This window comes from Streptomyces albus subsp. chlorinus, from assembly GCF_013302895.1.
Taxonomy (GTDB): domain Bacteria; phylum Actinomycetota; class Actinomycetes; order Streptomycetales; family Streptomycetaceae; genus Streptomyces; species Streptomyces chlorinus.
The window spans coordinates 3,959,221-4,009,407 of the sequence record NZ_VJOK01000001.1 but is presented as its reverse complement, the minus strand read 5'-3'; the positions used below and the strand labels follow the sequence as shown (position 1 = coordinate 4,009,407).

The following is a 50,187-nucleotide window of genomic DNA, read 5'->3' as shown; positions in this document are numbered from 1 at the left end:
CGCGACGGGCCCCGGGGACGGGGGCGGGTGGACGGCCGGACGGGCCGGAGGCCTCGTGGGATCTGGAGCCGACACCACGATCCTTCCTCATGAATCCGGGTATTCCGGATTATTCGATCGGTACTGAGGTGGTGCTGGTTCGTACGTCCGTCCGGGCCGGAGCACTCCCCTGTTCGTCACCCGGGAGCATTGTTCGGTAATCTCTCGGTGCAAGAGCCCCTGTCGCTGTTGCGCCAGGGGCTTCCTCTATCCGGGGCACCGGCCTGCGGCTCTCGCGATGGCGACAAGCGCCACGCACGTGGGACATGCCCCGCCCGAAAGGGGTGTACGCCTGTGCCCGCACTTGTGCTGCTCGGTGCTCAGTGGGGTGACGAGGGCAAGGGAAAGGCCACCGACCTGCTCGGTGGGTCCGTGGACTACGTGGTGCGTTACCAGGGCGGCAACAACGCCGGTCACACGGTCGTCGTCGGCGACCAGAAGTACGCGCTGCACCTCCTCCCTTCCGGGATCCTCTCCCCCGGCTGCACCCCGGTCATCGGCAACGGCGTCGTCGTCGACCCCTCGGTCCTGCTCTCCGAGCTGAGCGGGCTGGAGGAGCGCGGCGTCGACACCTCCAAGCTGCTGGTCAGCGGTAACGCGCATCTGATCACGCCGTATCACGCGACGCTCGACAAGACGACGGAGCGGTTCCTCGGCAAGCGGAAGATCGGCACCACCGGGCGCGGCATCGGCCCCACCTACGCCGACAAGATCAACCGCGTCGGCATCCGGGTGCAGGACCTGTTCGACGAGTCGATCCTGCTGCAGAAGGTCGAGGCGGCGCTCGACTTCAAGAACCAGGTGCTGGCCAAGCTCTACAACCGGCGCGCGATCTCCGCGCAGCAGGTGGTCGAGGAGCTGCTGGGCTACGCCGGGCAGATCGAGAAGTACGTCGCCGACACGACGCTGGTCCTCAACCGGGCGATCGACGACGACAAGGTCGTCCTCTTCGAGGGCGGCCAGGGCACGCTGCTGGACGTGGACCACGGCACGTACCCCTTCGTCACCTCCTCCAACCCGACGGCGGGCGGCGCCTGCACCGGCGCGGGCGTCGGGCCGACGAAGATCAGCCGGGTCATCGGCATCCTGAAGGCGTACACCACCCGGGTCGGGGCCGGCCCCTTCCCCACGGAGCTGTTCGACGAGGACGGCGAGGCGCTGCGCCGCATCGGCGGCGAGTTCGGCGTCACCACGGGCCGCAACCGGCGCTGCGGCTGGTTCGACGCGGTCATCGCCCGCTACGCGACCCGCGTCAACGGCCTGACCGACTTCTTCCTCACCAAGCTGGACGTGCTCACCGGCTGGGAGCGGATCCCGGTGTGCGTCGCCTACGAGATCGAGGGCGAGCGCACCACGGAGCTGCCCTACAACCAGAGCGACTTCCACCACGCCAAGCCGGTCTACGAGTACCTGCCCGGCTGGAGCGAGGACATCACCAAGGCCAAGACCTTCGCCGACCTGCCCAGGAACGCGCAGGCGTACGTGCGGGCCCTGGAGGAGATGTCCGGCGCCCCGGTCTCCGCCATCGGCGTCGGCCCGGGCCGCGACGAGACCATCGAGATCAACGCGTTCCTCTGAGCGGACCGGGGCCCCGGACCGCGAACCGGGGCCCCGAGTATCGCCGTACCGCCGTACTTCGCGCGAGGCCGCACGACCCACCGCCCGGGTCGTGCGGCCTCGCGCGTCTTCGGAGACTCTTCGCCCAGAGGCCCGCCCGCACATGCCCCTTCCCCGCTCCTGCCCCTGCCGTCCGTGCCGGGTCTACCGTGACCGGCATGGATTTCTCAGACGCCCTGCGAGCGATGAAGGCCGGCGCCCGGGTCGCCCGGAGCAGTTGGAAAGAGCCGGGGAAATACATCTACCGGGTACCGCCGAGGGAGACGACGCTGCCCGACGGGCAGCGGGTCGAGAACTCCGCGGAGTACCTGTTCTACCGCCCGGCGAAGGGCGATCACGGTCTCGTCGAGCCCTACGCGCCCCTGCCGGACGCGCTGGAGACCGACGACTGGTACGTCGTCCAGGACGAAGAGGCGTGACCGCGGGGCGCCCGCGTCACCACACCCCCGCCCCCGGCTGAAGGCCGCCGCGAGCACGGCGCCGCTCGCCGCGGCCCACTTCCCGAGGGCCGCCCCGGGCGGCGAGAGCCGGTCCGCCGAACTGCGGGCGCGCGGAGGAGAGGCTGGTGGCGGGTGGCCCCCTCCTCGCGAGGGGGCCGTGCGGCTCCCGCTCAAGAGGTCACACGGTCACCGGGCTGTCACCGGGCCCCCACGCCACCCGCTCCGGCCTTCGTCGCCGCCTGCTGCTTCCGCTGCGCCACGCCGCGCAGTTCGACCGGGTCGACCAGCTGCGCGACCGGAGCCGTGGAGCTGAGGAACAGCACCTCCTCGCCGTCCGCCAGCTGGTCCAGCAGCCGGTCCAGGTGCATGACCTCGTGCGCGGGCGTCTCCTGGCCCTCGGGCAGCTCGGCGCCCGGCGTGAACACCGCCACCGCGATGGTGCCGTTGGGGGCTTCGGAGCGGGCGGGCGTCCCGTCCTCGTCCACGCACACCGCCACCTCGGTGCCGGCGAGCGCCTCGGCCACCGCGATCTCCGGCCCGTACCCGGTCGCCGCGCGCTGCACGGCGGCGTCCACCTCGCCGTCCGGCTTCGGCCACCCCAGCCGCTCCGGCGAGGGCCGGTACTCCGGATTGTGCTCCCACTCGACGATCTCGCCGTGCTCGTCGCTGCGCCAGCGCCCCAACCGCGCCCACATCGGCGGCACCTGGCCGTCCTCCGGCTGCCAGTGCTGGTCCACCACGTTCAGCCAGTGGTCGGGGGCGACCTTCGCGGCCTCCACGATGTCCTGAGGCGGCTCGGGGAACCCTTCCTCACCGCGCCGCACGAGGAGTTGGGGCGGCGCCTGCTCCTCGGGCTCGGACCCGGGCCCGGACTCGGGCCCGGACTCGTACGCGGACCCGGGCTCGGCAGGGGGCTCGGGTTCGGCAGCGGGGTCTGGTCCGGCAGCGGGTTCGGGAACGGCAGCCGGTTCGGGCTCGGGCTCCGGCCCGGCGGCGGGTTCGGGTTCGGTCGGCCCGACCGGCCCGGACGTTCCCGCCGCTTCGGCCGTTTCAGAGGGAGCGACAGGGCGTGAGGGTTCCGCCGGGTCGGCGGCCTCGGCAGAGCCGGGCGGCTCATCCGTGGAGGCGGGACGCGGATCGGCGCTCTCGGGGGTGTCCGTTTCGCCGGAACCGGTGGGCTGTTCCGCGCCCTCCGGCGGTTCCTCGGGCGGGGCGGGCGGAGTGACGGGGGCCGAATGGGTCGGCTCGTCGGACGTGCGCTCCGGTACGTCCTCCGGGAGGGAGCCGAAGCCTGCGCCCAGGATGGAATCGCGGTCGTTGGGGGACGTTGCCATGGTGGGAGTCTCCACTGGTGCGGGTGCGTGCGTGTGAGCGGGGGGGCGCCCGAGGGCGCGTCGGCGGTCCGTCGGCCGGGCGCTCCCCGAGGAACACGCGGGTGGGACGGGGGCCCGGGATACCCGGGAGGGGACGGGCGATGGTGCGGACGTTCGTGCCGGCGGCCGGGCTCGTACCGAGCCGGGCGGCAGCCGGGAGGCAGCCGGCAGGGCCGAGCGCGGGAGGAGAACGGCCGCACCATCGGGCGGGAGACGGCGGGGTGTCAGCCCTCCGAAGCGCCACCGCCGGAACCGGACGCGTCGCCGCCGTCCTTCCCGCCGCCCTCGGACGCCCGGCCCTTGCCGGACGCCTGCGCCTTGCCGGACGCCTGCGCCCTGCCGGACGTCTGCACCTTGCCGGCCGGCTTCGCATTGCCTGCCGGCTTCGCCTTCTCGGAGGGCTTCGACGCCTTGGTCTTCCCTGCCGACCCGGACTTCCCGGCTGCGGCCTCGCCCAGCACCGGGATCCCCTGGCCGACCACGGCCGGTACCTTGCGGGCGCCGCCCTCCTCGGCCGCCTCGTCGCCGCTCTCGGGCCGCTCAAGGGCGTCGAGCGCCTCGCGCAAGGCGTCCGTCTCCACCGTCATGCTCACCGGCGCCGACGGGTTGAGGTAGATCAGGTGCCCCTCCGGCAACTGGTCCAGGACCTTCCGCACCGGGTGCAGCGCGAACGCGAGCCGGCCGGAGGTGTGCAGGTACACCGGCGAGGTGAACACCGGCACCACCGCCGTCTCACCGTCCGGAGCGGTGGCGGGCAACGGATCGCCGTCCGGGGTGACGAACACCGCCACCTCCTCCAACGCGGCCAGCGCGGTGGTCACATCCTCACCCGGCCCGTAACCGGTCGCCGCCAGCTGCACCGCCGCGTCCACCTCGTCCACGGGCTCCGGCCACCCCAGGGCCTTCGGGGAGGGCTGGTACTCCTCGTTGTCCTGCCACTCGACGATCTCCCCCTCCGGGCTGGACCGCCACTGCCCCACCAGCGCCCACGCCGGCGGCGCCCCCTCCCCCTGCCACGTCGGGTCCACCATCCCCAGCCAGTGGTCCGGGGCCAGCCGGCCCGCCTCGCGGATCTCCTCCGGGACGGGCGGCATGTTCTCCGACGCGCCCGCTATCTCCGCCGGGGAACCCTCACCGGCCTCCACCGCCTGCTCGGGGGCCTGGGTGGTCTCCTGCGTCTCGCTCACTGTTCTTCCTCTGTCCGGTCGTTCGTGCCAACGGTGGTGCGGAATCCCGCGGAGTGCGCGGCGGCATGGGCACGCGCCTACTGGCTTCCGTTCGGTTTCCGTCGTTTGTGCTGTGCCAGCTGGTGTGTGGTTCCTGCGGCTTCTGGGACTTTCGGGGGCGGGCACTCCCGCGACTGGACCCCGAGGGAACTCCAGCCGCATCGGCTTCCCGCCACTCACCTCGCTTTCTGTCCGTTTCCTGCTCGGGCTGCTCTCCGTCCGCTGCCACCGGGCGGATCGCGGTCTTCGAGCACGGCGACCGGGTAAGTACTCGGGCCGACCGGTGCCTGGACCGGGGCGGGTGCCTGAGCCGGGGGCTGGGGCTGTCAGTGGTCGTCACGGCCGCCGCTCCACAAGGCCCACTCCTCGGCCTCCGGGTAGCGCACGCGGTGTGCGGTCGAGGAAGGGCCAGGCACACGGCGCCGCTCACTCCCGCTCCACCGGGTGACCTTCCACCACCGCTGGTCGTCGTGCCGGCGACGGAGGTGCAGCAGCGGTGCCCCGTCGGGACCCTTCGCGACAGCCCACTCGACGGCCACCCGCAGCACATCCACCTCGTACCGCTCGGCGAGTACCTCATCGCTCTCCTTCGCACGGGCGGCCTCCGCCTCCGTCACGGCCGGCGGCCCCAGGATCACCAACGTCCCCGCGTACGACATGTCGAGGAGTTCGCCCGCCTTCCTCACCACATCGCCCGACCCGGCGCCACCGTGCTGAGAGACGTAGAACACCGGCCTGTGTCCGAAGAGGGGACGCAACGACCGCCGGACCGCGGACTCGCGGCCCCGCTCGCCCTCCCAGAAAACGGCTGCCTTCACCTTGAACAGCCGCTTGGCCAACGGAAGCATCCGCGACCACACATCGGGCTGGACATCGCTCATCGCCCGGTTGCGGCTCACCTCGTCGTCGCCGACGACCAGGAGCCGACGCCACACCCTGCGCGGCGTCCGGACTCCCCCCACGGGTTCCCGCATCACCTCGCCGGCCTGACCGTGCCCGGCACTCCGCCGCGACTCCGGTCGGCCCACGGCCCGGGCCTGCTCCGTTTCCCGCCGGAGCCCGTCGGAAGCCGGCTTCCTGCTCGTGTCCGGCCTGCCTTCCGGCCTTTGCGCTCCCTCCCGTCCGGCAACGGCCCTTTGCGCCCCGCGGGGTTCGGGAGCGCGGCGGCCGGCTCCCTGCTGGACGGGACGCACCGGTATCGGCGCCTGTGCCTGTGCCTGTGTCTGTGCCGGTGCCGGTGCCGACTCTGTCGCGGACTCCTGGCCCGACTCCGACTCCGGCACGGACTCGGACTCGGACGCGGACGCGGACTCCGACTCGGACTCCGGCTCGGTGCCTGCTGTCCGCCCGGGAACGGCGGCCCGCTCGGGCTCGGGCACCGGTTCCGCTTCGCGTGCTCGTCCGGGCGCACGGTCAGACATCGGCGTCTTGGCAGATCCGGACTGCTGGACGGCTTCCGGCCGCCGCACCGGTTCTGTCCCGGCCACCGGAACCCGCACCCGCGCCTCGGCGGGACCCTCCTCCTCGGAGGAACTCTCCTCCCCTGAGGAACTCTCCTCCTCGGAGGAAGAACTCTGCTCCTCCGAGGAGGACTCCGACTCCTCACCGGAATCCGACTCGTCCGACGACTCGGGCACCGGCTCCGGCTCCCGATCCTGCGTCCGTACCGGGTCCTGGACTTGCGCGGAGACCGGCTCCGTCGCGGACGTGCGCGCCGCGGCGGCGTCGGTCGCCGACGCCGGTTGCGTCTCGTCAGCCGCCTTCCGGGACCGCGCCTCTTCACGTGCCTGAGCGCGCGCGGCCTCCCAGGACGCGCCGGTCGCCACCGTGTCGGCAGCCCCCGACGCCTGCCCCGGCCTCGGCGCCGGCTCCGGCTCCGAATCCGAGACCGGCTCCGAGTCCGAGTCCGAGTCCGACTCCGGGTCCGAGAGGGCACGCCCCTCCGGCTCCGGCACGCGCCCGGCCAGCTCCGACTGCTCCCGCTCCGGCTGCGGCGCGGCACCCCGCTCACGCTCCGACCCGCGGTCCGACGAGACCAAGTGCTCGGGCTCGACCACCGGTTCGGGCTCGGGCACCGGCACCGGCTCGGGCTCCGGCACTGGCTCGGGCACGACCACCGGCTCGACCACCGGTTCCGGCACCAGCTCCGGCACGACCACCGGTGTCGGCTCGGGCTCGGGCTCGGACTCGGGCACGACCACCGGCTCCGGCTCAACCACCGGCGCCGGTTCCAGCACGCGCTCGGGCTCGGCCACCGGCGCCGGCACGGGCTCCGGTTTCGGCACGGGCTTCGGCTCAACCAACGGCTCCGGCTCAACCACCGGTTCCGGCGCCGGCCTGGGCTCGACCACCGGTTCCGCCACCGGCTCCGGCTCGCTCGCCTTGGCGGAAGCCCGCTCGGCCCCGGCCGCCGGTTCGCCCTCCACATCGGCGTGCTTCTGACGCGGCGCAGACGGCGACGTCCTCTGGCCCCGGAACCTTGCGCGTGCCTCAGCCCGCTCGAACAGCATCCTCTCCCATCCCAAACCGGTCTCCGGCCCAGGAGCCGACTCCGGCCCCGACGCACGCTCGACCACCGGCTCGGGCTCCGGCTCAACCATCGGCTCAGGCGCCGACTCCGGCACGGGCTCCGGCTCGACCACCGGCGAGTTCCCCCCACCGACGGACTCCGGCACGGGTACGGGCTCGGCCACCGGCACGGGCACGGCCCCGGACTCGGACTCGGCAACCGGCCCAGGCGCCGGCTCCTCCACCGGCTCCGGCATCGGCTCCTTCACCGGCACCGGCTCCTTCACCGGCCCCGGCCCCGACGTGGCACTCCCGGCCACCGGCACGGGTCCGCCCTCCCGCACGGGTCCGCCCTCCCGCACAGGGCCGGCCGACGGCTCCGGATCGGCCGACGGTTCCGGCTCGGCCGACGTCGCGGAGTCGCTCTCAGACTCCCACTCCGGGGCCGGCCCCGGGGCCGGCGCGGATTCGGAGTCGCTCTCCTGGACCTGTACGTACTCGTAGAGTTCGCCGTTGGCGTCGCTCTCGACGGTACGACTCAGCACCATGAGAGTCGTGTCCCGGTAGTAGAGCCCCTGCCGGGCGCCGAGCGCGCCGGGGCGGGCGGAGGATTCCTCGCTGGGCAGGACCTTGTACACCACCCGGTGATCACCCTCGCGGGGGAGGCGCTCGGGCTTGCGCTCCGCGGTCTTCTGGTCGTCCACCACCTGTTGGGCCCACCGGACGCGCACCGAGTCCACCCTGTCGGGCAGCGGGTCGCCGGGACGGCCCCGCAGGCGGCCCGGCTGGGCCGACACCCACCACATCGTGGTGGCGATCGGCTTCCGCGACGCCAGCTCCCGGCGGGCCCGCTCCCGGTGCTCGGCGATCTCCGCCCTCAGCGTCGGCAGCAGCCCTTCCACCGCCTTCAGCACGCCGTTCCGCCGCAGCGCGGCCTGGGCGCTGTCGGGACCGGACGCGGAGCGCGCCGCGTCCAACGCGCCGAGTGCTTGCCGCACTGCCGCGTCCTCCGCCAGCAGTGCGGGCATCGGCTCGCCGCGTTTCTCGTGGCCGTCGAGGTACTGCCGGGCCAGCCTGCGCAGCCGCTCGACTGTCAACTGCCGCTCGTCGCCCCGCAGCAGCGCCCGGTCGGGTCCGCTCAGCAGGTACACCGCGATCGCGCCGGGGTCGCCCTTGGCGCCGTGGGCGATCTCCCGAGTCCGCCAGAGGTAGGCCCGGTCCCGCGCCGTGCGCAGGGCCGGTGCCCCGGGGATGCGCTGCCCCGGGGAGACGAGCGGACGTGCCCAGTCGTGCAGTTGCGGGCCGGTGCCGAACTCGACGAGCACCCGTTCCGCCGGTCCGGACCAGACGCCTGCCTCGTGGGACGCCTTGAGCAGGTCGTACAGCGCATAGTCGCCCGTGGACAGCAGCCATGCCAGCACCGCGTTGCGGAAGCGCAGCAGCTTTTCGCGGTCGGGGCGAAGCCTGAGCCGGTACTGCGTCAGCAGCGCCCTGGGCAGGTGGCCGGCCCCGCTGACCACCCGCAGCCCGCGCCAGTCGGCCTCCAGCCGGGCGGCCGGCGGCACCGGCCGCCTGTCCAGGGCGAGGTACTCGCCGAGGTCCGGCACCACGGCGTTCGCGAAAGCGTTGAGGCTCACGTTGAGGTCCGCGTCGACGCCGATCTGTCCGGCATCGACGACTGCCCGTGCGGCCTCCCGGGCCACGGCGGCCGACCACGGGTTCTGCCACAGGGCGCTGCCCAGCGCGGTCTCGAACTCGGCTTCCCATGCGGCTCGGGTGCCGGGCTTCACGCCGCTTCCGCTCGACCTCGGGAGCGCGCCGCCGTGGCCCGTGGCGAGGCCGTTCGTGGACGGGACGGTGCCCGGCCGGAACTCCTGGACGGACGGTGACGGGTTCTCCGCGTCGGGGATCAGGCCGAGCTGGGGCCGGGTCAGCGCGTCGCCCAGCTGGGCCACGGCAGCGGCGTCCCGCGCGTCGTCGGGGTGCAGCAGTCGGAATGCCGCCGTCGGGGCCGCCGTCGGGCGGGTGCTGCCGTCGGCGAACCGCTGTGCGAACCCGGCGCCGTGGTCCAGCCCGGCCGTCGTTGAGCCGTCGCGGTAGAGGAAGAAGGAGACGTTGCCCGGCACGCCGTACGCTCGGAGCAACAGGGCGGCGCTGCGACCGAGTTCGAGGCCGCCGGCACGCTTGCGCCCGTAGCGGGAGCCGACCGGTGCCGTGTCCCCGGTGACGCCGAGGTGCAGGGGGACGTACCGGGTCCCGCTCGCGCTCGCCGGGAGGGCGGTGGCCGGACCGGGGACGTCGGGGAGTCCCGTGCCCGGGTCGAGGAGCCGGTAGCCGCTCACCTCACCGAACCGGGCCAGTTCGGGGGCCACGGACGGGTGTTCGCCGGCAGGGAGGGTGCTCAGCCCGACGGGAACGCCCTGGTGCCGCACCGGGTGCAGGACGAGGTCCTGGTCCCAGGGCCGGCCGGACGGCACCTTCGGCTGTTCGCGGAGGGTGACCACCGCGTACCGCCAGCCGGTGTGCTCGTCGCGGCGCACCTCGATGGAGCGCACGTCGTAGCGGGTCCACTCGACGGTGAGCGTCGTGCCCTCGCCCGGGTTCGCCACGAAGGGCGCGATCAGCCGCGCGGAGGACGAGGCGGCGGCGGTGCCGTCGTTCTCCCGCTCGTCCACCACCTGCCACACCACCGGGTGGTGCCCCCGGGGCCGCTCGCGGACAGACAGCCTCCCCTCCAGGACGGCGTCCTCGCCCAGCACCGTGCCCGCCTCCAGTGGGGACCGTTCGACGACGCCGCGGGGACCGCCGAGGGCGTAGGACGTGGGGGCCTCCACGGTGCCCGGCTCCCAGGTGAACCACCGCTCGGTGCCGCGCAGCGGCGGCAGCAGTTCGGCCTCGCGGGCGAGTTCCGCGTAGCCGGCGATGTCGTTTGCCGTGTCCTTCGCGAGATGCGCCGCGCGGGACACCAGCTCGTCGACGGCGTCCCCGGCAGCACCCTCCTGTGCGGCCACGTCGCGGGCGGCGTCGAGGAGACGCACGAACAGGTCGTCTCTCAGGAAAAGGTCCGGCTGCTCACCCCCCGACGCGAACGCCTCCCGCACCACGGCCGCGGCCGTCTGGGGCAACCGGCCGCGGTCCACCAGGGCTTGCCGCATCAGCGCCCGGTCCGAGGCGTTGCCCGCCAGGTAGAAGGCGGGGACGTGCCCGGCGCGTACGTTGTGCAGCAGCTCCGCCGACTCGTGGCGCATCCTCCAGTCGATCAGTGCCTCGCGGCGCGCCTCCGCATCCGGGTCGCCCTCGGAGGTGACGAGGGCGGGCCCGTCGGGCAGCCCGGCCACGGTGGCGATGTCGCCCATCCGCGCCAGGAACACCTCGCCGAGGCGCGGGTCGTTGAGGTGGAACGCCTCGTGCGGCAGCCGCAGTTTCCTCCATGTGTCGGTGCCCGGACCGAACCGCTCCGGCGGGACGCGGCCTTCGGTGACGCGGTCCCGCAGGGCGAGTTCGGAGTCCAGCCACGCGTGAACCCGTGCCGGGTCCCTCAGCTGCTTCGGGACGCCCGGCAGCCCGGCACGGCGGGCCGCCCGAAGCACGTCCGTCACCGGGCGCGGCCGGATCACCTCCGAGTCGCGCGGAGCGATCCAGTACGCCAGTACGGCCTCGGAGAACCGCTGGAGATTCCCGCCCCGCACGTCGAGCGCCTGGTAGAGGCGGAGCAGCCACTCGGCGATCCGCACCGGGTCGGCCGGGGGCCGGCCGTAGAAGTCCGGGGCCTTGGCCGGCCGCTGGTCGCGGTCAGCCGTCCACACCCTCTGCAGCGCATCGGGATAGTGCGGGTGCGCGTAGGTCGCACGGAGCAGCGCGCCCATCAGTTCGTGGAGCGGCGCTCCGGACCCCGCGTGCAGCAGCCACTCTCGGTGCGCTTCCGGCGAGGTGTGACGTCCGGGGTCGGCGAACAGGTGCGCAGGGGTGGCGAACTGCCGGGCCCACCACGGCGACCGGGCGGCGTGCTGGTAGATCGCGTCCAGGTCCGTCAGCACGGCCCGCACCGCAGCGAGCACCGCCGGGTCGTGCGCCAGCACCCTGGCCACGGCCTTCTGCCAGTCCCGGACCAGCTTCTGGTAGTCCTCCCGCGCGGAGAGGGCGGGGAAGCGGTCCGGCGGCGGGGCAGCCGCCGTACGGGGGCCGTTCCACAGGTCCGGGCCGGGGTAGCGGCGGCGCGGCAGGCCCGGCAGACGTGCGCCGACGACGCGCCGCAACTGGTCCGTGAGCCGGTCGTAGAACAGGAAGGAGGTGGCCTGCCCGTGCTCGTCGAAGTCCAGGTGCGGTGCCGCCGCGCGCCCGTCCTCGTCGTCCGGTACGACGGAGACACGTCCCTCCGGCAGCAACAGGCCCTCCAGCAAGGGCACCTGCCGGACGACCTCCCGCACCCGGCGCTCGGTCTCCTCCAGGCTGACGCCGGGGTTGCAGGACATCAGCGCCACAGCGCCGTAGCCCTCGGCCACGGCCCGGCGGCCCAGTGCCACCACGTCGTCCGAGAGGGCCTCCTCCCCGACGAAGTAGGCGGCGCGCAGCCCCCCGAGGTCCGGCATCGCCCGCTCGAAACCGACCGGCACGCCCGCGCTGTCCCGCTCCCATGTGACGTACCGGTCGAAGCCGGACAGCAGCGGTACCGCCTGCGCCCGCAGCGCCTGCCGGCGCGGCAGGTCCAGGTCCACCCCGATCCAGCCGCCGCCGACACCGCGGATGTCCCGCTCCACCGGCCGGGGCGCACCCCAGCTCCGGCGCTGGACGGCGGCCTGGGCGGCTCGCTGCTCCGCTTCGACTGCGGCCGGGCGCACCGCCGGCAGCGGCGTCCTCTCCACCAGCCGGCCACGGACGATGCCGCCGCGCACCGACAGCTTCTCCGCGTCCAGCCAGGCCGGGCGGGCGTAGCGGGCCGTGTCGGCGGAGATCCGGCGGGCCCCGGACCCCTCCACGGCCACCAGCGCGGGGAGCGTTCCCGGCCGCTGCCTCGCCTGCTCGGTCCGCAGCGCCCGCCGTGCCTGGTGCTCGTCCAGGTACAGGCGGTCCTCCGCCATCCGGACGGCCCGCGCGGCCACGAGGCCGTGCGGGCCGACCGGGACGCGGCCGACCCACCACACCGTGGCGTTCACCGGGGGCAGCATCTCCAGCGCCGCCTGCCGCATCGCCGCCACCTCGTCGCGCACCTCACCCAGTTCGGTGAGGAAGCCGTCCAGCCAGCGCAGCAAGGCAGCCTGTGCGGTCGCCTCGCGCCGGGAGCGCCCCGGCGCCCACGACGAGCGTGCCGCCTCGACGCCGTCGGCGAGCTTCCGGAAGCCTTCCTGGTGACGCAGCAGCTTCGGCAGCGCCGTGCGCGGCTGCGCGCCGTCCAGCCAGCCGCGCACGCCGCGCCGCAGCGGCTCACCCCACGCCGGGCCCTCGTCCGTGGTGCGCAGCCCGGCCTCGTGCCACTCCTCGGCCAGGTGCAGCGCCGCCAGGTGCGCGTCACCGAGCACGGTGTCGGTACGCGGCCCCGTCACCCGCCATGCCGGTGTCAGGCCGCGCTGCCGCAGCCGGTGCAGGGACGCGGTCTCGTGCGGCAGCGGCAGGCTGCCCACCGCCTCCGCCCAGGGGGTCAGCTCCTCCCGGGCCCAGCCGTAGAACTCGGCCGCGTCACCGGCCAGCACCGCGCGCTCGACGCTCTCCTCGGTGTCCGTACGCCCCGGCACGTCCACGCGGTGCCACGCGAAGACGATCTCCGCCAGCGACGCCCTGCCCTCCGGCAGCAGCGCCGCCGCCAACGCCACGAGGAGGCCGCGCAGTTCGGCGCCGTCGACGCCGGGGATGCTCCGGTACGCCTCCAGCACATGGAACGGCACCAGGCCACCCCGCCCGTAGGGGATGCCCCGTTCGGCGAACAACTCGGGGTTGCCCGTATCCCGCACCGACAGGGGCGGATGCGCGGGGGCCGGCTCCGGCAGCAGCGCGGCCATCAGCGCCTCCATCAGTTCCGGCACCGCCGCCTTGCGCACGGCCGACGCGTCGTCCAGCAGTGTGGCGTCGGCGCCTTCCAGTGCCTCGGAGGGGCCGGAGCCCGGCAGGTGCCCGCCGACCCGCAGTCCCGCCTGGCGCGCCGCCCGCAGCACGCGCTCACTCCGCGTGAGCGTGCGGCCCGCCTCCCGCTCGAAGGCGAACGGATCGTAGGACGCGTCGCGGTACACGGCCGCGAAGCCGCCGCCCGGTCCCTGCCGCCAGAACGGGCGGACCAGCCGGGCCTGCTCCTCCTCGACGGCGGCACGCTCCCTCGGCGCGTGCCGCGCCCAGCGCGGCTCGGGCCCACCGGGCGCGTTGACGAGCGACACGCCGGTCTCGGCGTCATCCGTCCCCGGGGGATCGAGGCGCATCGGTACGTTCGCCGTGAAGACGACCGTCCGCCCCTGGTCGGCGAAGCCCTGTCCCTGGCTGCTGGTGCCGGGCTGCTCCGCGTCCGCCTCGCACGCCCACACGCGCACGGGGCCGTCGAGCAGCGCACCCAGGTACCGGCCCACGGTGGAGGAGTCGAGGACGGCGCGGCCGAACCGGGTGACGGCCTGGAACCCGTACTGGGCGGAACCGTGCAGAAGCGCCACCGCGCTGTCGACCGGCCACGCGCCCCGCCCGACGGACAGCACCTCGTCGTCCTCGGTGGTGATCCGGAACCGCCGGGTGTCCAGCAGCTGTGGCAAGGTGCTCGCCCACGACTGGTTTCCCAGACGCCAGTAGCGGCCGTACCAGTCGCGTTCGTTGTAGAGGGCGACGCCACCGGCGGTGCGGCCCGTGCCGTCCGGGCGGCCCGACGCGGTCACGCGGCGCGTGACGAGCGGCGAGGCGGCCCGCCGCTCCGGCGCCGACAAGGACACCTCCTCCTCGACCACCCGGTAGCCGTTCCGGCCGTCACCGAGGTCGAGGAACGGTTCGACGGCGACGACGGTGAACCGGGTCCGCGCCGGGTACAGCACCACACCGCCCGCCGGGTCCTGGGCGAACGGCGCGACGTTGACGCCGGAGGAGCCGGGCGCGCCGCTCGTGGTGCCGCGCACCTCCCGCAGCAGTACCACGCTCTCCCCCGTGCCCGCGGCCGGTTCCGCGTCGAACAGGTCGGCCAAGGCGGTCTCCGGGCGGGCCGACAGCGCGGAGAACGCGTCGCGTACGACGCGGTCGCCCACCGCGGGAACGTCCGCCGGGGACACCGTCTCGGCGAGGTGGGCGCGCCGTCCGTGGACGGGCAGCAGCGCCAGCGCCTCCGCTGTCATCGCGGCGTGCGCCGCGATGTCCGCCCGCCACGCGGGGTCGTCCAGCATCCGCCCGGTGGCGGTGAGGAGTGCGCCCAGCAGCGGGTCGTTCGCGGCGTCGGCGGCAGCGGGGCGCGGCTGTCGCCGGGCCCGCTCGGCCGCGCCGTGGAACGCCCGGTCGGCCTCCAGCAGCGACGGATAGCGGTGCCGGCCGGTGACGAACTCGCGCCGCACCGCCTCCAGGGTGCGCTCCCGCCGCCGCTCCAGGGCCGCTGCCCCGTCCCCGTCCGCGAACAGCACCCGGTTCCCGGGCGCCAGATACAGCGCCCCCAGATGCCCCGGCTTGAGGTTGGCGCGCACCAGCGACGGCTTGCGGTGCGCCAGCACCCATTCCTGCCACGCCGCACGGCGCTCCCCGTCACCCAGCGTCCAGTGGTGCGCGCCCGAGGCCGCGCCCGTCAGCCGCCGCACCGTCTCCACGGCCTCGGCGGACACCAGCCCGCGCCGCGTGACCTGCTGCCAGTACGTCTCCTCGTGCGGCAGCCGCAGCGCCCGGCGCGGGGCGAACGCCCTGTCCGCCCAGCCGTGCAGACCGGCCGCGTCCACCGCGTACGGATCGGGCTCGTTCTCGTCCCGCACCACCTGCTGGGACGCCACCAGCCCGTCCACCAGCGTGTGGTCGCCCTGGGCCACGCCCACGGCCACCAGCGCCTGCCGGATCAGCACCAGGTCGCCGTGGCCGAAGCCCAGCGCCCGTGCCACCTGGAGCAGCCGCCGCACCTCCACGGCCGGGCCCCCGGACAGCAGGTGCCCGAGGCGCTCCAGCTTGTTGCGCTCATCCTCGGTGTACGGCACGGTCTCCGGCTCGCCCGTGGGCACGCCGGCGCTGTTCAGCTCCGGCCGCTCCCGCCACAGCCCGTCCAGTGTCGACGACGCGTCCGGATTGCCGTAGGCGGCCAACGCCACCATGGACACCAGCAGCTTCAGCACCCCGGGCCGGGACTCCCACTCCTTGAGCGCCGCCCGGAACACCTCGTGACGGCCGTCCACGACGAACGCCTCGGCGGCCTCCTCGCGGGTGACGCCGCGGTCCCGCGCCAGCCGGTCCCACAGCCGCTCGGCGAAGTCCCGCACCACCAGGCGAAGACTCAGCTCCGGCAGCGCGGCGTTCCCCAGGCCACGCTCCCACCGGCGCTGGGCCAGCACGTAGTCGCCGTGCGCCGACGGCGAACCGTACCCGGTGCCGGCCGGGGCCGGCCGGTAGAAGGCGGGGTACAGCGCGGGGACGCCGCTGGGGTCCGGGGCGGGGGCGGGTGCGTTCCAGTAGCGGCGGTCCGGGTACGCGGACTCGTCCGCGTCCTGCCACGCGAGCTGCTCGCCCGGGCGGGGGTGCAGTTCGACGCTGCCGTCGGGCCGCGTCAGCCGCCAGAACGACTGCCCGCCCGACGCGTCCAGGAGGAGGTGGAGGACCGGGGCCTGGCCTTGGCCCTGAGGGGGTGTGAGTGCCGAGTACCCGGTGAAGTCGCGGGTGCGCAGGCCCGCGGCGTGCGCCTCGCGCAGCATCCGCGTCAACTCCGCCGCAGCCGCCGCGTTCCCGCCCGGGTTGCAGGGCAGCGCCCACAGCTCCCGCGTCTCGGGGCGTGCGGTCAGGGCGCGCTCTGCCACGCCCCGCCCGTACTCCAATGCCTTCGGCTCGGCGTGCGAACCGAAGAAGTACACGCCGGACGGGTCGGTGCCCGGTGCCGTCGTCCGGGCTGTCTGCAACCGGCCGGCCGGCGTGCGCCGCCACAGCCGGACCTCCCGCACCTGGGGCACCTGGTCCCAGGAGGAGCGGTCCGCCCAGTCGGATTCCGGGTAGACGCCCTCGCCGACGGGCCGCCCGTCGCTGCCGGTCACCTGCTTCCACTGCAACGCGCCGGGCGACCAGCCCGCGGTGCCATCCGCATGCTGAGGGAGCGGGGCGCGGCCTCGCCGTGGCGCTGCCGGCCGCCGCCGGACTCCTCGGTGCCGCGCTTGCGCTTGCGGTCCTCCGCGTTTCCGGCGCTCCGCCCCGGGCCGTGGCCCCGGCCCTGTGCCGAGCCGGGCAGCCCGCTGGAGGTGGTGCCGGTGTCCCCGGCGGCCGGGCCCGGGGGCGCGGGCGGCGGAGCGGTGCCCGGCCCGGAGGCGTCCGCGTCGGGGTCGGCCAGCTTGATGTGCCAGTACGGGCGCCGGTCCTCGCCGCTGCGGGGGCGGATCTCACGCGTCTCGACGATCCGCAGCGTGGTCGTCTCCACGAAGCGCGCCCCGTTCTCCCGCGTCGCTGTGGCGGCCAGGCCCGTGTACTCGGCCAGCACCCGCACCCGGCCGGGCGGCAGCGTGCGGAAGGACGCCCGCATGCCCTCGTCCATCGACGGGCGGTCCAGGTGTGCGCCCTGGAGCTGGTCCACCCGGAGGGTCGGCTGCGAGACCGTCGCCTCCGGCAGCTCTCCCGTGATCCAGACCTTCCGCCGCTGCCGCCTCCGCCGGGACGCCAGCGCCCGGACCCCGGCGACGGCCTGCTCCCGGTCCTCGGGCGCGAGCCGGTCGGGGAAGCCCGCCAGTTCCAGCCGTATCACCGCCCGGCGCTGGGCCTCGTCCAACGCGTCGAAGCCGGGGATCCGCCGTCCGGCCTCGGTCAACTGCGCGACGACCTCGTCCTGCGGCAGCCGGGGCCGTTCCTGTGCGCCCCGCCCGGCCGTCCGCTCCCACGGCTTCAGCAGCGTGTCCACGGCCCGGTAGAAGCCGGGGCCGCCGAGGGCGAGGGACAGGGACAGGGCGTCGCCCTCCCCGGTCGCCTCCTGCACCCTCTCCCGGCTGCCGAGCGCCACGTCCGGCAGGCTGTGGCCGTGCCACGCCGCCAGCACGTCGCGGAAGGCGAGGATGTCGGCGGGACGCGCGCTCACCAGCCGGTGGAAGGTGCGCATGAGGCGGTCCACGACCCACGCGCCCGAGCGGGTGGCGAGGCCGTTCACGAAACGCTCCGCGTGCTCCGTCTGGTGCGGCTCCCGCGGGATGACCGCGTCGGCCACGGCGTGGAAGACGCGCAGTGCGCGGTCGAAGTCCTCCCTGGAGTCCGCCGGGGCCAGTCGCGCCACCGCGTGGTCGAGCGGACGGTCGCCCACCCGTCCCTGCTGGTCCGGTGCCTCCGCCGGCAGTCCGAGGATCTCCGCCACCAGCGCGCGGAGTGCGGGGCGGTGGGCCTGGCGGCGGAAGGCCGAGGCGGCGGCCCGGCCGGCCGCGGCGCGCACCTCCTGGTCCGCCAGGAGCGCCGCCCGCACGGCCTCCGTGTAGGCACGGGCGGCCTCGTTCCAGCGGCGCGACGTGACGGCGCCCTGCTCCCAGGGCGCGGTCCTCGGCAGCGGCGGGTGGGCCGTGCTCATCTGTTCCCCGGTCCGGGGCCGCACCACGACCCACTCGGGGTCCGGCCCGCCCTGCTCGGCCACCAGCCACTGGAGGTCGTGGACGTCGTGGTGGGACCTGCCCAATCGCAGGGCGCCGACGGCCCCGGCGACGGGGTGGCGCGAGGAGTCGGCCACGAGCTGTGCCTGCGAGGCCGCCTCGTGCAGGCCGTGCGACGAGGTGCGGCCCGCGTCGCTCTGCGGGAGGACCACGGGCATGTCACCGGGTGCCCTCAGCCCCGACAGCAGCCGGCCCACGACGTTCCCGACGTCGAAGCCGGAGAGCCAGCGCCCGCCGTACGGGCCCGGGGCCCAGTGGAGGGTCCGCGAGCCGCGGAGGTAGAGCCGCGCTGTCTGCCCCTCGCGCCCCGCCCACGGGGTGGGCCGCATCTCGGAGACCTGGCCGTCGCGGACAGCCGCGTACCGTGCCATCCCCGCGGCCACCCGCTGCGGGGCCTCCGACGCGAGCTGTGAGTGCGGGTGCAGGCTGATGTCGAGCCCCTCGCCCGGTCCTCCGGTCACATGGGCGAGGAGCTCCCGCTCCCGCGCCGGGGGCAGGGGCTGTTCGACCCGGCGCACGGTGACGACGTCGAACGTGAAGCCGCCCTGCCCGTGCTGGTCCGCGGGGGCGGTCCCGGTCCGGAAGCCGGTGATCTCCAGCACCGTGTCCGTGCCGGGGAGCGCGATTCCCTTGGTGGGGTCGGCGGCCATCGGCGAGATGTCGTGGGCGGAGGTGTCCTCCCATACGAGCAGCACCTGCGGTGGCGCACCCGCCGCCCGGCGGGCGTCCCGCTGCTCCCCGATCCGCGGCACCAGCACGGACGACACCCGTTCGGGCCGGAGCGTCCACCCGTCGAAGGCGCTGGTCAGCAGCCTGTCACCGAGGCGCAGGCCGCGCGGGTCCAGATCCGCCAGCTGGTACGCCTCGACGCCGGGCGGTGTGGGCGGGAGCATGGCGAGGCCCGAGCGTCCCATGGTCATGCTGGTGACCACCGCTTCCCGGAGCCCGTGCCGCTCGATCATGGACCAGGCACGTCGCAGCAGCTGCTCCTCGGGCCTCCCGAGATCCACCAGCACGGTGAACTCCGGGTCGGCCGCCAGCAGTTGCGGCATCGCCTGGCGGCCCGCCCGCGCCGCCCCGATCGCCGCCTTGATGCGGGCCATCAGCACGCGTCGCGCCACGTCCTCGGTGCCGTGCTCGATCACCGGGTCGAACAGTGCGGCATCGGTGGAGGCCAGGTTCAGTGCCCACACGTGCTCTCTTGTCAGGTCGCGGCCCAGCATGCCGCTGTGCAGCCGCAGGGGCGACCGGGCATAGGCCTCCCGCGTCTCCGCGCCCACGGACTGGAGCCCTGTGACCTCGGTGCCGCCCGCGCCGTCGAGTGTGCGCAGGTCCCGTTCCACGCCGAGCCCCCGCACGGGGAGCGTGGCCTCCCGGAGGGCCTGCCGTATCACGTGGTGGTGCGGGCGCTGCCACCACTGGCGGTGCTGGTCGCTGATCAGGTCCGCGGAGAAGTCAGGCGTCAGTACGGCGTGCACCCAGTCGTAGAGGCCGGCGCCGTCGACGACGGACAGGTCCGGGTCGGTCTCGTCCCGTATCCCGGCGTCGTGGGCGGCCCGCAGCTTCTCCCACAGCGAGTGCCCGGTGTCCAGGCCCAGCACGGCGTTGCGGAAGGACAGCCGCTGCACGCGGTCCAGCGGCAGCAGTGCGGCTGCCTGGAAGAGCAGCCGGAGGCGGGCGATGCTCTTCCCGGTCACCCGCAGTCCCCGCCGGCTGAACTCCTCACCCCTGAAGATGTGCTGGGGCAGCGGCTCGTCCGGCCCGCCTGTCGGGATGCCGGTCGTGTTCAGCTCGGGCCGCTCCCGCAGCAACGCCACCAGCCCGTGGCGCGCCCCCCCGGTGCCGTGGACGGCCGAGGCCAGCGCCCGGAACAGGTCACCGACCCAGGTACCGGGCGAGTGCACCAGAGTGTCCAGGAGCACGACGGGGTTCGCACCCGTCCCCCGGTCGGGGAAGAACGCGCTCGCCGCCGCCACCCGGCCGTAGTACTCGGACAGCAGAGCCCGCGTCTGCTCGATCACGGCCTTCACGGCCGCGCGGCTCTCCGGCGGCTGTACGGCCTGTTCCACGAACTTCTCGTAGTTCTCGGCGACGCTGCGGCGCTCGGCGAGCCCGGCGGTACTCGCGTCCGCCAGGACCACGAAGCCGCTGTCGCCCACCGCGTCCACCGCGTCCACCGTGGCACCGCCACCGTCGGCGTGCCGGGCGGCATGCGCGTCCCCGGCGTGCCCGGCGGCACCGCCGTCCACGGTGTCCTCGACGACACCGCGGTAGCGGTCGTCCTGGTACACGGCCGGCATGCGGGGCGGGTACGCCACCTGCGGTGCGGTGTTCCAGTACACCGGCTCGGGGACGGCCGCCTCCTGCCGCCGGTGCCAGGTGGCCGGCCGGTGCCGTACCGGCTCGCCGCCGTCGGGCCCGTACACGTCCCAGCTCGCTCCGCCCAGGGAGACCAGGTGCGCCAGCACATGGAGCTGGGGAGGCTCGCTCCCGGGCCCCGGGGTGACGGCCATCGGCGCCGGGACGGCGTGCAGGCGCAGCCCCCACTCGCGGGCCAGCCCGCGCAGGTCCTGCTCGACGGCCTCCCGTTCGGCCGCGCCGGCGCCCGGCCCGGTGACGCCGAACGCCACGACCAGGTTGCTCCGCCCGTCCCCGCTCGCCCGCTGGGCGGCCGAGCGGATGCGGTCGAGGTTCTCCTCGCGGGAGGCGCCGCGCGCCGCCACCCAGTCCGTCGCCGCACGCTCCTCGGCCGACAGCGGAATCGGCAGCCGGCCCCAGACGAGCCCACGCGCTTCCCACTCCCGGAAGACGACCTCGGTGGCCTCCGGCAGCCTGTCGTAGAACCACCGCGCCTCGGTGTCCGGGCCGTTGAAGTACCCGGTCGCCGCGGCCCTGGCGCCCCGCCGGCCGGTGAACTCGACGCGCTCCACCGCGTAGAGGCCGGCCACCGCCGACTCCGGCTGCGGACGCGCCGGTGCCAGGAACGCGCCCAGATTCAGCCTCGTTCCCGGTTCCACGTCCCGCTCACCGGGCGGTACCCGGCCGCCGTAGTGCAGCGCGGTGAACGTCTCCATCGGGGGGACCAGCTGGTGCTCGGGCCGCTCGGTCATGGTGGTGCCGTCGGTGAGGTCGGCCAGCTCGATCATGCCGCGGGTGGCGTTCGCGTCTCCCCTCTCGTGGAGGGTCAGCAGCCTCTCCTCCCACGGCGTGCGGGGGCCGACCCGGACAGTGCTGGAGCCGCGGTTGACCAGCTCCTCGTCCGGGAAGGGCACGTCCGTGCGCCGGCCGGTCCCGGCCGCACCCGGCTCCGGCACCAGCGCCGCGCGCCCGCCCCGGTAGGCACGTACGTACGACGGCCGTCCCCGCCCGTCCGGCAGCGTGTGCAGCGCCGCGCGGAGGCCCGAACCGTCCGCCCAGCCCAGCGCACCCGGCGCCGCGAACTCCCACACGGTGCCCCGCCACCGGGACGTCAGCTCCTCGTACGCCGCGGTCGGCTGCCCACCGCCGTCACCGCAGAACAGCACCCACAGGTCCGACAGCCCCTCGCCGCCCGGTTGGGACACCCGCCAGGCCATGTAGCCCGCCACCTGCTCCGGGGGCACGACGCCGCGGTGCCCGAAGAAGAACAGCACGCCCGGACCGAACCGCAGCCGGTGCCCAAGAGCGCCCCGGTCCGGTGCCGCGGGCCACTGGAACAGCGTGTCCACCGTCGGCAGCAGCGGCAGGAAGGGCTCCCGCGCCGCCCAGCCCCGCGGCGAGTGGAACCCGGCGAAGAAGCGGCCGACCCCGGCGGCACCCTCCCGGAACGCGGTTCCGGCCGGTACCGCCTGCCGCATGCCGCGCGGCACCCCGTGGGAGAGGGAGGACGCCTGTGGCCTCGTGCGCCTGGCCGCCGCCTCCGAGAACCTGCCGGGGGCCTGTTCGACGCCGGTGTCCGAGTCGGTGCCCGACTCCATGTCCGTGTCGTCGGGGGAGGGGATGTCACCGGGGCCGGGCGGCATCTGGTCGTCGCCGGCCGCCGGCACGCGCTCCGCGTCCGTCACCAGGATGTGCCAGTACGGAACGCCGAACTGGTCCTCCGGCTCGGCCCACCGGGCGCGGACCTCCCGCAGCCGCGTCCCGTCCGGGAACCGCGCCCAGCCGCGCGGTGTCGTCGCCGACGCCGACCCCTCGTACTCGTAGAGGGCCGGTACCGTGCCGGGCGCCTGCCGGCTGGGCTGGGCGGCGGCTTGGCCCGCCTGCCCGGGGTCGGCGAAGAGAATCCTGGCCACGCCCTCCTCGAACACGCGGCCGGGCTGCATGACCGCCGCCGCCTGCGGGATCGTCTCCCGCCACCAGCGCCGGGCCGGCTGCTGCTGACGGAACGCCAGCTCGCGCACCGCGTCCGACGCCGCGGCACGGTCGGCCGCCTCCAGGTCGTGCGGGTCGCGTCCCAGGTCGAGCAGCGCCAAGGCGCTCTGCCGCTGGTGGCTCAGCTCCGCGAAGCCCGGTACCTGTGTGCGGGCCCGGTCCGCCAGCCAGTCGGGACCGAGCACGTCCTGCGGGACGCGCAGCCGGTCCAGCAGCGCGGGGTCGTCGGTCGACTGCCGCGGTTGCAGCCAGGCGTCCACCGCCCGGAAGAACTCCGGTGCGCCGCGCAGGGCGGCGAGCCGCACCGGGTCGAACGCCCCGGCCACGATCTCCCAGTCGGGCGCGCTTCCCATGACGACGTCCAGCAGGCTGGAGGACGTCGGCGGCAGCATGGCCAGCAGGACCTTCCGGAACTGCCGCATCCGGTCGGGGCCCGGGGACACCAGGTTCGCGTAGGCGGAGGTCAGCGCGGACACGACCGGGGCCGTGCCGAAGGTGCGCAACCCCGCCACGGTGCCCGGCCGGACCGGGGTGTTCCTCGCGACCTCGACCGGGTCCACCCGCTCACCGGACGCCACAGCACGGAAGACCGCCCAGGCGGTGGTCAGGGCGACATCGGAGTCGTTGTGCTCCAGTCCCTGGACCGCCGTGTCGAGCGGACGGACGCCAGGCGACTGCTGCTCCGTTGCCTCCTCGGGCAGGCCGAACAGCGGCGCGACCCGGTTGCGCGTATCGGCGTCGTCCTCCTTGGCGCGGAACGCCTCGACGGCCGCCCTCCGCAGCTCGGCCCGCACCTGCGGGTCCTGCCGCAGCACCTCGCGGAGCGCCGCGTGGTACGTGTCGGCGCGGTCCAGTCCGGGCGGGGAGTGCAGTACCTCGTACTCCCAGCGGTCCGCCCTGCGCGCGGCACGGCCTTCCGCCGCCGACGGGTCCGGGACCGCCGCCTCGGTCCACTCGGGCGGCTCCCCCTCCGCGTTGGACACGAGAAGGTGGCCGGTGGGGTCCAGGGGCTCGTCGATGGCTCCGCCGGGGGCGAGGAGGGGCCGGCCGAGGGCGCCGGCCAGCTGCTCGGCGGGCGAGGACGACGACCCCGCGCCGTGTCGTGCGGCGTTGTGCAGCGCCGCGCCGAGCCGCGTCCGGTCGGTGGCACCCGCCTCGCGCAGTGCGGGCCGCAGCTCGTGTCCGAGGGTCCGGGTGTCGAGCCACCGTCCGCCGTACCGTCCCGGCGCGTAGTAGTACGGCCCGATGCCGAAGCCGTGCAGCCACAGCGGCGTCCCGGACTGCTGGTCGGCCCACGGGGCCGGCCGCGGCAGGGAGTGCTGCCCGTGGTGGACGGACACATAGCGCGGCGCGTCGGTGAGCAGCCGGTGCGCCGTCGCCACCGTGCCGTGCCCCCCGTCCAGCGGGTGGAAGCTGACGGCCGACCGGCCGCCGCCGGTGGCGGCGATCTCGCGGGTGAACAGGTCGCGGTCCCAGACCGGCCGCGCCGGCGGGTCGTCCACGCGCATGGTGACCACGGTGTACTCGGCGCCGTTCGGGCCCTTTTCGGTACGGACGGCGGCTCCGGTGCGTCCGCTCGTGTGCCGCAGCAGCACCTCCTCGCCCGTCAATGCCGCGGCCGCCGCCGGGTTGAGCAGCGACAGGTCCCGCACGGGCGAGTCCTCCACCTCCAGCACCACCGACCGCGACGCCGGTCCGGTGTCGCCGCCCTTCACCGCGGCCCGGTGCCTCCGGTCCAGCCGCTCGGAGACCCGCTCCGACTCGACCAGCCACTGCTGGAAGCCGCCCACGGGCAGCGGACGGCCCGCCAGCAGCTCGTCCAGTCCGAGACCGCCGGGCAGCTCGTCCTCGCGGAACACCAGCCAGGCGGGCCGGCCGGCAGGCAGCAGCGGCAGGGAGGCCAGCCCCGAACGCGTCATCGACGCATGGTCCGGCACCGCCTCGAACGCCCCGGCCCGTGCCATGTCGACGACGCGCTCGGCGAGTTCACGCGCTGACGCGCCGGCCTTCTCCCAAGCGGCGAACTCCCGGTCCGCCTTGAGCAGCGACGGGTACGGCCGGCCGTCGAGCCGCACCGCGCGCAGCTCCCGCTCGATCCGCGTCAGCAGCGCCTCGCCGCGGGGACCCCGACCGGTGTCCGCCCACGGCAGGCCGAAGAGCCAGGCGTCGGTGGTCGCCAGGAACAGCGCCGTGTACTGCACCTGGTCGACGCCGTCGCGGAACGTGGTCCACGCCGCGTGCCGCTCCGCCCAGTCGGCGAACGCCACCCGGAACGTGTGGGGTATCAGCAGCTGGGCGACCGGGTTCTTCTGCGTCGCTTCGCCGGCCATCTGAACGAAGTCGTCGTGCTCGAGGCCGGGCGCTTGCGTGGTCCTCGCCGTCTCGGCCAGGTACGCGGCGTGGTGCGGGCGCCGCAGCCCCGCCATCTGCTCCTCGGAGAGCGAGGACAGGTCGAGACCGGCCGCCTCCGTGTGGGCGTGCAGCGCGTCGTAGAGCCGGGCGCCGTCGGCCAGGTGCAGGTCGGGATCGCTCGCATCCCATACCTCCGCGTCGTGCGCCCCCTGCCACGCCTCCAGCAGCGTCAGCCCCTTGCCCAGCGCCCAGCCGAACACGGCGGGACGCAGGTCCAGCAGTTGCTCCTCGGTCAGCCCGGCCATCCGGGCGGCCCGCAGGAACCGCTCCACCAAAGCGGTGGGGCGCCCACTCGTGCGCAGGCCGCGGCGGCCGAGCCGCTCCACTTCGTGACGGGGCGCGGCCGGTGCCTCCTGCCACTCCTCGACGGGCAGCACGCCGTGGTCCGCCCACTCGGGTTCCGCCCCGTGCTCCCGCAGCCGCGCGGCCAGCGTGAGCCGGTGCCGGGGGCCGGTGTTGGCGTGCACGGCGGTGTCGAACGCGTCCATGAGGCGGACCGCCGCCCCCTTGGTGGCCTCGCCACGGAGCAGCCGCCTCAGACGCACGGCGTAGTGGTCGTGCGGGTCGCCGTCGGAGAAGAACGCGCGGGCCGCGAGCGGGCGGGAGCCGTGCGGCTGGGCGAGCCGCTCCCACAGCCCCCGCACCGCCTCCTGCATCAGGGCGTGGCCGCTCTCCACCAGGGCGCCCGCCAGGAACTCCACATGTGCCTGTTCGGCCTCCGCCCACACCTCGGTGCCGTACAGGTGCGGGAACCGGGGCGGGTAGGCGGTCTCCGGCGCCGCGTTCCAGTGCACCGCGTCCGGGTAGGCGTCGGCGCCGGCCCGCCCGGAAAGCGTCAACTGGAGCTGCTCGGGCTCCGCGCCGCTCTCGGTGTAGACCTCCCAGCCGGCCGCCGGCTCGGCGACGGTGTCCTCCAGGAGGTGCAGCGTCGGCGCCGCGCCGTCCCGGCCCGGGGTGAGGGCGGTCGGTGCCCACACCAGGTGCAGTCGCACACCGGTGGTGAGGGCCGTCGCCCTGAACTCCGCCCGCGCCTCCACGTCGTCGGCGAGAGCGGTGACGTCCATCAGCACGGCGAGGTCGCGCATGCCGTCCCTGGCCGCCCGCTCGGCAGCCGACCGGACGCGCCCCAGCAGGTCGGCGCGAGTGCCGTCGCGCCCGGCCACGAACGCGGTGCGCTCCCGGTCGAGCGGCAGCTCGAAGCGGTCCCCGACGCGCTCGCCCCGGTCGTCGTACCGCCAGCGCACCCCCTCGGTGGCCCGGTGCAGGTCGCGGTAGTGGGTCCGGGCCAGCCTGTCCGGCTGGTTGAGGAAGAGGGTGGTCCTCACGTGGCCCTGTCCGTCGCGGAAGTGCCACTCCCCGACCGCGTACCGGCCGCGCGTGCCGTCGGCGAGCCACCGGTGCGGAGGCACCAGCCCCCGCGGGAGGTCACGGGCCGCGTCGGGGCCGGGGCGGACGAGTCCGCGCGTGCCCTCGTACAGGTCGGCGGCCTCCCGGCGCAGCATCGCGTCCGCCCCCTGGGGGGCGTAGCCGGCGGCGTCGGCGGCCCGGAGGACCTGGAAGAGCGTCGTGTCCCACCGCTGGGTGCCCAGCACGCCGAGGACGGCACGCAGGATCTCCGGCCGGTCCGCCGGCCGCAGCCCCAGGCTCTTGTGCGTCTCGAAGGCGGCGTGCAGGAACGGTGTGAGGTCCTCGGAGCCGACGAGGTAGCCGCGCTCGGCCAGCTCGGCCGCCCGCGACGGCGCCGTGGCCCGCGGGGCCGCTGTCGTCAGGCTCCCGTGCTCCAGCTCCGCGGCGTGGTGCAGCACCGCCTCCAGGAACGCGCCGCGCTCGGGCCGCCCCCGCTCCCCGAACAGCGCCTGGTCCCGCGGCTCCTCGGCCGCCCCCGGGTGCCACCGCCGGTGCAGCGCGTCGAGCGCCCGGTCCTCGGCCGCGCGCGCTGCGGCGTCCTGGGACAGCGCCGCCCCCATCAGCCGCTCGTACGAGGCGGCCCGCTCCGGCCACTCCGGGCCGTACCGTGGCCGGGACAGCGGGGCCTCCACGGCGTCGAGGGCCTCCGGCTCCCCCTGGTCCGGCGCCAGGAGCCAGGGGGCCACCCACGCCAGCGTCTCGGCCACGGACGGCTCGGTGAGGGGCTCCCCGCCGCGCTGCTCCGCCTGCTCCTGTGCGTCCTCCTCCGCCGCGATCTGCTCGGCGACGAGGTCGTGGAGCCGCGCCTCGGCCAGGGCGGGGTCGGGCTGGGCCTGGGTCAGGTCGAGTCCTGGGAGCGGGTTCGCCGCTCCGTCCAGCGCGTTCTCGTCGCCACCCCCCTGGAGCAGGTTGCGCCGGTCGCTCCAGAAACGGATGTCTTGCGGATGGTCCCCGGCGGGCCGGTCGTTGTACAGCTCGTCCTCGGGCAGCGGCACCTCGCTCGCTTCCCGGCCCACCTCGCCCTGGCGCGGGAAACGCGTCACCCGCCCGTCCGGACCCGCCGTCAGCAAGTACGCGGGCCCACCGGGCCGGTTGTGCCACCCCGTCTGCTCCGCCGACGCACCCTGTGCGAGAGCGGACTCCTCCGGCGCCGCGAACACCGTGCCCCCATGCCGCACGGCCCACTCCCGGTACGCCTGGGGCATCAGACCACTGCCGTCACCGCACGGCGCCGCCAGCAGGTGCGTGACCTGCTCGCCCCGCGCCACCAGCCACTCGACGAACCGCACGCCCAGCGTGGCCACGGCCTCGGACGCGGGACCGCCGTGCGCGGCGAAGACCATCGGCCGGGCCCCCTCCGGCAACAACCGGAACGCCCTGCCCACCGGCTCGCCCTCGGCGCCCACCGACCAGGAATGGAACTCCACGGACGCCGACACCCGCTCCAGCCACGGCAACCTCCCCGCCCACTGACCGGACGGGAACACACCGGCCCACCACGAACCGTCCGCCGAACGGCCATAGCGGAACTCGCCCCAGCCCCGGAACACCTCCGACACCCCACGCGGGACCTCGGGCAGTCCGGCGCGCTCCTCGCCCGTGCCCTGTGCGGTACGGACGGACAACGCGCTCTCGTCCACCCCGCTGTCCCGGGACGGCACCGTCCCCTGGGACCCGTCGTTCCCGCCCGGCGCGTCAAGGCCCTCGGCCGGGGAGGCGGTGCCCTCCACGGGCACCAGCGTGATGTGCCAGTACGGCCTTCCTCCGGACAGCTGGGACCCCTCGACCCACCGCGCCGATACCGCCCGCATCCTCGTCTCCTCGGCGAAGACGTGCACGCCCTTCCACACCAGGGGCGCAGGCCCCGACGTGGCCTCGAACAGGTACACCACCGGGTCCGTCGCGGGCTCGTCCGGCAGGCCCCAGTTCCCCGGGTCGCCGGACAACTGGGCGATGTCCTCGAAGGCCGCCTCGGGGTCCGAGTAGCCGCGCAAGAACCGGGCCGCGGCCAATCCGCGCTGCCGCACCACCTCCGCCAGGCCGGGGTGTTCCCAGTGGGCCCACATGACGCTGCCCGGCCGGTCCTGGGCGGCCAGTTCGACCAGCGCGTCACGGGCCGTCCGCCACTCGTCCCGGGTCAGCGCGGCGTCGTCCATCCCCAGCAGGCGCAGGTGCGCCAGCGCGGCGCGCTGCTCGGCGCCGAGCGCGGCGACGCCCGGGGTGTCCGCGTCGGGCAGGTACCGCTCGGCGATCGCTTCCTGCGGCAGCCGCGGCCAGTCCGGCAGCTCCCGGTCCGCCCCCGGCAGGTCCACGCGGAGGCACCGGTCGTTCACGCGGTAGAACCGCGCGGCCGGGCTGAGGACGAGCTGCCGGAGGCCGTACGCGCCCGTCACCCGCTCCCACACGGGAAGGCTGCCGAAGACCGCGTCGAAGAAGTGGCCCGAGCCGGAGAGCCGGAGTCCCGCCATCATGACGCCGAGGAAACCGGGAAGGTCCACCTCCTCCACGGGGGTCAGCGACGCGTAGGTGTACGTCATCCGGTGCACCAGCGGCGCGGCGCCCTGCGTCAGCACGCCGGCCGGTATGCGGGGCTGCCCGCTCCCCGCCGTGCGAGGTCCGGGGGCGTACCGGTCGGCCACCGCCCGGATCACCTTCCACGCGGTGAGGAAGGCCCCCTCCTCCTCCGGATGCCGGGCGAGCCGTTCCACGCGGTCCTCGACCGAGCGGCCCTCCTCGGCTGCCGGCAGGCCGCCGATCCGGGCCACCGCCCGCCGGACGTCCTCGTGCGCGGCCATCGCCCGGAAGGCCTGGGCGGCGGCCCGCACGGTCAGGGTCCTCAGCTCGGGCCGCGACGCCAACGTCTCGGCCACGGCCGACTCGTACGACTCGGCCGCCGCCCGCCACTCGTCGGCGTTCCTCGCCACGGCGGCGCGCTCCCACGCCGTCGACGGTGCCGACGGCTCGGGGCTCGGCCCCTGAAGCCTGTCCCCGGCCACGTGCTCGGTCCACCCGGGCCAGGGCCCGCCCCGGACCCCGGTGAGCACCAACGGCTCCGACGCCGGCACGGAGGCCACCGCGCCGGAGGGAGCGACGAGGGAACGGCGGTGGCCCAGCAGGTGGGCCAGCGACTGGGCGTGCTCGCCACCGGCGTAGTCGAACGCCGCGACCACCGACGCCTCCTGGGACGCCCCCCAGTCCTCCAGCAGCCGCCGCGCCTCGGTGACAAGGCCCCCGGCGCTCGTCGCCATCGCGCCGTACCGACCGCCCACGTGGTGGAGCAGCCCGTCGCCGTGGGCGGAGAAGACATACCGCTCCCCGGCGTCCCGTCCCGGCAGGGTGTGCGGCCCGGAGCGGCGGCCGTCGCCGCTGACGGCCACGTACTCCCGGGCGTCCAGCAGGCGTGCGTCGGTGCCGGCCGCCTGCCGGGCCCGCGCCACCGCCGGCGGGGCGAAGCTCGCCCCGCGCGGCTCGCCGTCGCTGTCCGTGACGGTGTGGGAGTACACCTCCCGCTCCCACATCGGCGGCAACGGCCTGCGCACGGCGTGCAGTTGGACGACCGTGTAGGGCGTTTCGCCGCCGATGGGCACGGGCGGGGCTCCCGTCGCCCTCGCCGCCGTGTCCTCGGCTGTCATCGCCGTCGAGTCCCCGGGGGCGAGCAGGGACAGATCACGGGCGGGGGTGCCGGAGACCTCCAGCACCAGCACCCGCGGCGCGTTCTCGGAGTGCTCGCCCCACTGCGCGTGCAGGAGACGTATCTGCTCGTGGGCCTGTCCGACGGAGACCGCCCACCGCTGGAAGGCGGGGAACGACACCGGGCGGCCCTCCAGCAGCTCGTTCAGCGAGACACCGCCCGGCAGTTCGTTCTCCGGCAGCACCAGCCACAGCGGCTGCTGCGGCGGCACCGACGGCAACGCGGCCAGCCCCGACCGCGTCATCGCGGCCAGGCCCGCCAACTCGTCCTCGATCCGGACGTTCTCGTTCGACAGGGCCGTGAGCAGCTCCCGCGTGTACTCCATCAGTTCGGCAGTCGGCACTCCGCGTTCGACGAGTTCGTCGAAGCCCGGGTCCTCCCGCAGCGCCTGCGGGTACGGGCGCAGGCCGGCGCGGGCGGCATCCAGCTCCCGCTCCACCCGCTGGAGCAATGCCTCCCTCGCCGAGGCGGCGTCGTACCCGGACCATGCACCGAGCAGTCCGGCGTCCGAGAGCGCACGGCTCAGCGCCCAGTGCCGGGCGATGTCCATGTTGGCCTTGAGCAGGCCCGGGACGCTGTGGTCCTCGAGGAAGTACGCGTACTCGCGCCGCGTCCGCGGCGCGGTCTGGAGGAAGACGTCGCCGGTGTCCAGCGCCGACGGGTCGTCCAGCACCGACAGTTCGTCGTGACGGGTGGCCTGCGGGAGCGGCCAGCGACTCTCCAGCCGTGCGAACGCGCGGTGGTGCGGGCGCTCCAGTTCCGCTCGCTCGCTCTCCGTGAGCCGCTCCACGCCGAGCTGGGGCAGCAGCTCCGCGTGCGCCCAGTCGTCCAGCGCGGCGGCGTCGACGACCGCCAGGTCCGGGTCCGTCCCGGCCCGCACCCCTGCCGCGTGCGCGGCCCGCAGGACTCCGAGCAGCCCTCCCTCTTCGTTGAAGGAAAGGCTGAAGGCCAGCACTTCGGTACGCAGGTCCAGCAGTTCCTGGGGGCTCAGCCCGAGCATCCGGGCGGCCAGGAAGACCTGCTGGAGGTTTCCGACGTTCCTGGAGGCCCACAGCCCGCGCCCCTGCGCGTCGTCGAGCATGACGGCTGTCGGCAGCTCGCCCGGCTCGCCGGTCCGCAGCCCGTGCGTGTTCACATCCGGCCTGGTCCGCAGCAGTTCCGTCAGGGTGTACGGCGCCCTCCCGGCGCCGCCGATCGCCCGCCGCAGGGCCCGGTACAGCTGTTCCCGGGCTTCGGGGGTGGAGCCCTCGGACAGCAGGGCGTGCAGACCCTCCACCGCGGCCTCGTCGGAGTCGGCGCCGGGCAGGAACGCCCGCGCCGCCGCCTCGTGGCCGTGGTGCTCGGCCAGCAGCTGCCACAGCCGGTCGGCCACCGTCGGCAGCGGCCTGGTCGGGGGCTCCGTCTGCGACACAGCCCTGCCGAGGGCGATCTCGTACGTCGCCTGGCTGTCGGCCCACTCGTCATCGGCGTAGAGGCGGGGGTACTGGGCCGGGTGCGTCACCTCCACCGGCGCGTTCCAGTACACCCGGTCCGGATAGTGCTCCGCCCCCACCCACGCGGCACCCGCCGACGACCCCGGCCGCGACACCGCCTCATCCGCTCCGGACACCCAGCCGGCCTCACCCGGCACCACGTCCCCGAGCACATGGATCCGCGCAGGTACCTCACCCCGCGCAGGAGTCACCGCCACCGGCACCGGGAAGGCGGACTCCACCCCACCGGAGGCACCCCGCACCGGCGCGAAGACGCCATGCACCCGCACCCCCGATGCGGCCTCGACCTCCGCCCGAAGGCGCGCGAACTCCTCCCACGCCCCCGCATCCCGCACACCGGCACCCGTCAGCACCACCAGATGGGACATCCCGTCCCGGGCCGCACGCGCGGCAGCCCACCGCACCCGGCCCCACCGGTCCGCCCAGGCACCCTCGCGCGCCGCCACGAACGCCGTACGCTCCCGCTCCTCCAGCCACGGCACCGCCTCCGACAGGCCCACCAGCGACCCACGCCCGTCACGCGACCAGAAGACGACCTCCGCCACCTGCGGCAACACGTCGTAGAACCCACGCACCGACGCGTCCGGGCCGTTGAAGAACCCCGACACCCGCAGCCGGCCCTCATCGTCCAGGTGCTCCACCCGGTCCACCGCGAAATACCCCGGCACCGGGTCCACCAGCTGCCGATGCGGCGGCACCAGCGCCCGCTCCCACTCCGGCGACAACCCCTCAGCCGGCACAAGCGCCTCACCGGCCCGGTCGTAGAACTCCGCAGCCTCCGCAAGCAGCGGATCGCCCAACCCCGGCAGCTCATAGCCGGCCGACGACGCCGCGCGCACCAGCGTCAGCAGGGACACGCCCCACCCCTCCACACCCAGCACACCGGCCGCCACCGCACGCACGAACGGCAGCCGGTCCTCCACCGGCAGCTCCAGACGCCCGTGCACCGCGAAGACCACCTCGAAGAACGGACGCAGCGCTTCCTCCCAGGCGCCGACCCCGTGGCCGCGCTCCGACAGCCACGTCCAGCTCTCGGCGGAAAGGTCCGGCCCCGAAGGCTGCCCCGAGGTCACCTGCTGGAGCCGCCCGATGTGCCGCAGAACGGCCCAGACGAAGGCGCCACGCTCCGGTCGTGCACGGTCGCCGAAGAGTTCTCCCACCGGAACGCCGTCGTTCGCCTCGTCCAGCTCCCGCAGCAACGCCGGGAGGGCCTCCAGCGCGCGTTCCTCCGCCGCACGAGCCTCCAGGTCCCGCACCAGCGCCGAACCCAGCAACTGCTCGAACAGCCCGGCCCGCCGGACCCACCCCTCCCTGTTCCCGTACAGCGCGGCGAACTCGGCCGGGGCCGACCCGCGCACGGGGAGCGTCAGCTCCGGTGCCTCCTCCATCTCCTGCCGGCCGAGCAGGGGGGCCTCGCGGGACAGCCACCCGATGACCCACCCGTCCTCGGGGGCACGGCCCGTCTCCTGGAGACCGGGCCCGTCGGCGAGCCCGGCAGCCTGACCCCACGCCATGAAGGCGTCCTGGTCCGGCGAGGGCTGATCGAACCGGACCTCCGGCTCCACGAGTTCGTCGACGGCCCGGATCATCGCGCCCGGATCCCAGTCGGCGCCGAGCCCCTCCGCCAGGAACGCCGACCTGTAGCCACGCTCGTAGGTGTCCCGGTCCCTGTTGACCAGTTCCTCGGGCGGATACGGCACGTCCGTCTCGACCTGCCAGGAGGAGGCCCGGTTCGGATACCTCAACGCCCTGCCGTCGGGCCGCTGCACCCACATGAACGACGGCAGCTCGCCGTCGGGCAGCACGTGGATGCCCACCCCCTGGCCGTCGCGACCGGCGGCCACCGACGCCGCGCCCTTGAAGGAGACGAACGTCTTCTCACGGCTCGCGGCCCAGCGGCCGTACACCTCCGGCGGACGCTCTCCGCCGTCCCCGCACCGGACGGCCATCACCGCATCGATGTCCCAGCCGGGCTGGGAGGCGACCCAGTTGACGAGGTACACCACCTGGTCCGGGGCAAGCCCCCCGGCACCGGGGCGGCTCAGGCCGTGGGCCTGGAAGTACAGCACCGACCGGTCCGGGCCGAAACGGGTCGGGAACCCGGTGCTCACCCGGGCGTCGGCCGGGCCGTGCCACACGTGCAGCGACGTGGACGGCGACAGCCACGGCTCGAACGGCAACCGCTGCTGCCAGTCGCGCGGCCGGAACCAGCCCGCCCACAGCGCGCCGTCCTGACCGCGGCCCATCCGCAGCTCGCCCTCGCCCCCGAACCACTGGCGCATCCCCCGCGTCATCGCGGGAACCGGCGACGAGGACGTGGCCGCGGGGGCGAGCGCGGTTCCGGAAGCGTCGGAGCGGACCTCCGCGTACCGCACGCGCAGGTACGGTTCCTGGCCCGGAGGCTCGGTCCACGCGACGGACTCCACCCGCACCGGGGTCGGACTCCCCGGGTAGCGCAACCGCTGGAACAGCGTCGTCGGTGCCGACCCCGCGGTGATCTCGAACAGCGCACGCACGCGCCCCGGGCGGGCCGGCAGGCCGCCGCGCAGTGTCTCCGCCACCTGGCGCTGGTCCGTGTCCGCCCGCTGGAAAGGCGGCAGCTCGCGCCGTTGCCCCTCCCTCGGAACGGACCTCTGCGGCAGGTATCCCGCCCACAGCCCCGTCCTCGGCTGCCACGGCTGCCTGGCCGCCAGTTCGCGCAACGCCGCGTGGGCCGTCCGCAGGTCGTCCGGACCGAGCCGTGCGGCATCGCCCGAAAGCTCCAGTCGCACCAGAACGTTCCGCTGCTCCGCGCTCAGTCCGGCCCAGCCGGGCAGGTCGGGCTGGTTGTCCGCCAGTGCCTGGGACAGTGCGTCCTGCGGAGGCCGCAGCGCGTCGCGCAGCCTCGCGTCGGTCGTCAGATCCCGCGGGCGCAGCAGCTCGTCCGCCGCCCGGTAGAGGCCCGGACCGCCGTCGAACGCGAGCGCCTGGGGCTGGGGCGCGCCGATCCGCTGCAACGCGGCCTGGCTGCCCACGAGCACGTCCGCGAGGCCACCGGCTCCTCCCGCCAGCAGTGCCTTCTGGAAGAGCAGCGCGTCATCGGGGCTGCTGCTCACCCGGCGCACGAAGGTGTCCATCAGCGCGTGCACCCTCGGCGCGGTCCCGCTGGTAATGATCCCGGCCTCGGACAGTCGCGCCGGCTTGTCCTCGACCCTCCAGGTGACTCCGGTCGCCCTGGCGACCCGGCGGAAAACGGCCAGCGCGGTCCTGAGCTGCTCCTGGGTTCCGGAGGCCAGTTGGCGCACCGCCTGGTCGAGAGGCTGGTCGCCGGGGTCGTACGCCTGCCGCGGCGTCTCCCGCGGCAGCCCCAGCTCCCGCGCCACCGCGGCCCGTACATCGACGTCGGCGGCGTTCCGCTCGAAGAGCGTGCGGGCGGCACGGACAGCGGCGGCACCGACCTCCAGCCGGTTCACCAGCACCTCGCGCAGCGCCGACTCGTACTCCACGACCACCGGGAACCACTCCTGGTACGAGGCAGCCGCGTGCTCCCAGGCGGCAGCCCTCCGCACCGTCGGCGCCGCCGTTCCGCCCACCTGCCCGGGGGCGGTGCGGTCGGACAGGCTGGTGCCCCGGGCCGACGCCCACACCTGCCGGGCGGGGACGACGATGTACTCGACGCCGCCCACCACTCGAGGCTCCAGCGAGGGCGCGGGCCCCTCCAGGACGATGTCCTCGCCCGCGAGCGCGACCCCGGACCCCGGGGCGACCAGGGCCGGGTCGCGGAAGGAGAGCGGGTTGTCCACCCGTACCGCCACCAGTCGTGGGGCACGTCCGTCCGGTCCGGCCTCCTCACGCAGCTGGTCGTGCCGCTCACGCAGCAGCTCTGTCAGTTTCCTTTCCGACAGGGCCCCCGCCGTGAACGCGCGCACCGACATCTGCCAGTCGCCGGGCAGCTCGCCCAGGCGCAGCCCGCCCGGCAGCTCGTCCTCGGAGAGGACCAGCCACACCGGCTGCCCCTCCCGCAGTCGGGGCATCTCGGCCAGACCGGTCCGCGCCACCGCGGCGTACGACGGATCGGCGTCGAACCGCTCGCGGTCCTCGAGCGCCAGGCGCAGCGTCTGGAACTGGTCGGGGGAGATCCTGCCGGCGAGGGTGGGAAGCGACTCGGCGTACGTCTCCCGCATACCCAACGGCATCCCCAGCAGGGACGCCACGGTCATGCGTTTCCCGGTCCACTCCGCGATGAGCTGGTCGTACTTCTGGATGGAGTCCCAGGTCTCCAGCCGCTGCTGCGCATACAGCGGCGGGCGCAGATGGTCGCGCAGGCGGGGCTGCTCGTAGGCGTCCTCGGGAACCAGCTTCTCGTGCGCCCAGTTCAGCAGCGCCGCGGCGTCGGCCACGGACAGATCCGGGTCGGTGCGGTGCACCACGCCCGCGTCGTGCGCGGCCCGCATGACGTCGAAGAGGGTTCCGTTGTTGTCCAGGGACCAGCCGATCAGTGCGGTGCGCAGCCCCAGGAGCTGCCCCTCGTCGAGGCCCGCCATCGCGGCGGCGCGGAACATCCGCTGGAGGGTCACCACGTTGTTCACGGACGTCCGCAGCCCGCGCTGCGCCAGCCGCTCCTCCTCGAAGGCGGACGTGGCCGGCAGCATCTCCCAGCCATCGGCCGGGAACCCGTGGGTGTTCAGCTCGGGCCGGTTCCGGAGCAGCTTCGTCAGGGTGTAGGGAGACCTGCCGTTTCCGTCCACGGCGGCGCGGAAGGCGTCGAGGAAGAATCCCACGAGGTCCGGGCGAGGGCTCGTCTCCAGCATCCTCTCCAGCGCTTCGGCGTCCGCCGAAACCCTGGGGAAGAAAGCGGCGGCGGCCATGTCACGGCCGTGGTGTTGCGACAGCAGCTGCCACAACCCGAGCACGGCCAGGCTGACCGTCTCGTGCGCGCTCTTGTCCCCACCGCGGACAGCTTCGCCGAGGTAGGACTCATGCAAGGCCACCTTCCGCAACCACTCCTCGGAGCGGTACAGGCCCGGGAACTGCGGCGGGTAGGCCACCTCCGGCTCGGCGTTCCAGTACACCGGATCGGGGAGGGCGTCCGTGGCGGCCGGCACGGGGTCGGCCGGCGCGACATGCCGCGGCTTGGCACCGCCCGGCTCGTAGACCTCCCAGCCCGGCTGCCCCTCACCCAGATGGGCGAGCACGTGCAGCCGCGCGGGCACGGTGCCCCGCGGCGGGGTCACGGCGTCCGGCACGCGCAGCGTCCACACCCGCACGCCCGTCTCGTCGATGACGCGCCGCAACGGCTGCGGGAGCCGCGCACCGCCCTGATCCCCGGTGGCGGCGGGGTCGCGCACGTCGCCCGCGAGGTGCCGCGGCGCGCCGAACCCGTCCTGGCCGCCCATCAGGACGACGACGTCGGCCAAGCCGTCCTGGCGTGCCCGCCGCACGGCCACGCGGACCCGCTCCAGCCGCTCCTCCGCCGAGCCGCCGCGGACCGCGACGAAGGCTGCCTCTTCCCACGGCACGGTGGAAGCGGCGCCGACGGGCACGCCCCGCTCGTTCCGGTTCCAGAAGACGGCCTTCCTGATGCCCGGCAGCTGCCGGTAGTGCCCGCGCACCGCCACATCGGTGGCGCGGAAATATCCGGCCACACGGAGCCGGCCGGCCTCGTCGGTGTGCTCGAACGCGTCCACCGCGTAGTAGCCCGGCGCCGGGTCCACGACCTGGCGGTGCGGCGGCACCAGCGCACGTTGGAGGACGGCGTCGGACAGCGCCGCCCCCTCGCCGCCGAACCTCTCGGAGGCCCACTCGTACAGCGCCTCGGGCGCCCGGTCCAGCAGGCCGTCCTCACCGGCGCCCTGGTAGCCGGCGAGGTGCGCCGCCTGCACGATCTGGGCCAGGGACACGTCCCACCGCTGCCTGCCGAGGACCTCCCCGATGACGCCGTCCCGGAACGGGATGCGGTCCGCCTCCGGCAGCTCCAGCGCGGCGTGCGCCTGGAAGGCGGCGTACAGGAACCGGGCCACGTCGTCGGACCCGAGCAGATGGCCCCGGTCCGCCAGCTGGGCCGCGTCGGGCTCCAGCGGCCACTGCCTCACCGTCGCGGTGTTCACCAGCTCCGGCAGATCCCCGACGCGGCGCAGCAAGGCCGCGGCGAACCCTGCCTCCGCGGGCCGGCCGCCAGGACCGAACAGCGCCACGTCGCGCTCCGCACCGTGCGGGTGCGGCAGCCGGGTGTGGAGCCGGTCCAGCGCCCGTTCCACCGCCGCCCGGGACGCCTCGCCGGGCGACGCGGTGAGCGCACGGCCCAGGGCGCCCTCGAAGATCCGGTAGCGCCGGTGCGTGACGCGGTCGGCGTGCGGCGCCCACCTGTCGACGGCCGGCTCCTCCACCATGCCGGTGTCGGCCGAGAAGCCGACGTCCGTCGTCTCGTCGTCCGCCAGGCCGACGTTCGCCGTCTCGTCGTCCGTCAGGCCGACATCCGTCATCGTGTCGTCCGCGAGGCCGACATCGGTCATCTCGTCGTCCGACAGGCCGTCGTCCTGCGTCCCGGCGTCCAGCAGCCCGCCGTCCGCCGTCTCTTCGTCCGGCTCCTCGAAGAGGAACCCGGCCCTCCGCTCCAGCGTCTCGGCAATCAGCTCATCGGTGTCCTGCCGGGTGTCCTCGAGAGCGTCGAAGCTGTCCGGGTCGACGACGTCGTTGTACGCGCTGTCCATGTCCAGGGCCGGCGTCTGCCGGTCACCGAGGGACGGGAGCCCCTCCCGCCATCCGGCACGCGGGCCCGCCGGGCCGGTGCCCCAGGCACGGTTGACCAGTTCCTCGGGCGGATACGGCACCTCCGACCGCCACCCGAGCCCAGCCGCACCCGACTCCGCCGGCACCCGCGACACCTGCCGCCCGCCCTCGTACACCCGCATGTACGACGCACGGCCCGCACCATCGGGCAACGCGAACAAACCCGCCCCGCGCCGGGAAGCGTCCGACCAGCTCAGCGCACTCGCACCCGAGAAGTCCCACACCCTCACACCGCGCCGCGACAGACCCGCGTACGCCTCCGACGACAGCCCACTCCCATCCCCGCACGGCAACGCCACCACATCCGCCACCCGCGGAACACCAGACTGCGACAGCCACCAGTGCACATAGCGCACCACCAGATCCGGCGACACACCACCCGCACGCCGCGCACCATGCCCGAAGAAGAACAGCACACCCTCACCGAACCCCAGACGATGCGCCATGGCACCCGCCTCGGCCGGCTCGGCCGGTACGAACAGCGTGTCCACCCTCGACAGCAACGGCAAGAACGGCTCCCGCACCGCCCAGCCCCCCGGCGAATGCTGCCCCGCCCAGAACCGGCCGGAAGCACCCGCACGACCCTCCCGGAACTCCCCGGAAGCGAACCACTGCTCGCGCACCTCACGCGGCAGCCGAGGCACCACCACCGGCACCGAAACCCCGGACGACTGGCCCTGGGAGGACCGGTGGCCGGCCGATTCCGACACCTGTGCCGTGTGGCTCCGCTCGGTGGCGGCGAGGTGATCGATCAGGTCACCGAGCACCTCCCGGTGGTCGTCCAGCCACTGTGCGGCCCGGGTGTCCTGCGGCCAGTCCATGACCGCGAGGGCGTGCTCGTCAGGGAACAGGCCCTCGGGAGCCACGTGTTCGCGCAGCTGCGCCTCGTCCAGCCGCGGGATGCGCCGGTAGCGCGTCCAGTTGTCCCGGTAGGCGAACTGGTGGGCGTCACCGTCACCGCGCTCCGCCAGCAGCTCGGCGATCTTGTGTGCGGCGAGCATCGTCTCGTGGAGGCTGTGATGCTGGACGAACAGCATCTGGCCCGTGTAGCCGAGCTGCACCCACCCCAGGTCGGCGTCCACGCCCCACACGTCCCTCATCCGCACGGCCTGGAGCATCAACCGCCACAGCGAGCCGGAGGTGCCGGCGGCCACCAGGCCACCGGTGCGCTCGGCACGCTGCTGGAAGTCGCTGCCCATGCCGATGTGCCAGCGCCGTCGGCCCGTGGACCACACAGGCCTGCCGCCCGGAAGGAGCGCACGTTCGGCGGAGCTGAGCGGCGGAACGAGGGAGTCGGCCTCGAACGGCACACGGACCTGCGAGACCGCCTCGGCGATCCGGTCCGCGAGCCGCGGGTCCGTCGCATCCCGTGTGCCCGCCCGGGCTTCCGCCTCGGCGGCCAGCTCCTCGTAGCGGCGGAGCGCGTCGGAGGGGAACCGCTGCTGCTGCTCCGCCACCAGCCAGTCCGGCTCCGGGGTGACGTTCAGCAGGTCCGAGATGACGGTCTTGCCGCCGATCCACAGCATGCCCAGGTGCTCGCGCACGTTGCCGTGCCGCACCATGTGCTCCAGCGTCTCCCGGTCGGTGCCGACCGCACCGTCGATACCGGCGTCCGAGGACGCCAGCTCCTGCCAGCGGCCCGCCTCCACCGCGTGCTGCCACACCGCCTGAGCGAGCAGGGCGATGTGCCGCGCGGGCTCCTGGAGGCCGTTGAGGTAGACGGCGAGACGGCTCTCGAACTCCTCGGCCGCCTCCGAGTACGCGATCCGGGCACGGTCCCAGGCGGACACGGGCAGAGCGCCGTCCTCCGTGCGCCGGGGCTCCTCCGTCACCAGTTCGCGGAGCCGGTCCAGCACGGACGGTGGCGCGGACGCCAGCGCGGACCGCACGTCCTCCGCGGTGGTCCCGGTGGGCCGCAGGGTGAGCGCGCCGGCGGAACGGCCGTCCTCCTCGCCCTGGAGGCCGGCGGCGCTCTCGGCACCGAGCTTCTCCTCAAGGCTCGGGTAGACGGCGCCGGTCACCGCCCTCCCGTCGTGTTCCGAGAGGGGCAGCAGGCCCTCGTCGTCCGAAGCCGGGTCGGCGACGTACCAGTGCGTGGGCCGGCCGTCCTCGCGTTCCAGAAGGTTGAGCAGGGACCTGGAGGGACCTCGTTCCCCCCGCTGGACGGCCGAGCCTCCCGACACGGCATAGGTCACCCAGCCCGTGGCCCGGGCCATGGCGCGCGCCCGGGTACCGAGGACCGCCAACTCCTGCTCCCCCTCGCCCGGCCCGCAGGGCAGCGCCATGAGGGAGCGCACCCGCTGCTCGGGCGGCAGGCGCAGCGACGTCTTGTGGAGGATGCCGCCGGCCATCCGGCCGTCGTCGAGGTACGTGCCGCCGTCCCGCTGGGCGAACACGATGCCGTCCCGGGAGCCATGCGAGAACCAGAAGAGGTGCCCGGAGCCGGGCAACCGGTAGCGCTTCGCCTGCGGCTCGTCCCCGGTACGCCTCCAGGACCTGAAGTACTGCTGGCCGGCCAGCCGCTCGAACACCGGCGCAAGACGGGTGAACTCGGCGGGGTCGAAGGACGCCAGGCCCAGCAGCAGCCCCTTCACGACCACCGGCTGCACCAGCAGGTTCGAGGGGAACGTCCAGCCGTCCGACAGCGGCGAGCGGGGTGCCGGAACCACCAGCTCCTGCCCCTCCGCGTCCGAGGCGGTCTTCGGCGACGGCTCCGGCCGGTCCTGCTGGACGAGCCACTCGCCCGCGGACGCATCCGAAGCGTCCGCCTCGTAGGCGGGCACGGAGAACCGCTCGGCGGGCAGTGGACGCGGGGACGACTCGCCGGCCACGGTGTCCCGGAACCGGACCTGCCGGGTGGGACCGAACGGCTCCTCGCGCACCCGGCTCGTGAGCGGGCTGAACTCCACCCCCGGCGGATACATCACCTCCTCCTCACCGGGTTGCCGGGAGAACGGCTGGACCTCGCTCCCGGTGGACCGGTGGACCGTTGTCACCTCCCGGTGAGTCGTGTCCAGGCCCAGCTTCTGCCGGGCCGCTTCCTGGCCGCGTGCGGCGAAGTGGAACGCCTCCTCCCAGAGAACACTCGTGCTGCGGAAGAAGGGGAAGGAGATCGCCGTGGACGTGTAGTTCGGCCCCTCGGCCAAGGGGCCGTCCAGCTTCCCGGGCACGGCGCGGTCCCCGAAGTACACGGTCCCGCCGAACGGCGGAAGGATCTTCAGCGCCTCGACGCCCATGTCGATGTGCAGGGGAATCTCGCGGTGCAGCTGCTGGGTGACACGGTCCAGCAGCTGGTTCAGCTGCGGGAAGTCCTCACGCCCCAGCACCTTCCTGAGAACGGGCCGCGGCATACCGCTGCCCCGGGCCGGTTGGGCCTGGCGCCACGCCTGCTCAAGACCGTCGACGATCTCCCGGAAGGCGGGTATGCGGTCGAGAATGAGGGGGACGAAGGACCACTCGTAGCCTTCCGTGGCGTATTCGCGCGCCATGTCCCAGATCCGGTTGCGCAGCGCCCAACGCGCCGCCCCGTCGCCGAACCGACGAGCGACGGTCCACGACTTGTACAGACGGTAGTCATTGCCGGTGAGGCTGAAGAGCACCTTCAGGTGGGACGGATGCATCCGGCGCAGGGCGTCGAGGCCGAGGTCGCCGTACCTGCTGAGCCAGTCATCGAGCATCACGGTGCGCTTGACGGCCAGCGGTGTCAGCTCCGTGTCGACGGGTTTGCCCTCGACAGAGTCGAGAAGGCGCTGCCGGGCCTTGACCAGCTCCGCCAGGCCCGCACTGTCGTAGCTGAACTGCTCGTCGTAGAGGCGCTGATGGGGCGGGACGAGACGCTGCTCCGTCTCCGGGGTCAGCCGGTCCGCCGTCCGCAGCGCGCCGCGCGGGTCGAAGTGCGCGTCCACCCACATGTGGAACCGGGCACCGTCCCGCGTCAGGGCAGACTTCTCCTCCGCGTCCCCCGCGACAAACGGTCGCGCATCCCGCAGGACCTCCGGCAGCGACTGCACGCCACGCCCGACCAGCCAGGCCGCCACCGCGTCACGGACGGCAGCCACCTCCTCGGCCGAGGCCCCCGACTCCCGGTACGCCGCGAACAACCGCGACGCCGCACCGTTGACACCCCCCACGACACGGAAACCCCTCCCGGTCACGGACCCGGGCCCGCCCACGGCCGCCCCCGGCAGCACCTCGGCACCCACCAGCTGCGAGAACGCCCGCATGAGCGGGTCCAGCGACCCCGCGTCCACCGGCAGCGCCAGCAGATCACCGAACTCCCCGGCACGGCCCGTGCGCTCGGCCACCCCGCGCAGCGCATCCTTCACCGCCATCACCGCCGGACCGGCCAGCGCCTCCGCCACCGCCTGCTCGTACTCGGCGCTGTAGGCCGCATACGCCTTCGCCCGCTCGCCCTGGTAGTACGCCGCGAACCGCACGGCCTCCGGGTCGTAGGCCCGCCACGAGGACACCGACCAGGGCCGGGACTCCTCCGACACCCCACGCGGAATCCCCGGCAGAGTCACCGGGAGCCGGCGTGCCGACGCGGGCGCGTCCTCGACGGCGAACCGGTGCTCCGCGGCCGGGAGGGTACGCGTGACGTTCCGGGCCGGTGCGCCGCTGCGGAGGGGCAGGAGGCGAGCGCCTCCCGCCTGATCGTCCGTGAACCAGTGCGTCGGCCTGCCGTCCGCTCCAGGCAGCAGATGGAGTTCGGACGGGTAGAGGCTGTCGCTGCTCGGCGTGACGGCGGTCGCGCCCGACGACATTGCGACATGCAGTTCCGTCAGCCCCGTGATGTGTCCATGCTCGACGGTGAGCAGGGCCAGGCCGGCGCCGTCCTCACCCGGGCCGGGCGACATCACGAAGATCGTCCTGGGGCGCTCCTCGGGCGGCAGGTTCTGCAGTTCCGCACGGATGAGGGAGCCGACGGTGCGGCCGTCGTCCACATACATTCCGCCGTCCTGCCGCGCCAGCAGGATGCCCGCCGGGCCGCCGCCGGAGAACCAGAACAGGGGCCGCGTGCCCGGCACCCGGTAGGGCCGCGCCCATCCGTCGCGCTGGGTCGAGTCCCACGACCAGTAGTACACGGCGTCGCCCAGGCCTTGGAGCGTCCGCTCCAAGGCGGCCCACTTCTCCCGCGGGAGGGACGCCAGTACCAGCGGGCGGCCGTTGGTGACGATCCGCTGCACGATCAGGTCCGACGGAAGAGTCCAGCTGTCCGCGGGCGTCACTCGGGGGCTCCGCCCGGACACCTGCTGCCCGTGCCCGTCCGAGGGCCGGCCGAGGGCGGACGCCGTCCCGCGCGATCGCGCAGACCACGGCACGGCCTTCCCCCGCGACGTCCGCTGCACCGCGTCGGTCTGCCTGCGCCGGGTCTCCCGGCCACTGGGCGAGATCCTGGTATGGACGCGGCTTCCGAGCCTGTCGAACTCCGCGCCCGAGGGGAAGGTCACCTCCTCCTCCACCAGGAAGGGGGAGAACGGCGCGGTCTCCGGGCCGGCGTCGCTGCCCGGCTCGGCCCTCGTCACCTCCGCGTGCGTGCCCCCCTTGCCGGGCCATGCGTAGCGCTCGGCACCGTTCTGCGTGAAGGCCGTGCTGCGGGCCCACGGGAACACGAACCCGTCGGGGCTGGAGTACGGGCCGTCGAGGACGGGCGCGTCGACCTCACCCGGCAGACCGGAGGCCCCCCAGAAGACGGGGCCTGGGTACGGCGGGAGCACGCGCAGTGCCTCGTCCAGCATTTCGACGTGCAGGGGCAGGACCGCAAGGAGCTGCTCCACGGTCCGGTCCAGCGCCTCCCGCGCCTCGGGTCGGCCGAAGTGCGCCACGACGTTCTTGAAGTCGGCCGTGGTGTCGAGGATCGCCGGAACCGGCACCCTCCCCACGCCCGCCTTGACAATCTTGCCGGCCACCGACCGCACATGGGCCCGCATCGTCCAGCGCAGCGCCCGCTCACCGAACCGGCGTCCGCTGAGCCAGGCGCGGAACAGTTTGAAGTCGGACCCGTGGTGCAGAGACAGCCCGAGCAGGTGTGCGGGGCTCAGCCGGCGCAGCGCCCGGACGGCCTCGTCACGGTAGACGTCCAGCCACTCGGCGACGGCGTCGACGCGCCCCAGGGGCAGCAGGCCGTCGACGGGAGCGGGCCCCCTGCCCGCCGCGTAGTCCAGCAACTGCTCGCGGCGACGCAGCAGTTCCCTCAGCTGCATCCAGTCCTGCTGCGGGTCGGCGTCCTCGCCGCGGAAGGACAGCTCCTCGTACATCGTGGCGAACTGCTCGTCGTAGAGCCGCTGATGCGGCGGCACGAGCCGCTGCTCCCTCTCCGGGGTCAGCAGGCCCATCCCACGCAGTACGTCGCGGGGGTCGAAGTGCGTGTCCACCCACATGTGGAACCGCGCGCCGTCCCGCGCCAGGGCAGACTCCTCCTCCGCGTCCTGAGCGACGAACGGCCGCGCGTCCCGCAGGACCTCCGGCAGCGACTGCGCGCCGCGGCCGACCAGCCAGGCCGCCACCGCGTCGCGGACGGCAGCCACTTCCTCGGCCGAGGCCCCCGACTCCCGGTACGCCGCGAACAACCGCGACGCCGCACCGTTGACACCCCCCACGACACGGAAACCCCTCCCGGTCACGGACCCGGGCCCGCCCACGGCCGCCCCCGGCAGCACCTCGGCACCCACCAGCTGCGAGAACGCCCGCATGAGCGGGTCCAGCGACCCCGCGTCCACCGGCAGCGCCAGCAGATCACCGAACTCCCCGGCACGGCCCGTGCGCTCGGCCACCCCGCGCAGCGCATCCTTCACCGCCATCACCGCCGGACCGGCCAGCGCCTCCGCCACCGCCTGCTCGTACTCGGCGCTGTAGGCCGCATACGCCTTCGCCCGCTCGCCCTGGTAGTACGCCGCGAACCGCACGGCCTCCGGGTCGTACGCCCGCCACGAGGACACCGACCAGGGCTGCGACCGCGCTTGCGCGCCCGCCTCGGCGGACGCGGCGGACGCGACGCCGCCCGCCAGGGTGTCCGGGCCGTAGGCCGAGACCCCCGTATCCCCCGGCTGCCGCGCCGCGTCGGAGCGGGAGAGCAGGAGGGAGGAGGCGGTCGGAGGTGCCGGACGGGACGGCAGGCCCTGCAGCGGCACCAACGGCCGGCTGGTGGTCTTCGGACGCTGCCACACGTGCGTGCGCCACACACCGGGGTCCCCGGTCTCCGGGTCCACCGGTTCGGTCACCAGCATCCAGGGCTTCGACCTGTCACCGTCCTGCCGTGCGAAGCCGAGCGGGGCGGAGTAGCGGAAAGCCCTGCGGCCGGTGTGGTCGCTCAGCCAGTTCGCGAAGCCCTTCAGCTCGGAGAGGTGCCGCGGGTCGCGCACCGGCTGGCGGAGGACGAGGACGAACGGCTCCCGCACGTCCCGGCTCGCCTGGAGGGACCGGGAGTGGAAGACCAGCCGGGTCAGCTCCGCGAAGGTCGTCCGCGCCGGCCCCTCGGGCAGATGCAGCACCGGTTGGCCGGTGCGGCTGTGGAGATCGAACCGCAGCACGATCGCGCGCAGGCCCGGGATCGGCTTGCCCTCCTTGTCGCGGGGCATGAAGGGCGCGTCCACCGCCCGCTTCGTCCCGTCCGGCCGCACCTGGAGCACCTGATCGGTGCGCAGGCCGCCGGAAAGGTCGGTCGGACCCCAGTTGTAGCCGAACGGGGTGAGGGCGGCGCCGGCGGACGAGGGCCACTCGGCCTTGTACGCGCCCCTCAGCTCCAGGTCGATCGCGCCCAGTTCGGCGGCCTCCTCGCCCGGCGTCAGGGCACGCAGCGACACCTGGCTCGTGGTGGCCAGCGTCAGCAGCTCCTCGTGGATCTCCTCCGGTGCCATCCCGTCCGTGCGGGTGTGCAGCACCCAGGGAGCGATCGCGGCCGTCCGCGCGGCGGGCTGGTCGCGCAGCCACGCCTCCGCCCGCACCGTGGCCCAGAAGACCCGGCCCTTCTGCTCCAGGGACAGCCGGGTGCCGGCGGGCACGTCGAGCATGCCGTGCGGGTCGGCGTGCCGCGTCCGGTCGGCCGCGAACTCCAGCAGCGGCGGCGCACCGGCCGTGCGCTGCTGCCCGGCCGTCTCGGCGAGCAGCTCGCCCAATCCGAGGCGCGGATTCCGCCGCAGCCGCTCACGGGCGACGTCCAGCGCGTCGTCGTACGCCTTCCGGTCGGCGTCGGTGAGGTGCTCGGTGCCGCGGTCGAGGAACGTCCGGTCGGTGGTGTTGTACTGGGCGTGGCCGCTCAGCCGGTGCACCAGCAGCTGCCACACCTCCATCCGGAACGGGGTGACGTCCCGCAGCGCGGGGTCGTTGCGCAGCGCCCGCACCAGGGCACCGCCACCGGCCATCTTCCGCTGGTAGTCGGTGCTGCGCGGGTCGGCGTCAACGTCGGCGCCGAAGACGCGGCGCAGCGCGAGGTCGATCAGCCGGGTGTCCTCCGCGCCCCGTTCGGACAGCGCACCGCTCCCGCTGTACAGCCCCGCGATCCGGGCACGCCGCGCCAGCTCCTCGCCCTTCGCCTCCGCCCGGAAGAGCGCCACGTCGGACAGCCGGCCCCAGGGGTCGGCGAAATGGACACGCATCGGCCGGTAGGCGGGCTCGCCCAGGTGGAAGGAGCCCACCCCGGTCAGGGCGGTGGGGGCGAGCAGCAGACCGCCCGTCTCGTTGACGGCCAGCTGCCCCTGCGAACGGTTGGCCAGCGGGTCGTCCACCGCGGCCAGGACGTCAGCCCGCCGGGCATACGGGTCGTAGGCGTTCCCCGGCTCGCACTGCTCGATGTAATTGGTGCTGTCCTCCGGGAAGCCCATCGTGGCGAAGGTGTGCGCCACGAAGGCCCCGCTCTGCTCCGCGGGCATCCACGCGCGGCTGCCGTCCAGCAGCGGCACGGCGAAGTGGTCCCGCGTCCCGTGGCTGGTGTAGGCGTGCAGCGCCGACGGAAGCGGCCGCCTCTCCGCGCCGAGGATCCGTTCGCCGTCGGCGGTCTGGACGGAGTGCACCACCCACGGGTCGCGGAAGGCGAGGGCCCGGCCCTCACGCCGCAGACCGTCGTCGGTGCCGGGCAGCACATCGACGCCCAGCAGCCGGGTGCCCCCGGCCTCGGCGTACGGCCGCTGCCGCACGTCGTTGTCGGTGAACCGCTTGCCCGTACTGTCCGTCCACGCCCTGCCGCGGGGTTCGCGGTGGGGTGCGGCGGGGATCGCGGTCCAGTCGCCCACCGGGAGACGGCTGCCTGTGCCGCGCTGGGTGTTCCAGTAGCGCTGCACGAACCGGTAGGTGCGGCTGTTCGGTGCGACGGGTGCCAGGCGGCCGTCGAGGGTGGGCACCACCGGGTCGATGCCGAGAGCGTCGGCCAGGGCCTCCACCACGCCGAGGGACTGGGTGCCGATGTGCGGGGTCGGCACGATGAGCTTCGCGCCCCGGGGCAACGTCTGGAACATCCGGTCGGCCCGGACCACCGCTGCCATCTGCTGCGGCTTCAGGATCCGCTTGCCCGTCAGCCAGTGCTGCTCCAGGCCCGCCAGGACCGGGTGGTCCTCCAGCGGACGCCCCAGCTTGAGCCCGCGCAGCGTGTCACCGCCGATCAGGAAGCCGTCCGGTATGGCGTCGACCACCAGCACGTAGGAGGTGTCGGGGAACGGCACCCGCAGGCGGCCCACCTCGCGCCAGCTCCCGTCCCGCTGCCGCTCCAGCAGCGGCATCCGGTCGAACAGCACCCGGGATATCGGCTCCCCGGTCAGCACCCGCACCTGCGGCACCGACCCAGGACCCTGCGCCACGGTCTGCTGCCCCAGCAGCAGGCCGGCGACGGCGTTCATGTCGAGGTGCGGGACGGACTGCTGCGGCGCGGCCACCAGCCGCGACGGCGGGGCCGGCAGGGCCTCCATCGACACCGGCTCCGCCGTCTGCGGGGCCTGCCCACTCCATGTCAGGGCGCCGGACACCACGCCGGGCGCGGCGTGCCCCTGGGAGGTGGCCGGGGCGGGGTGCATCAGCGGGTGGTGGTGCGGGTACAGCTCACGGTCGGCCCGGTTCCAGAAGGCGCGGAAGCCCGCCCACGTCTGGTTCTCGGCCTGGACCGCGTCATGCGGGTTGGCACCGGTCTGCCCCGGCTCCGCACCCGGCCCGTAGAGCCGCTCCAGCAGCGGCACCAGCTCCGGAAGGTTCCCCCGCACCCACGACGCACCGTTGTTGCGGGGCGCCTCGGTGTACGGGTCGGCGCCCGCGTTCACCCCCAGCCAGGCGTTGGTGAGCTGGGCGAAGAACTCGTACTCGTTACGGGAAGAGTAGTTGGGACCGGGGTTCTTCCCGACCGGGTCGTACAACTGACCGTCCGGGAACTTCCCGGCCCACCCCTTCGCCTTCTGCGCGTCGAAGACCTCCTTGACCAGCCTCTGGTCCACTGCGCCCAGTCCGACGCGGTGCACAGCGTGGGCGAACTCGTGAGTGACGGAGGAGTACCCGTCCGCGTAGACGGGGGCGCCGGGCACACTCGTGGTCTCTCCGAGCAGATTCTCCTCGCCGACACCCGTCCGAGGTCGGTCGTAGAGGCCACGCAGGGAAGCGAGGGTGCGGCCGTCCTTGGTGCGGCTGCCGTGCGAGGCCCGGAACGGGCCGTCAGCCGTCAGTGCCACGTCCCGCGGCACCACGTGGACCCGGTGGCCCGCGTTCAGGAGCCGCACCGCCACGTCCGCGTCGCCCAGCATGGGCGCGATGCGCCGCACGGCCTCGCGCCGCACCGACATCGGCTCGTGCACGCCCTCGGAGACCCGCAGCAGCAGCCGCGCCGCCGTGTCCGCGAAATCCTCCACGGACAGAGTGGTGCGCAGATCCCGCACCAGCGGACGATGCGAGGCCAGCGCCTCCAGGTCCCCGGCCGGCAGCAGCGCCAGCTCCTCGGCCCGCTCGTCCTGCTCCATCCCGGGCAGCCGCCCGGCCAACTCGGCAAGAGCAGGCGCGAGCAGAGCCGACACGACAGCCGACACGGACCCGCCCCGCGACTGCGACTGCCTGCTGGTGGCCCGGGTCGCGTCCGCCTGGGACACGACCGCACCGCTCGTCACCTGTTCCCGGGAGGGCGGCGCGTACCCGGTCTGCCCACGCTGCCCGTGCGCCACGGGCCGGCCCACCGGTGGCAGCCCGTGCTGGCGCCGGGCATCGTTGTAGAGGTCGAGGGACAGCTGGGCCAACGCGGTGTGCGTGCGCTCGATGCGTCGCGGATCGGTCTGGACCGCCTCCAGTGGACGTGCCTCCAGCCGGGCCACGGGCGGAGTGATCCGGGCCACCCCGTCCGCGGGGTTGCGTTCCATCTCCGTGTAGCTGGTGCGGACGCCCAGCGCCTCGTCCTGCCCGACGATGCGCGACGGGTGCGCGAGGAGCAGGTTCTCCAGATACACCCCGATCGTCGCGGGCGCCTGGCTGTCGTAGCTCCAGCGCATCGGCAGCGGACTGCCGAGCACGTCCGCGGGGAGCAGGAGCCCGCCGGACCGCCGCAGTGCGGTCACGAAGGTCTCGGGGAGCCAACCCGCCGCGTCCTCCAGGAACGCACGCGGCACCAGGCCCAGTCCTCGCCGGATCGCGGCGAGGGAATCGCGGGAGATGACGGCCGCGTAGTCCTTCGGCAACACCCGGCTGTCCCGGCCACCGCGCACCGCGGCGGCGACCTGGGTGAAGCCGAGCGCCAGGGCACCGGCCAACTCGTCCGCGTCCCACGGCCGCACCTCGGCAGCACGCCTGGGGTGGTGACCCAGCCACCGCGTGAACAGGTCCCGCCCCTGCTCGGCGTAGTGCAACGCCGTCTGCGCGTCCAGGTACGCCGTCTGGACCGGCGCCGACTCCCGCCGCATGTGAGCGGTCACGTGGCCCAGGAAGCCGGGGATTCCGGAGAGCGGCGCGGTCGCCGTGTGGTGGACCAGCATCAAGCCCTGACCGGCCTGGTTCGGCCGCACCGGCATGTCCCCCACCAGCGGATCGACCTCGTAACCGGCCAAGGCGGGGAAAATGCTCTTCAGCGGGGCTCCCGGCCGGGCGTTCTCCAACCGCCTCAGCACGTCGTGGAAGGCGGCCAGCACGTCCGACATTTCGGCGCGCCCGTCGTCGGCTCCCC

The 50,187-nt window shown here is 74.4% G+C and carries 6 protein-coding genes (1 of these 6 only partly in view); 2 read left to right on the top strand and 4 right to left on the bottom strand.

Annotated features, from left to right (window positions below):
• Positions 1 to 333 precede the first annotated feature (333 nt).
• Together FM076_RS17485 and FM076_RS17480 are read left to right on the top strand one after the other, a co-directional pair.
• Positions 334 to 1,617 carry an adenylosuccinate synthase gene (locus tag FM076_RS17485; protein WP_173871851.1) on the top strand — a complete coding sequence of 428 codons (1,284 nt, stop codon included), beginning with the start codon at positions 334 to 336 and terminating at the stop codon, positions 1,615 to 1,617.
• Positions 1,618 to 1,814: 197 nt separating this feature from the next.
• Entirely contained in the window at positions 1,815 to 2,075 is a 261-nt protein-coding gene (locus FM076_RS17480; RefSeq protein ID WP_173871848.1) for a Thoeris anti-defense Tad2 family protein, read from the top strand.
• Between the two features lie 218 nt (positions 2,076 to 2,293).
• Here the strand turns inward: FM076_RS17480 and FM076_RS33935 are convergent, their stop codons facing one another.
• The 4 genes from FM076_RS33935 to FM076_RS17460 all read right to left on the bottom strand — a co-directional run.
• The gene (locus FM076_RS33935; RefSeq protein WP_243274544.1) at positions 2,294 to 3,430 is read right to left on the bottom strand and encodes a type VII secretion system-associated protein; all 1,137 of its coding nucleotides are present in this window, start codon (positions 3,428 to 3,430) and stop codon (positions 2,294 to 2,296) included.
• Positions 3,431 to 3,693: 263 nt separating this feature from the next.
• Positions 3,694 to 4,656 carry a type VII secretion system-associated protein gene (locus FM076_RS33930; RefSeq protein ID WP_345945064.1) on the bottom strand — a complete coding sequence of 321 codons (963 nt, stop codon included), beginning with the start codon at positions 4,654 to 4,656 and terminating at the stop codon, positions 3,694 to 3,696.
• Positions 4,657 to 5,021: 365 nt separating this feature from the next.
• Positions 5,022 to 16,370, bottom strand: a complete 11,349-nt coding sequence (locus FM076_RS17465; RefSeq protein ID WP_173871846.1) for a hypothetical protein — start codon at positions 16,368 to 16,370, stop codon at positions 5,022 to 5,024.
• On the bottom strand, positions 16,367 to 50,187 hold the 3' portion of the coding sequence (locus FM076_RS17460; protein ID WP_173871844.1) for a hypothetical protein. 28,693 nt of this gene lie beyond the right edge of the window; 33,821 of the gene's 62,514 nt are visible here — the last part of the coding sequence; its start codon lies off the right edge, out of view; its stop codon occupies positions 16,367 to 16,369. The genes FM076_RS17465 and FM076_RS17460 overlap by 4 nt, the downstream gene beginning before the upstream one ends.

Excerpts from the sequence above, each read along its gene's own strand:
- FM076_RS17480 (WP_173871848.1), top strand. The coding sequence starts at position 1,815 with ATGGATTTCTCAGACGCCCTGCGAGCGATGAAGGCCGGCGCCCGGGTC.
- FM076_RS33935 (WP_243274544.1), bottom strand. The coding sequence starts at position 3,430 with ATGGCAACGTCCCCCAACGACCGCGATTCCATCCTGGGCGCAGGCTTC.